The sequence below is a fragment of the Mariprofundus aestuarium genome, assembly GCF_002795805.1.
Classification (GTDB): domain Bacteria; phylum Pseudomonadota; class Zetaproteobacteria; order Mariprofundales; family Mariprofundaceae; genus Mariprofundus; species Mariprofundus aestuarium.
In genome coordinates, this window is sequence record NZ_CP018799.1 from 2,437,867 (window position 1) to 2,495,537 (window position 57,671).

Consider the following 57,671-nt stretch of genomic DNA (forward strand, 5'->3'; position numbering starts at 1 on the left):
CAGACAATGCCCAAATACTGTATGATATGGGTATATATCTTGTTCAGCAGGGTGAGCTTAAAGCAGCCCGGATTCATTTTCGCAAAGCACTGACTCTCGATCCTGAGTACGTTAAAGCATTGGGAGTTCTGATCAACAGCGGTCGTTATGACCAGCGGGATGAAGACCTAGCACAGATGCGTAAACTCTATAGTCAGTCAGAGCACATGAGTGAACAACAGGCAATTTCTGCCTTTGTACTCGGCAAAGCAGCCGATAGCGCCAAGGAGTACGATCAAGCCTTTGCCTATTGGGCGGAAGCCAATCATCTGCATAGACAGTTTATACGCTATGATGAAGCAGAACAGGAAACCATGCACCAAGCGGCCATGGAAGCATTCACTGCCCAACGTTTCAGCGAACCCGTCAGTATAGAGACAAGTAAAGCGGCCCCAATATTTATCGCTGGCACGCCTCGCTGTGGCTCCACTTTGCTGGAACAAGCACTATCTCGCCATCCGGCATTACAGGCTTCAGGTGAAATGTATGCCATGCAGCAATCCATCGTCGGTCGAAAACGTAAAGTATGCAATGCCGATCTTATCAAAAAACTGAAAACATTGGATGATAAGGAAATGGCGGATGTAGGCAAAGAGTACGAGCGGCGAATATTACACGAGTACGGACTCCAAGGGAGAGTGCTCGACAAAACACTGAACAATTATATGTATGCAGGTCTGATTGCCAGAGCCCTGCCACGGGCTCGCATTATCCACATCAAGCGAGAACCCATGGCCGCCTGCCTCTCCATGTACCAAGAGAACTTCGCAGGCTCTTTACCATATGCATTTGATCTCGATGAATTGGGACGTCAGTACATTCGATATCAAAAACTGATGCAGCACTGGCGCGAGGTATTGCCTGCCGGGGTGATGCTGGAGACAAGCTATGAAGATCTGGTAAGCACACCAGAAGCAGAACTGCGCCGCCTGCTGGAAGGGTGTGGTCTGGAATGGCATGAGGATTGCCTGAGTTCACATAAATCCAAAGGCGTGGTAACCACAGCTAGCATATTCCAGGTACGTAAGCCTATGCATCAGAAATCTGTGGCGCGCTGGAAGCACTATGAAAAGCAGCTGGCACCACTCAGAAAACTTATTAACGGGTAGTAATACAAATTCTGATATTCACCCGATTCAAACCGCCAGATACCTTGCTAACAGCCTTCTGGACTCAGATGACCCATATGACGCTAGGGGCAAAGATGGCAACATGTCGGGGCATATAGTCATCGTTATTTCGCAGCCATGATTAACATGCTCGTTAAGCTACCTACCCTTAAGAATTAAGATTGATGCGATTGCAATCAAGCAGTAACGTAGGCGAAGAGAGGAGCAACATGGCAGCAATGAAAATTTCCAACAACAAGAAACGGAAGCTGATAACCCTCACCAGCCAGGCCATAGATTTGGCCAAAAAAGGGAAGCTGGAAATGGCCCTGCGGATCTGTGATCGGGCGGATCGCGAACACAAGAACTTTCCCGACATCATGTATGCCCGCGGTTTGATTGCCGCCTTACAACAGGATTATGTCACTGCTATCACATGGATGGGGCAAGCCTGTCAGGCCGCGCCGAAATCCCAGCAATTTCAGATCAATTATGCCAGCTGTCTGCTTTTAAATCATCAGGAAGAGGATGCGGCCAAACTTTATTCGAAGATACTCGCACACTCACCACGCCTGTTCGAATCTGCCAATGGATATGAGTCATATGGTTCAGCACTTGAGGCCATCGGAGAATTCAGGCACGCCATTCAACTTTTTGAAAAAGGTCTAAACATCAACCCAAACAATTTAGCACTGCTCCAGAAACTCATCTCACTGCGTAACAACTTGCAGGAAAGCAAAACAGTACTGCCTATGCTTGAAGGTTTACATGCAGTTGATCCCAGCAATGCCGATCTACTCTTCAGCATTGGCGTATGTCTTGTCCGCGAGGGGAATATGGAATCTGCGAAAGCACGCTTCAAGGAAGCACTGTCCCTTAACCAGCATCATGCAAAGGCACTCAGCATGTTACTGCGCAACGATCCCGATGCTGAATGGGAAACAAACCTTGCCACCATGCGTGAGATTTACGATCAAGCAGGCTCAACCATTGAATCGCAAATTACAGCCGCCTTTGCGCTGGGACGGGCGGCTGACAGAAACTCACAATACGAACAGGCTTTTACCTGTTATGCCAAGGGAAACCGCTTGCGGCGAGAGTTTGTAAACTATGATGAAAGCGAGCAGGAGAACTTGCATCAGACCGCTTCAGGTTCGTTCCCTGCCACGCGTTTTATTGACCCGGTCAGCACAGAGGCCAATGCAGCAGCCCCGATATTTATTATTGGAATGCCCCGGTGCGGTTCAACATTATTGGAACAGGCGTTGTCACGCCACCCTGCATTGAAACCGTCCGGAGAAACTGATGCCATGCAGCAATCCATCGCTGGTCGCAAGCGCAAGGTGAGTAATCCGCTGCTCATCGAAAGATTGGCATCTCTGAATAATGCAGAACTCCTGACTGTCGGACAGGAGTACTCACGAAGACTGCAACAGGAATATCTCCTTGATGGGCGGGTAATTGATAAAACCCTGAACAACTATCTGTATGCTGGCGCTATTGCCAAAGCCCTGCCCCAAGCACGCATCATCCATGTCAGGCGTGAGGCAATGGCCTCCTGTCTCTCCATGTTTCAGGAGGATTTTGCCGATGCCGTGCCTTACTCCCTTGAAATTGGCGAGCTCGGGCGCCAATACGCACGTTATCAGCGACTGATGCAGCATTGGCGCGAAGTTCTTCCGGAGGGAGTCATGCTGGAAGTGAGCTATGAGGATCTTGTGACTAATCCTGAAAGCGAACTGCGTCGACTGCTCGAAGGTTGCAACCTAGAGTGGTACGAGGAGTGCATAGCTACGCATAAGGCTACAGGTTCGGTAGCCACCGCCAGCCTCGTCCAAGTACGCAAACCGATTCATCAAAAATCAGTGGCGCGTTGGAAGCACTACGAAAAACAACTAGAACCTATCAAACAGCACCTTCTGGCGTGATAGCGCTACTATAGCCTGAGTAATCGGTTCATCTATCATCTACTCTATCTATATATAATAGGATAACCTGTCGCTATGACTTCACACCTTACCCTGGATGATCTGACCAACTGGTTTGCCGAAGGCAATAAACCTCGCGACCAATGGCACATCGGCACTGAACATGAGAAAATCGGCTTCTGCATGGATACGCTCAGGCCTATCCCTTATGAGGGGGAGAGAAGCATCCAGAGCCTGCTGACCCTTCTGGCAGACAAGGACTGGCAACCGGTAGAGGAGAGTGGAAAAATCATCGCCCTGAAAAAGGGAATGGCTTCGATCACACTTGAGCCTGGAGGCCAGCTCGAACTCTCCGGCGCGCCCCTTGAAACCATCCACCAGACCTGCGAGGAGACCACCAGCTATCACAGAATCCTCAAAACGATCACTGACGAACTTCGTATCGGTTTTCTTGCCATGGGTTTCCAGCCGAAGTGGCAACGCAGTGATATCCCGCTAATGCCGAAAGCGCGTTACAACATCATGCGCAACTACATGCCGCAGGTCGGCAGTGGCGGACTGGATATGATGATGCGCACAGCTACGGTACAGGCTAACCTCGATTACGGCTCCGAAGCGGACATGGCGCAAAAGATGCGCATCGCCCTCTGCCTGCAGCCACTGGTCACCTCCCTCTATGCCGCAAGCCCGTTTGAAAACGGCAAACCATCCGGTTTCCTTTCCCGTCGCGGGGCCTGCTGGCTCGACACCGACACAAAACGCACCGGTATCCCGGCTTGCGCCTTTGAAAATGACTTCGGCTTCGCGGCTTACACTGAATGGGCGCTGGATGCACCGATGTACTTCGTTATTCGCGATCATATATATATAGATTGTGCCGGCGCCAGCTTCCGCGACTTTATGGATGGCAAGCTTGAGCAGCTGCCCGGTGAGTTCCCGGGCATCGAAGATTGGGAGCTGCATATATCCACCCTATTCCCCGACGTTCGCCTGAAACAGTACATGGAGATGCGCGGTGCAGATGCGGGCCCCTGGCCATGGATCTGCTCACTCTCCGCCCTCTGGAAAGGGCTTCTTTACGATGAACAGGCCCAGCAAAAGGCATGGGAGATGATTGCCGACTGGTCTCATGCCGAGGTGGTTCAGCTCAGGGAAGAGGTTCCAAAAAGCGCCTTGGCAACTCCTTTCAGGAAGACAACCGTCCTGCAGCTTTGCAAACAGATGCTTCAGATCAGCCGAAGTGGCCTTGAACGTATTGATGCCAGCAACAGTGCCGGAGAGAATGAAACCATCTTCCTCAAGCCGCTCGAAAGCGCAGTCGCATCAGGCCAGACGCAGGCTGAGTTCTGGCTGAAGCTCTATAACGGCGCCTGGAATAAAAATATCGACCGCGTCTTCTTCGAGGCAATGCATATTTGATTCATATGGCTGCGGGCTTACTCTCTGGCCTAATAAACACTCCGCAAGGCGTGCCCTTGCTACGCTTACGAATTCGTTCCACCTGAATTTGCCGAAGTTAAGCTGTAATCTCGATGGTATTGCCATCCGGATCTCGGCAGAAGAGTGCCTGCCTGCCTGATCTGCTCAGGGTGAATGGGATCTTCGCAGCATCTAGCCTCTGGCGAACCTGATCAAATTCTTCACTTTGCAGGGCGATATGGTTATCGCGTCCGCCGTGGGCAGGCCTTTCACATCCGGCATAGGGATTCTCAAGTTGCATCAGGTGGATTTGCTGCCCCTCTTCCAGCCCGTACCACAACCCGTCAAAGCCAAGGTCTGGCCGCGCAACCCTTTTCAGGCCCAGAATGTTCTCGTAATAAAGCGCTGCTCGTTCCAGATCAGAAACTATCAAGCCTGCATGTACTATCCTCATTCGTGCCCCCATAACCACGCAGCCCCACGAACACCGGACGAGTCACCGTGCTTCGGAGGCAGCAGGCGCGTACGCACCTCGTCAGAAAAGATATAGGAGCCCCACAGCTTCGGCACTTCATCATAAAGCCGCTTGATATTCGACATGCCGCCCCCCAATACAATGACGTCCGGATCAAGGATATTGATTACTCCCGCCAGCGCACGTGCCAATCGGTCAGAGTAGCGCTCCAGCGTAAACCGGCAGAGAGAGTCACCTTTCTCGACTCCGGCAAAGATCTCCTCCGCTGTCATCAGCCCGCCGCCTGAGCGCAGGTGATCATCGGCCATGGCAGGCCCAGAAAGCCAAGTCTCGATACACCCTTTGCGGCCACAGTAACAGTCATGCCCGGAGAGCTCGCTGCCGAATGGCGATGGCAGCGGATTATGTCCCCATTCACCTGCGATACTGTTCACACCGCTAATCACATGTCCGTTTGCAACGATACCACCGCCAACCCCGGTACCAAGAATCACGCCAAACACAACACCTGCTCCGGCAGCTGCGCCATCCATCGCCTCTGAGAGCGCAAAACAGTTGGCATCGTTGCTCATCTTCACCTGCTGTCCAAGCAGCCTCTCCAGATCCTCTTTCAGAGGCTGCCCGTTCAGACAGGTGGAGTTACAGTTTTTCATCAAACCGCTTTTCAGCGAAATCGCGCCGGGCGTACCGACACCAACCGTTGCCTGCAGTCCTAGGCTTGCCTCTGCTTCTGCAACCATGCTCCCGATCAGCGCACCGATTGCCCGGTAATCCCCGGCCGGTGTAGAACGCCGGAAACGGAGCAACTCATGCCCCGTTGCATCCAGGGCAATCAGTTCGATTTTAGTGCCGCCAAGATCGATCCCTATGCGCACACCGGTTTCAGAAACGTTGTTCATGCAGCTTATCATTGTCTGTTCCGAGGCTTACTGCAACAATGCGCAGCCATATGGACACACATACTGCAAACATCCTCGACGGCAAAGCCCTTTCCGATCGCCTGCGTGGCGAAATCGGTAAAGAGGCTGCCGAACTGACACAAAAACATGGCCGGGCTCCGGGCCTTGCCGTGATTATTGTCGGCAATGACCCCGCTTCGCACGTCTATGTCAAAAACAAGAAACTGGGCTGCGAAAAGGCAGGGATTCACTCCTTCTCGCACGAGCTTCCTGCCGATACCTCCCAGCAGCACCTGCTCGGACTGATCTCTGAACTTAATCAGAATCCAAAGGTGGATGGCATTCTGGTACAGCTTCCAGCTCCCAAACACATTGACCCTGAGACGATCATTGAAGCGATTGATCCGGGCAAGGATGTCGACGGCTTTCATCCGTATAACGTCGGACGACTTGCTGCACGTCAACCCTCACTGCGCTCCTGTACGCCATACGGCTGCATGAAGCTGCTGGCTGAAACCGGCCTTGACCTGCACGGCATGGAGTGCGTGATTGTCGGCGCCTCCAATATCGTCGGTCGTCCGATGGCGCTCGAGCTGCTGCTGGCCGGAGCAACCGTTACTATCTGCCACCGCTTCACTGAAAACCTGCAGAGCCATATTGAGCGCGCTGAGATTGTTATTGCCGCAGCAGGCAAACGCGGCCTGATCAAAGGTGAATGGATTAAACAAGGGGCCATCGTTATCGATGTTGGCATCCACCGGCTTGAGGATGGCTCGCTGACTGGCGATGTCGAATTTGATGAGGCAAGCAAGAAGGCCGGCTGGATTACGCCGGTACCGGGCGGTGTCGGACCTATGACGATCACCATGCTACTGGCTAACACCGTGCAGGCATTCAAAATACACGTAGGGGACGAGTAATGTCAGAGCTGGCAAAAACACCGATGTTTGATGAACACGTGAGCCTCGGCGGCAAGATGGTTCCCTTCGCCGGCTTTGAGATGCCGGTGCAGTACAAAAATGGCGCTCTGAAAGAGTACACCTTTGTGCGCGAAGGTGGCGCAGGCATATTTGACATCACCCATATGGGACAGGTGCGCGTATCAGGGTCTGATGCTCGACCTTTCCTGCAGTATGTTACCACCAATGATCTGGCAAAACTCGCCTGTGGGCAGGTGCACTACTCCGCCCTTCTCAATGATTCAGGCACCTTCATCGATGATATCACTACTTACAAGATTTCAGATAGCGAATACTACCTCTGCATCAATGCCGCCAACCGCTTTAAGGATGTGGCGCACCTTCAGAACGAAGCAAAATCCTTCGATGTGAATGTGTCCGATGAGTCGGATGACACCACGCTGCTGGCACTGCAGGGGGGCGCCGCACAGACTGCTCTGCAACCCTTGGTTGATACCGACCTTGAGAAGATCGGCTACTACAAATTTGCGCAGGTGAAAGTAGCAGGTACAAACGGCATTGTGTCGCGCACCGGCTACACCGGCGAAGATGGCTTCGAGATCTATATTCCGAATGCCATTGCGGTGGCCGTCTGGAAACAGCTGCTGGCCAACGGCGCTGAGCCGATTGGCCTTGCCGCCCGCGACATGCTTCGCACCGAGATGGGCTATGCGCTCTACGGCCATGAAATATCGGACAGCGTCACGCCCGTAGAGGCGAAGCTGATGTGGATTACCAAGCTCGATAAGGGTGACTTTATCGGCAAGGCTGCTGTTGAAATGCGTCGGGCCGAAGGTCCAGAACAGCGTCTGATCGCCATCAAGCTGACCGGCCGCGGCATTCCGCGTGAGCACTACAAGGTGTTTGCCGATGGTGTCGAAACCGGCAAGATCACCTCGGGCATGTTCAGCCCCATGGCTGGCGGTGTTGCGCTGGCCTATGTCAAACCGGAACACGCCGATGCTGGCGCGTTGAGTGTTGAGATTCGCGGCAAAGCCGTTCCTGCCGAGCGTACAACTTTACCGTTTGTGCGCAGCAACGTCCGGCGCTAAATTTAACGCCGAAGTTTTTTCAAACAATTGAGGAGAGACCATGACTATTCCTGCTGACCTGAAATATACCAAAGACCATGAGTGGGTACGTATTGATGGCGATATCGCCACTTTCGGCATTAGTGACCATGCGCAGGAAGCACTGGGTGACATCGTATTCGTTGAACTGCCGGAGGTTGGCCGCAGCGTTGATGCCGGTGAAGCCTATGCCGTGGTTGAATCGGTCAAAGCCGTTTCCGACGTCTACGCACCGGTAGCGGGCGAAGTGATCGAGGTAAATGAAGAGCTCGAAGGCGAGCCCGAAAAGGTCAACAGTGATGCCTACGGTGCAGGCTGGATCGCCAAGGTTAAAATGAGCGGCGCCACACTCGAGTTGATGAGTGATGATGAGTACAACACCTTCCTTGAAGAGTAACCATCAGCTGCTGTGATAGAAAAAGCTCGGAAGGCCACACCGCTTTCCGGGCTTTTTACTTTTAATTCAATAGATAAACCGGGAATAAAATGAGATTTTTGCCGCATACGGATACCGATAGAAAAGCGATGCTGGAGACGATGGGAGTTTCCACCCTCCGCGATCTTTTTACTGATATTCCAGCTGAGTTCCAGATTGACAAGGGCAGCCTAGAGATTGCCAGTACACTCTCCGAAGCGGGCATCGTGCGCAAGTTCACCCGGGCTTCCGAGAAGAATCGCAACGCCACCAATAGCGCCTATTTTCTCGGTGGCGGCACCTATCACCACTTCGTCCCTGCAGTCGTTGATTATGTCATCTCGCGCGGCGAGTTCCTGACCGCCTACACCCCCTACCAGCCGGAGATCTCACAGGGCACGCTGCAGGCACTGTTTGAATTCCAGACCATGATCGCACGACTGACCGGCATGGATGTATCCAACGCCTCGATGTATGAGGCTGCTACGGCAACAGCAGAAGCGGCCCTTATGGCGCGCCGCGTGACCCGCAAAACACGCGTGGTAATGGCCGGATCGGTAAATCCGCGCTACCGCAGCGTCACGGCTAACTATCTATCCCGCCTGGACGGTGAATATGTCGAAGTCGACATGGGCGCCTTCGGCACCGACCTGGAAAAGGTGATTGCCGCCATTGATGCAACTACCGCCTGTGTGATCGTACAGTACCCGGACTTCTACGGATCAGTTTATGATCTGGCTCCACTACGTGCTGCATGTGATGCCGCCAAGTGCCTGATGGTGGTCGCCTTCTCCGACATCTCCGCCTTCGCACTGATCGAGTCCCCCGGCGCCATGGGTGCCGACATTGCGGTCGGCTCCGGCCAGTCGCTCGGGATCCCGATGGGATTCGGTGGCCCACACCTGGGACTGTTCACCTGCAAACAGAAGTACCTTCGGCAGATGCCCGGACGTGTCTGTGGCCTGACCACTGATGTGAATGGCAAGCGCGGTTTCGTACTCACCCTCTCCACCCGTGAACAGCATATCCGCCGTGAAAAGGCGACCAGCAACATCTGCTCTAATCAGGGACTTATGTGTACGGCAGCGGCTACATACATGGCACTGATGGGGGATGCGGGTCTTGAAAAGGTAGCTATGCACTCGGCCGCTGCCCTGCAATCGTTGATCTCACAACTGCCTGCACATGTGAGTGCGGCCAGTGGCGCACGTTACAACGAAACCGTATTAAGCTTTGTCGATAATGCGGCGCGCGACCGCTTCCTCGCTGCAGCTCGTGAAAAGGATATCTTTGCCGGCATTCCGCTGGAGCAGGTTGACCCGGCCGCAGAAACCAACCACCTACTGGTCGCCACCACCGAAATGGTGGAAGAGGCCGATATCACCGGCTTCCTGTCAGCTTTGGAGGTAGCAAAATGAGCAACCCAGACTACAGATACTCGGGCACCAACGGCATCCAGCATGAGGAGCCACTTCTCTTTGAACACGCCCACGAAGCACCTGAGTCGCTCAACCTTCCGGGTGTAGTAGGTCCGATTTCAGATGCGTTGAAGAGCTTTGCGCGTAAAAAACCTGCCAATATTCCAGGCCTTTCCGAACCGGAAACGGTTCGTCATTTCGTGCGCATGTCGCAGTGGAATCACGGCATCGAGACCGGCTTCTATCCACTGGGCTCCTGCACGATGAAATATAACCCGCGCGTTAACGAGCAGGTGGTTCGCCTGCCTGGTCTGGCTCACATCCACCCGGATCAGCCCGAGGACACAACGCAGGGTGTACTTGAACTGCTTTATGAGACGCAACAGTGGCTGGGTGACATTTCAGGCCTGCCGCATGTTACCCTACAGCCTGCAGCCGGTGCCCACGGCGAGCTGGTTGGACTGATGATGATTCGCGCCTGTCTGGACGCGCGAGGAGAAACCAATCGCCGTAAGGTACTGGTTCCCGATTCCGCCCACGGCACCAACCCTGCATCCGCCGCACTCTGCGGCATGCAGACGGTAGAACTGAAGTCAGGAGCGGATGGACGCATCGATCTGGATGAGCTGAAAGCACATCTGGATGGTGATACCGCAGCTCTGATGATGACCAACCCGAACACCGCCGGCGCCTTTGAATCCGATATCAAGGAGATCTGCCAGTTGGTTCACGATGCCGGCGGCATGGTTTATGGAGATGGTGCCAATCTCAATGCACTGGTCGGCGTGGCGCGCCCCGGCGATATGGGCATCGACTGCCTGCATATCAATGTGCATAAAACCTTCTCCACCCCGCATGGTGGTGGCGGCCCTGGTGGTGGCCCTGTGGCTGTCAATGAAACGCTGGCCCCTTATCTGCCGGTGCCGCGCATTGAAAAGCATGAAGACCGTTACGCGCTGGTACATAGCGATGACAACTCTATCGGCCCTGTGCTCGGATCAGCAGGCCAGATTGGTGTGCTGTTGCGTGCCAATGCCTACATCTCCGCCTTTGGCCGTGAACATCTACACCAGATTGCCGAGGATGCGGTACTCAATGCCAACTATGTACTGCACCGCCTGAAGGATCGTTATCACGTGCCGTTTGCAGGCCTGTGCAAACATGAGTGCCTGCTCACCGATGAGTATCAGAACAGCCACGGTGTCAAAACGCTCGATATCGCCAAGCGACTGATTGATCTCGGCTTCCATCCGATGACCGTCTACTTCCCGCTGATTGTACATGGTGCAATGCTGATCGAACCGACAGAAACCGAATCCCGTGAAACCCTGGATGCCTTCTGTGATGCGATGCTGGAGATTGCCGATGCATGCGAAGCGGGAGACACCGATATGCTTCACGAAGCCCCGGTCAAGCCGTTCCGCCGCAGGCTCGATGAGACCAAGGCAGCAAGATCCCCTGTGCTGGTGTGGCAGGAGCAGTAACCATAGATCAGGAGAAGCACCTGTAGCGTAAACGTGAATGCCTGCTATTAATAAGGGTGTTGCAGCTTTTGCTTCATCATCATTAACAGGGCGGAAACATATGGGCATTCACATCACTCTTCATTCAAGTCGGAACTTTGTTCTCGCCATATTTCATGGCCCAGTGAAGCCTCATGAATTGGAAAGCTTCGTAGATGAGCTACTTCTGGATAAGTATGACAACGAGGGGAAGGTGCGATTGGCCATCCTGAGTGAAGGCGCATCCGCCTCCCTGCTAAGATATCAGACAATATGCGCCGCTGGAAAAAGGATGCGCCAGGGAAGGTTGAGGCAACACCGTGGAAAACTGGCCATTTTCGCGAGAAGCAGGGTGGGCTTTGGCCTTGCCAAGATGTACCAGATGGCGACTGAAAAGATTGACCCCAGCGAGGTTCGAGTGCTGCATGGTGATGGCTTAGAGTCAGCGACTCAATGGCTTGGCATCAGCGACCTTTCAGAAAATATCCAGCAGCTTCTAGAGGCCGTAGAACAGAGTGCAGCAAAAGGATTATCTATTCAGGTAGTGCATTAAAACAGCGCTTTTCAACCATAAAGTAGCCATGGGTAGAGCCTTTCTCCCGGTAAATCACGCGAATCCGCTCGTTTGAACTGAAGGTCTGGCTGGTACCGAATATGACATTCTCAATATGGGTCAGAACGGAGTCCTCAGGATAGGTAACCTCCAGTTGATCATCGGCAGACCATTGAATAATCGCATCGTAGCCATGGCGCATGGAGAAGCTAAACATATCACCGTCAAATGAAGCGGATACAGGGCGCACGTTGAGCTTTGTCTCCCTATCAATAGCCCTGTCACCATCGGAAACGCGGTAAAGGGTGGCAACTTTACTGCCATCGGGTGACGGACATTCGAACAGCAGATCGGTTTTCTCACCCCCGCAGGCTGTAACGAACAGTAGTGATGCCCCTGCCAGAAGCTGTTTCAGTTTCATCTGATTTGAGAAAGGCGCTTAAACTCACTCTCCACGCGTGCCAGACAGTCCTCGACGGCAACCCCTTCGAAGTAGTTGCCGATCAATGCCAGCGGTTTCTCTGCCAGCAACTCATCCACCTTATGCATCAGCACATGATGTCCCATGTCCGGGCTCGGCAGGCGATTGGTCTTGTGATAGATCTGAATAAGCTGGTGGCGCTGAAGCTGCAGCAGCGTGCAGATGCGCTCAATCTTCTGGTTTTCATCCAGGAGACCCGGCTTGAAATGGAATGCCATGCCGCGAAACTGCGCATGCTCAACGATATCGCGTGACACAGACGAATAGAAATCGCCATCGGCCGCAATAATGCCTGCTACCGGTTCAAGCGGCAGGTCATCTTTACTCACCACGATACCTACTGTCTCAATCTCCACCTCATTCACCCAGCCAAGCTGCTCTGCGAGCTCAGGGAACGCGCCCTTCAACAGGCGCGATGCCGCCAGCACCGGTGTAGCGACAACCAGCTGATCGGCATGCACGGAGCTATCGGCAAGTGTCACCGAGAAACCATTGTTCTCATCATATGCGACAAGCTCAATGGCCTGCCCCTTCCTGCACTCCACGCGCTTTTCCAGCTCGGCAATAATGTTATTCAACCCTTCGGGGAAGGTGTAGCTGCGCATAACGTTTTTGTCACGGGGACGCTTGCGAAACAGCATCCCAGCAGGCACATCATCCGCCTGCTGGCAGAGCACGGCGTTAAAGGCGTGACTGAATACATTGGCATAGTTGTTCGGGCCAACAATGGCGCGGTAGTACTCCTGCACCGACTTGCCGTCCTTTGTGGTCGAGAAAATTCGCCACGCGTTGGCGAAGAGCTCGACGAATTTCAGGCGCGACGGGATCGACACAAGCTTGCCGTCGGCCAGCATCTTGTAGCGCAGCTTCTGGCGCGCCCCCATCCGATCCATCAGGCCGACTTTTTTGAGAATCCTGAGAAGGCGCCCATAGGAGTTAAAGCAGGTGTGCGTGCCCATCTCCAGCCAGAACGGTTCATCGCCTTCGATCGTAGGCGAATCGAAGCAGCCGCCGGCCCGCTCCTCCTTCTCTAGCACTAGCACTTTCATTCCGGCCTGCTTTGCTTCAAATGCCATCGCAAGGCCTGAGATGCCTGCCCCAATCACAATAAGATCGTATCTTTCACTCATGCCGGGACTCTAGGTCAATTGCACTGACAGGCCAACGCAAAGCGTCAGGACAAACAGGAATGCATCGTTTAAGCTGCCGGGATGCGAAGAATTGACCAGATCGAACCATTCCGCGTCATGCAGCTGCTGGAGCGAGCTAAGGAGCTGGAGGCCGAAGGTCGCAAGATTATCCACATGGAGATCGGCGAACCCGATTTCCCAACACCGGCCTCGGTAATTGAAGCAGCTAAAGCTGCGCTTGATAGCGGCGACAATTTCTATACCCCCTCCACCGGCAATCCCGAGCTGCAAAAAGCTTTAAGCCGTTGGTATGCGGATGAATACGGCGTGAGTATTGCAGCCGAACGCATCCTGATCACCCCCGGCACATCCGGTGCTTTTAGCCTGATCTATGCCGCCCTTCTCGAAGATGGGGAGTCGGTGCTTCTCTCCGATCCCGGCTACCCCTGCCAGCGCAATTTTATTCGCCTTTCAGGCGCTGAGCCACTCAATATCCCGGTTGGGCCTGAAACGCGCTATCACCTCTCTGCCGACCTGATTGAGAAGAACTGGCGGCTGGGCACACGTGCCGCCCTGGTGATTAACCCATCAAATCCAACCGGCACCCTGATTGCAGATGATGAACTCAAAAAGGTTGCTGCAGCCTGTCGCAGGCTGGGTGGTTATCTGATCTCGGATGAGATCTACCACGGTCTCACCTACGGCACTAAAGCCCGTAGTGCACTGGAGTTCGACGATCATGCCATTGTCGTCAACGGCTTCTCCAAACGCTGGGCCATGACCGGCTGGCGCATCGGCTGGATCATCGTTCCCGATGAGCTGATCGATGCCTGCCGGCGTGTGATGCAGAACATCTTTATTGCAGCCCCCACCCTCTCCCAGAACGCGGCGCTCGCGGCAATTGCTGCGACCGATGAGATCGAAGTCATGCGCAAAGCATATGGCGAGCGGCGTAACTACCTGCTGAGTGAGCTGCCGAAACTCGGTTTTGATATTGTCGTAGAGCCACAGGGGGCATTCTATATCTATGCCGATGTCAGCAGGATTACCGGTGATTCACGCCGTTTCTGCTGGGATATGCTCGAAAAATCCGGCGTGGCCATCACGCCGGGTGAGGATTTCGGACGTTACAAATCCAATCAGCATCTGCGCTTCTCTTATGCCACAAGCCTGGATGATATCCGCGAAGGTATCGCGCGGATCCGGAAGCACCTGGAAAGCGCCTGACTCACCGGCAAAAGCGGCAATTGACCCTGTTCCATCTTTATTTGCGCCCTGCTATGGCTGCATCGTTCATTCCGGTTACGCTGACAGATGCCTTTTTAGCCCGATTTTCTTCGTCTTTTCTGTTGTCAGTGTTATGCTGCGCATCCTCAATGCCCACTGGTAAAGCTGGTGAAGCATCGGGTGCAGTATCGAGATTCTATCGGAGTACACACCATCATGTTTAAAGTCCTGACCAAGCTGTTTGGTAGCCGCAATGACCGTTTATTAAAAGAGTTGTGGCCTATGGCCGAGCAGATCAATGCGCTGGAAGCCGATATGCAGGCACTCTCCGATGAGGAGCTGGCCGCCAAAACCGTGGAGTTCCAACAGCGCATCGCTGATGGCGCCAGCGTCGACGACCTTCTTTTTGAAGCCTTTGCGGTAGTTCGTGAGGCCTCCGTGCGCACACTCGGACTTCGCCATTTCGATGCCCAGTTGATCGGCGGTATCATTCTGCATCAGGGCAAGATTGCCGAGATGAAGACCGGTGAAGGTAAAACCCTGACCGCAACACTCTCTGTCTATCTCAACGCCCTGCCGGGCAAAGGAGCACATGTCATCACCGTCAACGACTATCTGGCCAAGCGTGATGCCGAGATGATGGGTAAACTCTATGGTTTCCTTGGCCTCTCCACCGGTGTCATCGTGCATGGCATCAGTAATGAGGAGCGTCAGGCCGCTTATGCAGCTGACATTACCTACGGCACCAACAACGAATTCGGTTTTGACTACCTGCGCGACAATATGGCTTTTAGCGCTGAGGAGCTGGTGCAGCGCGGCCACCACTACGCCATTGTCGATGAGGTGGACTCCATCCTGATTGATGAGGCGCGTACGCCACTGATTATCTCTGGTCCGGCCGAGCAGGCTGGCGAGCTCTACACCCAGGGTGATGCCCTGATCAAGCAGCTTAACCCGGAAGATTTCGAGAAAGACGAGAAGGACCGTGCAGTCTCCTATACAGAGATCGGCAATGATCATGTCGAAGAACTTTTCCGTGAGGCAGGCCTGCTGACCAGCGGCACCCTCTACGACCCTGAAAACGTGAACCTGATGCATGCAGCTACGCAGGCACTGCGCGCCAATACCCTGTTTACCCGCGAACATGACTACATCGTGCGCGACGACGAAGTGATCATCATCGACGAGTTCACCGGCCGCATGATGCCGGGACGCCGTTACTCCGATGGCCTGCATCAGGCCCTCGAAGCCAAGGAAGGGGTTACTGTCCAGCCGGAAAACCAGACGCTGGCTTCCATCACCTTCCAGAACTACTTCCGCATGTACAGTAAATTGGCAGGCATGACCGGCACAGCTGATACCGAGGCCGAAGAGTTCGAGAAGATCTACAAACTGGAAGTGGTCATCGTTCCAACCAATAAGGATATGATCCGAAACGATGTTGCCGATGTCATCTATCGTGATGAAGAGGATAAGTTCGAGGCGATCGTCAATGATATTGAGGTCGTACACAAAGAGGGCGCACCGCTGCTGGTCGGCACCATCTCTATCGAGAAATCAGAATACCTCTCTGAACAGCTGAAGAAAAAAGGCATCAAGCATGAGGTACTTAACGCCAAACACCACGAGCGCGAGGCGGAGATCGTCTCCCAAGCAGGGCGTAAGGGTGCTGTAACCATCGCTACAAACATGGCAGGTCGCGGAACCGATATCATGCTCGGTGGTAACCCGGACATGCTGATTGCACAGCTTCCAGCCAAGCTTTCCGATGCTGAACGTGAAACCAAAGCAGAAGAGATCAGGGCAATATGCCTTGCCGAACATATCGAGGTAGTCGCACTCGGTGGTCTGCATATTCTCGGCACTGAACGTCACGAGTCACGCCGTATCGACAATCAGCTGCGCGGCCGTTCAGGCCGCCAGGGTGATCCGGGCACAACCCGTTTCTATCTCTCGCTTGAAGATGACCTGATGCGCATCTTCGGCGGTGAAAAGATGCAGGCCATGCTGACCAAAATGGGCTTCGAGAAAGGTGAGGCTATCGAACACCCGTGGGTGACCAAGGCGATCGAGAACTCGCAGAAGAAGGTAGAGGGCCGCAACTTCGATATTCGCAAACAGCTGCTTGAGTATGATGATGTCATGAACCAGCAGCGCGATGTAGTCTACTCTCAGCGTCGCGAACTGCTAAGTGCTGATGATGTGCACGATGTCATTGAGGACATGCAGGCAGATTTTTCTGTCCACATTGGTGCCGAATTTCTCGATGGTCACCCAGAAGCGTGGCATATGGATGAGCTGCGTGATGCGCTGAAGGAGCGCCTCTCCATTGAAAGCGATCCTAAAGCTTGGTTTGAGGCCGATGATGTTGAAACCGCCGAGGATATGATCGAGAAGATCAAGGATGCGCTGAAGGAGCATATGGCTGCCAAGGAGGCCATCACAGGCGCTGAACAGATGCGTGGCTTTGAAAAGTATCTGGTACTGCAGATCCTTGACCACCACTGGAAAGAGCACCTGCTGGCCATGGATCACCTGCGCCAGAGCGTAGGCCTGCGTGGTTATGCCCAGAAACAGCCGATTCAGGAGTACAAACGCGAGTCGTTCGAACTGTTCGAGGCTATGCTCAACAAGGTGCGTGAGCAGACCATGATCGCGCTGCACAGCGTGGAAGTAGAGATGCAAACTCCAGTTGTGGAGGAAGCACCGCGCGAGGCTGCACCTGTCACCTATAATCTTGGTGAAGAGGAAGAGGTTGAAGCACAGCATACCTACAAACGGGATCACCCAAAGGTTGGGCGGAATGAGCCCTGCCCATGCGGTTCAGGAAAGAAATACAAGCAGTGCCACGGTAAACACGGTTAATCCATGCTAACGGGGTATCGGGCCTTCCCGCCCTCTACCCTTCACGCCAGACAAACTTGGTCTGGCTTATTAAAAAGGTCCATCCATGGACGAGGAAACAGCGCTTATGCCAGTAAATCAGCCTGAGCTTTCACCACCTCTTGCAGTACCCGGCTTTAAAGTCGGAACGGCATCCTGCGGCGTCAAATCACCGGCCCTGAAAGGTAAACGTCAGGATCTGACGTTGATCCTCTCCGATGTCGATTGCCATGCTGCAGGCGTATTCACCCAGAACCGCTTTCGTGCCGCCTGCGTGCGCTGGGGTGAACAGACACTGGTTACCCATGCTGACAAAATCCGCGCCATCGTCGCAAATGCCGGCAATGCCAATGCCGGTCTCGGAGAGATGGAAACGATCTGGGCAAAACAACTTATTGAGTCCGGCGCCTCTGCAGCATGTGTTGGTGCCGACTCTGTACTCTCTGCCTCCACCGGCGTAATCGGCACGCCTTTCCCCATCGAACGCATTCAGGCCAACATGCATGAAGCTGCCGATTCACTCGCAGCCGACAACTGGGAGGCTGCTGCCCATGCCATCCGCACCACTGATACCTTTGCCAAGTGGTCATCGGCGCAAATCGAGATGGATGGCACCACCTACACCCTGACCGGCATCTCCAAGGGCAGCGGCATGATTCACCCCAACATGGCAACCATGCTCGGCTTCGTCGCTACAGACGCTCCGATCAGCGCCCCAGAGCTGCAGGTCATGCTTAAGCGCGTTGCCAACCGCTCTTTCAACTGCATCAGCGTTGATGGCGACACCTCGACCAACGATACCCTATACGTGCTCTCCTCCGGTCTCGGCCTTGGCCATGCACCGCTCTCCGACACGGCACTTTTTGAGCAGGCACTTACAGAACTCTGTATTGAGTTGGCTCAGCAGATTGTGCGCGATGGCGAAGGCGTCTCGAAGTTTGTCACCATCGAAGTAAGCGGTGGTGCAACGGAAAGCGATGCACGCACGGTGGGTCGCGCCATTGCCGTATCCCCACTGGTTAAAACCGCCTTTGCCGGAAGCGATGCCAACTGGGGCCGCATTCTCTCTGCAGTCGGCAACTCCGGTGTGGCGATCGATACCAACCGCATCACCCTCTCCGCCGATGACCTGCTGATGTTCGAGAAGGGCAACCTGCACCCGGACTACAGGGATGAGGAGGGCATGGCGATCTTTGGTAATGATGAATTCACTATCTCGCTTGATCTCGGTATGGGTGAATCATCAGCCACCATCTGGACCGGCGATCTGACTCACGAATACATCACCATCAACGCCGAGTACCGCACCTGAAGAACACTGCCATCGCACTTGTTGTCCCATTCGATGGCGATGGCAAGGTGCTGCTGCTAAAACGCAGTGCCGATCTGCACTGCGGTGACCTCTGGTCATTCCCTGGCGGTAAAATCAAAGCTGGCGAAACACCCAAAGTAGCTGCCAAACGCGAACTTACAGAGGAGACAGGGCTTGAAGGCTGTGACTGGAAGTTTCTCGGCGACTCCACTTTCGAGTATCCGGATCGCCTGCTTCACTTCCTGCTGTTCAGTTGCCTGTGTGACAACATCGAATCACTCGTATGTGAGTCTACCCATGCCTGGGCTGAATTCGATCAACTATCCAACTATCCCATGCCGGATGCCAATGAAGAACTGATCAATATGCTTATCACGAAGCTTGAGGATGAACTGAAATAACTTATTTCTAACGCTTATCCACACCCTTTTACTCACTCCGCAAATATTCGATGTAGCGAGTGTCCTCGCACAAAACATGGCTTACCAATAACTCCCTGATTGTCATCCCCATTTCAATCCATTCACGGCTGAACTCACTGCCTCGGATCTCTTTCAAAACCAGCTTAAACTTATCGATAAGTTCCGAGTGGATTTGAGCATGTTCCTGTCTGTCGGGATAAGATTTTTCGATAAATAGCCGCTCCTCATGTGCGAAATGGGCAATGGCATCATCCAATATAAGGTTCATGATACGCTCAACAACTGCTTTATCCCGTTGCTGACTCATGATTTCGTTAATTTAGCTCGTTGACCAGTTTGATGAAATGCTGATGCTCGGCATCAATCTCTGCATTCGACATACTGAGCTCATCTGACCACTCAATTTTCCAGGGTAATGAATCCATAGTGCCCCTCCTTCTCGCCTCTTAGTATGAGTATAGCAGGCTCTCTGAGTATCTGCTTTTAGCCGTCATTCAACCGCTTTTCTTTTTCGCTCTTGGGTGGGTTTTATCGTAAACCTCGGTGAGCTTGGCGATGTCGAGGTGGGTGTAGCGTTCGGTGGTAGCCAGCGATGCATGGCCAAGAAGCTCCTGAATAGCACGCAGATCAACACCGCCTGCCAGCAGATGGGTGGCGAAGGAGTGGCGGAGCCTATGCGGAGTGACCGATACATCGGCACCATTCTCCAACGCCCGCTCTTTGAGCATTCGCTGCACGCTGCGGGCAGTTAAACGCTTGCCGAACCGGTTGAGAAATACCGCCTTCTCCTCCATCGCCGAAACGCGTTCGGCCAGGTAAGCCTGCAAACAGTGCACAGCACCTTGCGGCAGTGGCACGATACGCTCCTTGCGCCCTTTTCCGAACACGCGAAGTTCAAACTGCTGCAGATCGATGTCATGAAGATCCAGCCCCACGACCTCTGAAACACGCAGGCCACAACCATACATCACGGCCACCAATGCCATATCACGAAGCTCACTGGCTCGATCAGTACTGTTCATCAGGGCTGCTGTCTGTTCCGGTGGCATGGTGCGAGGCAACCGCTTCGACTGCCTGGGTGGGCGCACGCCAGCAGCGACATTGGCACTGCACCAGTGAGCCTGAACAGCGGCATCGAAAAAGCTTGAGAGAGCAGAGAGTCGCCTTGCCAGTGTGGAGGCGGCAAGACCAGAGGCGTGGCAACTGACCAGCCAGTCCTGCACCTGCAGGCGTGTTACCTGCTGCAGCGGTTTATCTCCGCAGAACTCCACAAAACGAGCGAGGTCACGGCGATATGCGGCAACCGTATGTTCAGAGGCCAGGCGCACATCGGCAAGCTCATGAAGAAATCGTCCGACAGCCTCGCCAAGGCCCAGATCAGTGGCCGCTGTCTTCACCTGAGTCGGCCACCTCGAATCGGTTTCCTCCCAGTGCTTTGGCAACATACATCGCCTGATCGGCCAATGCGATCAGCTCTTTCACCGCCAGGTCCCGATTAGCAGACGAGAATGCCACACCGACACTGGCTGTGATCTGCTCACCTTCAACCACACCGCTCTCGGCAATGGCCTGGATGGTAAGCGCTGCGATATCACGAGCCTTCTCCTCCCCACAGCCAGGCAGAAGCAATACGAATTCATCGCCTCCCATGCGAATCAATGGATCGCTGGACCGGACATGCTTATGCAACGCCTTGCTAACCATGTTCAAGACATTATCACCGACCTCTTCTCCCAAGCGCTCACTCAGTCCCTTGAACTGATCCACATCAGCATACAGACATGAGACCTGTGTTACGTTACCAAACCACTGTGACAACGGGTGATGACTGTGTGGCTGTAAAAAGCGCCGGTTCTGGCTGCCTGTTAATGTATCTGTAACTGAAAGGCGGGCTAGGTGTTCACGGGCCACAGCATGTTCAAGGGTTAGCCCAACCACCTGTGCCAGGTGCTGAAGAAAATCGCTGCTTTGATCGGGCGCGAAGCGGTCACGGTCAATCGAACCCACACCGAGTACGCCGAAGGGCCTATCCAGGTCACCCAGTGTCAGTAACGCAATCGAACCAAGGTGCTGATCCTGCGATCCAAGCCAGTCGAACGCATGCTCGGGTGAGAGCTGAATCAGCCACGCCTGTTTGCGTGAAATCCCCATCTCCCTGATCTCATCCTTCTCCACCCAGACCAGGTCGCGTTCGGAAAGTGAGCCCAGCTTATGCCCGCCAATAAAACTGGAACGATCCAGCCAGAAGCGGACAAAATCGAGTTCAAAGCTTGAACGCAGGCCGCGCAACAGGGTAAAACAGAGATCCTCAGGATCGGTGGATTTAAGCACCTGCGACTCCAGGTCAAACATGCGCGAGAAGAGCCGTTCGTTCTGGCGCAGACGCTGCATCACATCAGCGACATAAACTTTTAGTTCCCGGTTCTCATCTGCCATCTGCTGAAAGCGTCGACTGGAGAGATCCTCCACCTTTGAGGCTTTTTCTTTCTTACTCATCACTTCTGTCTCCCCTCCAGCACAGCTTGATCCTCGTGAGCCCAATAGGTCGATCCCACGTAACCATCGTAACGGGATTGAAGAGAGGGACAATATCCATCTCTACTCCGGTTTTTCTCTATTCCCGGCAAGCAGAGTGCCGCCGGATAGAACCAGCTTCATACCCTCTTCCACACTCATATCCATATAGACGATTTCCGATGGTTCGATAAACAGCAGCCAACCGGTCGTAGGCATAGGCGTAGAGGGCACAAATACGGAAATCCTTATTTCATCCGAGCCATGAATTGCAACAGCAGTTTCACCTGTAACAAACCCGATCACCATTGTTCCTTTATTGGGAAACGGAACCATTACCACTTTCTGAAATGCCTTGGAACTGTCACTTAGTGTGGCCTCGAGAAGCTGGCGAGTCGCTTTGTAAATCGTACGCACCAGTGGAATGCGCTCCATAACCCGATCCACCAGGCGCATCAGGTAATTGCCGATAAAGTGGGTGGTCAGCATGCCGATCACAATGATCAGCAGCAGGGCCAGAATGATACCCAGTCCGGGAATATCGACACCGAACAGTATCTCCGGCCTGTATTGTGGCGGCAACAAACCTACGGCACTGTCGGAGAGCTCAATCAGCCAGTTGATCAGCGCTACCGTGACAAGAAATGGTGCCAGGGCAACGATCCCTGCCAGCAGGTATTTACGTAACGATACCACTACAAAAGCACCTCCGGTTTTATCTTCGCATGACGCACAGAATCACCGCCACGCAGTAACTGCTGAACAGGAACAAGCGTGGCTGACTTCTGCTTGCTCAGCTGCTTCTCCAGAAATGCTACTGTCTCCTTGTGCGGATGAGCAATCACCACACAGCGGTAGCCCTTCTCCAGGCAGCGCTCTGCACTCTTCCATGCCCGCTGCATCGCCTCAGGATTAAGGTCATGATCGAGGAACACCTCTCTGGAGGCCCACGGCACATCCATCAACTCAGCAGCCTCTGCCGCCACACTCTTATGGCTCGTTTTGGAGTCGACAAAAAAGAATCCCTGCTCCCGGCAGACCTGCATCACCCAGCGCATAGGCTCCATCTGTTCACTCAGGTGGGAGCCCATATGATTGTTCACCCCTTCGACAAAGGGAACCTTGTCCAGGCCGCGCTGGAATGTTTCCCGCAACTCTTCCCTGCCCATCTTTTCATGCAGAAAATAGGGGGTCATCTTATTGCGATATTTCTCCGAAGTCGGCTCCATAGGCAGGTGCAGCATAACCATCTGCCCCTGCTCATGCGCCATCGTTGCAGATGCCTGTGCATATGGTGCATCCGGTATCACAGCGATTGCCACAGGAATGGAGAGCGCGAGGATGCGCTTCAAGGCTGGCAGATCGTAACCAACATCATCAAGAACCAGAGCAAGCCCCGACGCCACACGTGGCAGCGCATCGGGTTGCGTTTCATGCTGATCCCCCGGCTTGGCCACCTCTGGAGCTACTGGCGGAATACTCTTCTCCACCATCTTTTCAACATGCCCCCTCTGCTGCGAAGGTTTGGTGAGTGTTGCGATCACCAGCAACAGGCATAACAGCAGCAGAAAGAGCAGCGCCAGCCACGGCGGCAGTTGTTTTTTTCGAATCATGATTTGATCAATGTAAGCGCATTAGCCGCGCAGGGCATGTAGTCCCCTGAGCAGATCCAGTGCCCGCTGCAGCTGGGTATCCAGTTCAAGGCGCTCTTTCATGGCATCGCTCGGCCCTTCACCAGCTTCAGCCTTTTTACTCTTATTGCCTTTCTTGCCATTACCGTTTTCCAGATGCCCTTTCAGGTTGCGCTCTGAAACTGAAGGCAGGCTACTTTTCGCCTGATCATCCTTCTTCAACGCCACCTGCTCTACCAGAATGTCGGGGTCGATGCCGGTAGCCTGGATGGAGCGCCCACTTGGCGTGTAATAGAGTGCAGTTGTCACCTTGATCGCGGTTCCATCATTAAGCGGTACCACCGACTGCACTGAACCCTTACCGAAACTTTTGGTGCCCATAACAATCGCGCGGTGATGATCCTGCAGTGCGCCACCAACAATTTCCGACGCAGAAGCTGAACCATTGTTCATCAGTACGATCAGCGGCAGGCCTTGCAGAATATCACCCGGCTGGGCGTCAAATGAGAGGCTTTTGCCTGCCCGGGACTTGGTGCTGACAATATTGCCCTTTTCAAGGAAGAGGTCGGAGACGGCCACCGCCTGATTAAGCAGGCCACCCGGATTGTTGCGAAGATCCAGTACTGCGCCGGAAAGGTTTCCACCCGCACGCTTCTTCAACTCCCTGATCTTCTTGGAGAGCAGGGTTACCGTTGGCTGCTGAAACTGTGTTACGCGCAGGTAGGCGTAACCGGGAGCCAGCATATCGCCCTTCACCGACTTCACTTCGATGATCGCGCGGGTGATCTTCACCTCCATGGGCGCATTTTCACCTTCGCGGAAAATAGTCAGCACAATGCTTGTGCCTGGCTTGCCGCGCATTAACTTCACTGCTTCAAACAGCGACATATCGCGTGCCAGTTCGTCATCGATCTTAATGATCAGGTCGCCAGCTTTGATGCCAGCTCGATCAGCAGGTGTATCCTCGATAGGAGAGACAATTCGGATACCCCCCTCAGCCGCCTGAATCTCAATTCCCAGGCCACCGAACTCACCCTTGGTGTCCACGTTCATCTGCTTGTACATATCCTTGTCGAGATAGGTGGAGTGGGGATCAAGGCTTGAGAGCATGCCGGAAAGCGCGCCCCCGATTAGCTTCTCATCGCTGACCTCTTCAACATAAGCCTGGCGTACCATCTCCATCACCTGCGAAAACTTCTGCAGCTGCTGATAGTCGGTGGCTGCATCGGCCTGCCGGTAACCTGTGCCCGGCTGCCAGGCCATCACGCCCGCACTCAGCAGGGCAACAGCGCCTGCTCCCAATAAGACTCGACGAAACTTTAAAGACATACCTTTCTCCATAAACCCGTTCGAGGGTGGGCTGCCAGATTCATGAACAACCGAGGCATAACACTCGCAAAGGTTAAGTGACTTCTTCAGGACCACATGCCTGCAACCCTTTATTCAGCTCCTGCAGCATGCCAGCGCATCAGCGCCGACACCAGCGTTTCGGGTTTACCGCTTTGCCACGGTCCCTGATTTCAAAATAGACTGCAACACGATTAATCCAGCCGGTACTTCCGGCCTCGGCAATCGTCTCATTCTCTTCTACCCAGTCGCCCACCTGCTTGAATAGAACATTGTTATGGGCGTAGACACCAAGCACACCATCACCGTAATCAACGATGGTCATCAGCCCGAAACCACCGAACCAGTCGGCATAACGCACCTGCCCCGAAGCCATGGCTCGCACCTCGCGAAAATTCGCTTTCGGTTTTAGCTGAACACCCTGCAGGGTCGGCATCGATGGTGATGGCCGTGAACCGAAACTTGCCACAACAGTACCCGGAAGCGGCCATTGCAGTCGCCCTTTGCGCTTGCGTACATTCTGACCCACGCTCGATTTGTCGGTAGCAAGCAGCCCCTCGCTCATATCATTCAACAGCCGCAGAAGCGCCTTCTCTTCCCGGGCCAGCTGCAGGTCACGCCCCTTCTTGGAGGTAACCTGCTTGCGCACTCGATTAATCATTCCCTGCTTGTCGTTGACGCGGGATGAAAGCTCCCGTTCTGCCTGCTGCTTCTCCTTGCGCACCACCTCGAGTCGATCACGCTGCTCCCGCAACTCCGTTTCCACGCGCTCCAGATCCTGCACAGACTTGGCATAGAGGTGACGGTCCTCCTCCTGAGAGCGCATCACCACGTTCAAAAGATGGCGACGGTGTGGAATGTCACTAACCGGAACACCGGTGAATATCCCCATCCACTCGGATGAGTGGCTGCTGCGCTGCCATGCGGCAACAGCCTCATCCACCATCTGCTTTTTCAGCGCCTTGATGCGCGACTGCAAACGAACGCGTTGGCGCTGCAACTCAGCAAGGCGCCTGTCCGCTTCCCGAGCCTGTTGTGTCGCAGCCCTGCTCGCCTTGCGCGCCGTAATCAAAGCAGAATCGAGCTTCCGAAGTTCTTTACCGAGCTCGCCCATCTGCCCTTCGAGCTGGCCGCGCACCTTGCTCAAGCGCTGACGTTCAGCCTTGATTTTATCTATTCTGATCTGGGTATCCGGATTCGCAGCTATCGCCTCAGGAGCGCCCCACGACAGAAGTGCAACAAACAGCAGCAGGAGAAGAGGTCGCAAATGACTACTGAATCTCATACGCGATGGTAAGGGTGTCCCTGAATAATGGTGAAACCACGATACAGCTGCTCCAGCACTACAGCGCGCACCAACTGATGAGGCAGTGTCAATTTGGAGAGGCTCCAACATGCTCCGGCGGCCCTGCGGACCTCATCGGAGATACCATCAGCGCCGCCGATGACAAAGTCCTGCTGCGCATCACCGGACAACGTGGAGAGAAAGCCAGCCCATTGCTTACTGCTGTTGAGCGATCCACGCTCGTCGAACAGTACAAAGCCGGCAGCCGCATGCTTGAGAATCTGCTTTGCCTCCTCCTGCTTACGCTGGGAGACCTGCTTGCCACGCCCCTCTGGCAACTCGACAACCTGACAGGGCGCAAACGGTTTCAGCCGTTCGATAAAACGATCCTCGAAGTCGGAGAGCTCTCGCGAACCCCGCCCGACCACCAGCAGCCTTAGCTTCACGACGTCGCGTCCGCTCCCTGGTGAGGAACACGCCACAGGCGCTCAAGCTGGAAGCTCTCGCGTATTTCTGGAAGAAAGAGGTGCACCACAATATCACCCAGATCAACCAACAGCCACTCCATCGCCTCCAACCCTTCAACCTTGGCTGGCAGGTCGTACTCATGTGCCACTTCGGAAATCGACTGGGACAATGCCTTGATCTGGCGGTCTGATCGGCCGCTGGCCACGATAAAGCGATCGGTAAAGTCGCAACGTCCACGCACATCAATCACCAGGATATCCTGTGCCTTTTTATCTTCCAGCGCCGTAACCAGCGCTTCAGTCATCTTCTCAAACCTTTCGTTATCTTTAGCAACTACATCAACCACAACTTCTCCTTAATAGAAATCCTGACTTTGTCAGTATTCCTCAATCAACTTTCTGATAATTCATCTCAATCTGGCTTTGCACCTGCTCCGGCACCCTGCCTGCAAGCGACCTTCCCATCCCCGCATCCTGCCGCAGTCCGGAGGCTGAGATATCCGGCAAACTCACCGGGAAATAGCACCAGTGACCGGAACTATCGTATTCACGCCAGCGTTTTTCATCCACTTTCTGCCAGCCTTCATGCTCTGGAAGCTGCGTAGCGTGCGACCCCGTACGGGCAAAGACTGCCACGTTGCAGAGCTCCCTGTGTGCCGGGTATTCGCGCCAGCTTTCAAGCCCCATCCAGGCATCGGCCCCCAGCATCAGCCAAGGCACAACATCCGGATAGTGCTGATGGAAGTCACGCAGTGTCTCCACCGCTGCAACTGGCCTGCCATGACCAATCTCCCAGTCGAGAACCTGTACATCCTGCTGCTTCTCGAAAACCGCCTGTAACCAGTCGAACCGAGTCTTCCCATCAGCATTCCCCGAGAGATTTCGGTGCACCGGTTCTGCCGGAATCACCCACACCTCATCCAGCCCCATCACCTTCAACCCCGCCTCTACCAGCGCCACATGACCGTTGTGCGGTGGATCAAACGTTCCGCCGAACAATCCAATCTTCTTACTGCCAGAATGCACACTCATACCGCACACCCAAACGACACAGAGTTATCCCCGCACCTCGCCGTGGCCGTATACAATCCACTTCTGCGTGGTCAAACCTTCAAGCCCAACCGGTCCACGCACATGCAAGCGGTCCGTTGAGATACCAATTTCAGCACCCAATCCGTATTCAAAACCATCAGCAAAGCGGGTACTTGCATTCCACATCACCGAGGATGAATCCACCTCGCGCAGGAAGCGACTGCCCGCCTCGTAATCCTCGGTCACAATCGTCTCGGTATGATCAGAGCTGTAGGTGGCGATGTGATCCACTGCCGCATCCAATGAATCGACAATGCGTACCGAGAGTACCGGCGCCAGATACTCTGTCGCCCAGTCCTCTTCACTCGCCAGCTTCACATCCATGCCGTTGCAGCGCTGGCGCGTGACGTCACAGCCGCGCACCTCGACACCCTTATCAAGCATCGCCTGAACGATTACCTGTACAACTTCAACCGCAACATCACAGTGAATCAGCAGTGTTTCCATTGCATTGCAGACCCCATAACGATGGGTCTTGGCGTTCACCGCAATCTTGAGCGCCATCTCGCTATTGGCTGCCGCATCAATATAGACATGGCAGATGCCATCCAGATGTTTGATCACCGGCACACGCGACTCGGCGGAGACGCGCTCAATCAGTGATTTTCCACCTCGCGGAATAATCACATCAACATACTGCTCACTCTTCAGCAGCGCTCCGACCAGCGCACGATCAGTTGAATCCACCAGCTGCACTGCATCCTGAGAAAGCCCTTTATCTACCAGCGCTCGCCGCAGACAGGCTGCAATCGCACGGTTGGAGTGTATTGCCTCGGAACCACCGCGCAGAATCACCGCATTGCCTGATTTCAGACAGAGGCCCGCCGCATCCGCAGTCACGTTGGGACGGGACTCATAGATAATGCCGATCACACCGAGGGGTACCCGCATATGACCTACCTGAATTCCTGAAGGGCGATAACGCAAACCATCAATTGCACCGACCGGGTCAGGAAGAGCGGCAATCTGCTCCAGCCCATCAGCCATCGCCTCAATGCGGTCGCCATTGAGCATCAGGCGATCCTTCATCGCATCATCAAGCCCATTCTCATCCGCCGCCTTCATATCAAGCGCATTGGCAGCGAGAATCTCATTCATTTCACGGCGCATCACTGCCGCGGCCAGAACCAGTGCTTCATCCTTGGAGCGGGTATTGGCCATGCGCATCGCTTTGGCCGCAGCTCTAGCCTGCCTGCCCAGGGTATTCATGATGGTTGCCGCATCTACTTCCATGCTTCTCTACTCCTCTTTACACAGTACAAGATTGTCGCGATGAATCACCGATGAAAAATCGAGATAGCCCAGTATTTCTGCGACATCACCGCTACCATGCCCCATAATCCGGCGCATCTCTTCAGCAGTATAATTACAGAGGCCGCGCGCAATCACGCCATCAGGCCCTACAATCTCAACACAGGCACCTTTATCGAATACGCCGATAACATCTTTCACACCAATGGGAAGCAGGCTGCTTCCCTGGTTCACAATAGCTCTTTGTGCTCCTACATCGACATGAATCTCCCCCTTGGGCGAGAGCACCTCCAGAATCCAGTGCTTGCGCCGCGTCTGCCTGTCTACACCGCAAAGAAACAGCGTGCCCTCATCCTCTCCAGCCAGCAATCGACTAAGCCTGCCGCTCTCTTTACCGCTGATTATTGCGGCGGATACGCCGCCGCTGGTCGCTACGCGAGCCGCCGAAAGCTTACTGGCCATGCCCCCGGTACCGAATGCGGAGCCGGCATCACCAGCCATCTCCACATGCTCCTCGTTCAGATGTTCAACCACACCGATACGCTTGGCATCGGCATGTTTTGTTGGGTTTTTATCGTAGAGGCCTTCAACATCGGTCAACATCACCAACAGGTCGGCATCAACAACCAGACTGACAAGTGCGCCGAGGGAGTCATTGTCACCGAATTTTATCTCGGCCACCACCACCGTGTCGTTCTCGTTCACAATCGGCACGACACCTGCGGAGAAGAGTGTTTCACTGGTATTGCTGGCATTGAGGTAACGGCGCCTGTTCCTGAGGTCGTCCTTGGTAAGCAGCATCTGCGCCACTGTCCGCCCATGCCGGGCAAAGGCTCTGGCGTATGCACTCATCAGTACCGGCTGGCCAATGGCAGCCGCAGCCTGTTTTTCATGAACCGAGAGGGTGCGATTCAGCCAACCCAGCTGCACACGTCCGAGTGCCACTGATCCGGAGGTCACAATCACCACATCCATGCCTGCTTTCATTACACCTTGTAGCTCATCCACCAGATGATCGATTACATCCTGACGAATACCGTGATCGACATCAGCCAGCAGAGAGCTACCGATCTTCACCACCACGCGGCGGGCATGGCTCAGATCACTTCTCGAACGAATCATTTAACTCCTCAATCATGTCTGCTTTCTCTACTTCCTTATCTGCAGCTTCTTTCGCCAGCTTCGCACGAAGCTGTAGCACCTGATCATAAATACGGTGAAGAAGTTGCTTAACGCCCTCACCACTTACTGCCGAGATAAAATAGGTCTCAAGCCCCATCGTTGCAATCTCTTCTTCGATGGCTGTGCGCTCTTCATCGAGCAGTGCATCACACTTATTGAACACCAGCAGTCGTGGCTTCTCAACCAGCGTCTTACCATAACCTTCCAGCTCACCGTTGATCTCCTCAATCTGCTCGCGAACTGACTTACCATCCTCACAGGCCGCATCCACCATATGCAGCAGCACGGCGGTGCGCTCAATGTGACGCAGAAAGCGATGCCCCAGCCCTTTGCCCTCATGGGCGCCTTCAATCAACCCCGGAATATCAGCAACGACAAAGCCATCGCCATCGTCCATGAACACCTGACCCAGCATCGGCTTGATCGTTGTAAAGGGGTAATCGGCGATTTTAGGGCGGGCGTTAGAGATGCGTGCAAGTAGCGTGGATTTCCCCGCATTGGGAAGCCCTACCAGACCAACGTCGGCCATCAGCTTCAGCTCGAGGTAGCGAATACCCTGTTCGCCCTCCATGCCTGGCTGACAATAACGTGGCGCACGGTTGGTGCTGGTGGCAAAACGGGCATTACCCATGCCGCCTGCGCCACCACGGGCAACAAAGAACTCTTCACCATCCTCTGACAAGTCAGCCAGAATATGGCCATCCTCATCCTTCACGATGGTGCCAATCGGAACCTCGATGACCACATCGGCACCGTATTTACCATGACAGTCAGAACCCATGCCCGACTGGCCGTTTTTGGCGATCAGTCGCTTGCGAAGATAGAGCTCCTGAAGGGTGTTTTTCCGCTCAGAGGCGACAAAGATAACATGGCCACCGCGACCACCATCACCCCCATCGGGGCCGCCCCTGGGAACGTATTTTTCTCGCCGAAATGAGCTGCAACCTTTGCCACCGTTACCGGCGCGCACTTCAACCTTTACTTCATCAATAAAACGCATGCTGTATTACACCATATTTAACCTGAACCACAAAGGCATCAGGAGAGAAGTCTCGAAAACGAGAGCATCGCCTGATGCCTTTGCAGTAAAATTTCCAAAAAAAAAGGGGTGCGACAAGCGCACCCCTTTAAACATTAAGAGCTAACTACCCTTAGGCAGTAATGCGGACAGTTGTGCGTCCAGCACTCTTATAATATTCAACCTTGCCGTCGGTCAGAGCGAACAGGGTGTAGTCGCGACCACAACCTACATTATCGCCCGGGCGGATTTTAGTGCCGCGCTGACGCACAATGATGTTGCCAGCAATGACAGCTTCGCCACCGTACTTTTTAACGCCAAGGCGCTTGGAATTGGAATCGCGTCCATTGCGACTGGAACCACCTGCTTTCTTATGTGCCATGGTTTACTCCTTGATCTTTTCGATACGCACAGAGGTGAAACTCTGGCGATGACCCTGGGTCAAACGATAGTTTTTACGGCGACGTTTCTTGAAGACAACAATCTTCTGACCACGGCCGGACTCAGTTACTACGCCTGTCACAGTTGCTTTTGCAGCATCAGCGCCAGCCTTGATGGAATCGCCTTCGCCAACCATCAGAACATCGTCAAATTTTACTTTATTACCGGTCTCAGCATCCAGTTTCTCAACGCGCAGGACATCACCTTCCTGAACACGGTACTGTTTGCCACCAGTTTTGATTACAGCGTACATCTAAAACTCCAATAGCCTTACGCAGCTTTCGCAGGCTTGCCGTATTTCTTATAGAAGCGCTCAACACGACCTTCCGTGTCCATGATCTTCTGCTTACCAGTATAGAACGGGTGGCAGGAAGAACAGATTTCCACGTGGATATCGCCTTTAGTCGAACGCGTCTCAAATGTGTTTCCGCAAGAACAAGTTACCTTGGATGCGAGATATTCTGGATGAATGTCTGCTTTCACGTCATTTCTCCGTCAATTTTTAAGGGGCGCGATTTCTAGCGTCCTTCCCCCGGTTAATCAAGTACTAAAACACGGTTTTTCTCTGATTGATCAAATATATGCCAAACGGATGTCCTATATGCCCGTTTCAATCAACTCAATGGCATAGCCGTCCGGATCTTTAATGAAAGCGATCACCGTTGTGCTGTGCTTCATGGGACCCGGTTCACGTGTCACCGAACCACCAGCGGCGCGAATACTATCACATACCCTGTAGATATCACCCACTCCGATAGCCATATGGCCAAAACCATTACCCAGATCGTAAGTTTCAGTACCCCAGTTGTGGGTCAGCTCGATTACAGATGTCTCGGTCTCATCGCCATAACCGACAAAGGCGAGTGTAAACTTTCCTTGAGGGTAATCCTTGCGACGAAGAAGTCGCATGCCCAGCACGCGGGTATAGAAGTCGATCGATCGGTCCAGATCACCGACCCGGATCATGGTGTGCAATAGCCGCATGAGGCTCCCTCCTGAACAACAGTACTATATATAGATACAGCGGCCCGAACTTGGGCCTTTAAAATGCCATTCCCGATATCCAGTAGTGGGTTCCGATAGATGCGGCGTACCCCAGGAAAATCGCCCATGTCCATTTCAGGTGGCTAAAGAATGTGTAAATACCGCGCGCCTGCCCCATCAGTGCAACACCTGCAGCGGAACCGATGGAGAGCAGGGAACCGCCAACGCCGGCCGTCAGCGTCACCAGCAGCCACTGGTTCACATCCATATCCGGCGCCATGCTCAACACGGCAAACATCACCGGAATATTATCGACGATGGCCGAAAGGAATCCAACCAGAATGTTCGCCCAGCTCGCGCCCAGCTGATCATACATCAGATGCGAGGTGAGGTTCAGGTAACCGAGCGCTCCCAGGCCACCCACGCAGAGAATCACGCCATAGAAAAACATCAGCGTATCCCACTCCGAGCGCTGCAGTTGATGGAAGATATCGAAGGGCGCACCCTGAGGTGAGCTGTCGAGCTGGGTATTTCCGGAAAACGGCTCTTCGAAGTTGATAGCGGACTTCTTCAACCAGTAACCATAGAACTTCAGAACGCCAAGGCCAGTCATCATGCCGAGCATCGATGGCAGGTGAAGCACACTGTGGAAAGAGACAGCAAGTGCAATGGTAGCCAGGAACATTGCGATAATAATGTAACCACCCTGCTTCACATAAACATCTTCGCTCACCTTAGGCGGCACTGAATTAGGCAGGAACATCACCATAATCGCAGCGGGCACGAGCCAGTTCACCAACGAAGGGACAAACAGCACAAAGAACCCCTGAAAAGAAACCATTCCCTTCTGCCACACCATCAGGGTGGTGATATCACCGAACGGACTGAATGCGCCTCCGGCATTGGCCGCAATCACGATATTAATGCAGCCGAGCGTAACAAATTTCACATTGTCCTTGGCGACAGCCATCACAACAGCAGCCATCACAAGGGCAGTGGTCAGGTTGTCAGCGATCGGGGAGATAAAGAAAGCCAGCAGGCCTGTCAGCCAGAAGATTGCCCTCAGCGAGAGCCCCTTTGAAACCAGAAATGCCCTTAGTGCCGAGAACACATTGCGCTCTTCCATCGTATTTACATAGGTCATGGCAGCAAGCAGGAACAGCAAAAGCTCCGCATACTCAAGTATATTGTGCTGAACCAGCTTATGGGCACTGGTTGTATCACCATTACCATTAAATGCGATGGCTACCAAAATCCAGATTAATCCCGCAGCAACCATCACCGGCTTGGATTTACGCAGGTGCAGGGACTCTTCGCCGATTACCAGCGCATAGGCAAAGACAAAAATAATTAGGGCTGAAATGCCAAGCCAGGTGGTCGTAAAGTCCACTGGATTTACAATATCTCCCGATGCAAATACCGCACTTGGCAGCAGCAACGCAGCCAGCGTTGATAACAACAATATGATTCGTTTCATAATTTAGATTCCTTTGGCAGCATATTAGACAAGAGTGATTACAATTTGAACCTTTCTGAGTGACCGCTCCTCACTGAGATGGCCCTATACAGCGGCAACTAGGGTGCCAACTACCCCTATCCAGCTTTCGGCAACATACCATCCCTGCGTGCAAGCCACTTAACCATAACCATCCAGACCGGGCTGAACAGCAGCGTCATGGCAATCACAATCACTGTCAGCTCATGCAACTCGGGTGACAGAATGCCGGCAAAAGCACCTACAGTTGCCAGCAGGAATGAGAACTCACCAATCTGGCTCAAGAGCCCGCCGGTAATTAGTGCGTGCGCCCAATCTTCTCCCAGCGCCCGCATTACAAAAACATTCACGCCCGAGTTGAAGAGAAACACCAGCATCGTTGCACCAACAACCAGAAGCAGGTGCGACTGAAGGTAGTCGACATTCACCATCATTCCTACAGAGAGGAAAAAGATCATCACAAAAATCACATAAACCGACTCCAGGTGCTCATGTACCCATTCGGACTGGTCACTGGATGCCAGCAACATGCCTGCAAGAAATGCACCCAGGCCTGGAGAAAGCCCCAGCCACGAGGTCAGGGTGGCCGCCCCCAGGCAGAGAAAGAGCCCGAGCAATACACGTTTTTCCAGACTCCCCTTCAGGTACTCCGGGATATGAAAACTTCCGGTCCGCATCAGCAAAACCACCAGCCCCAGGACAGCAATTCCGCCAACCACCTGCTTGACCAGTTCTGCCGCATGCAGCTCTGCATCACCCATCAGGCTAAGGACAATCATCATCGGTACGATCGCCATATCCTGTACCAGCAAGACACCCACGGCATTCTGGCCGAATGGCTCATCCATCTCACCTGAGTCCTGCAACTCCTTGAGAACCACGGCCGTACTGGATAATGAAATGACAAAACCGAACAGGATGCCAAGGCTGACCGGCATTGAAAAAACCCATACAAGAGCTACGCAGGCCACTACACTCACCAATACCTGCACGGCTGTTCCGATGACAGCGATTCGCCAGCGCTCCATCAACCTCGGGACAGAAACCTCCATGCCTACGAAGAACAGCAGCATCACCACACCGATCTCACCGACCCGAATCACCACCTGCTGGTCATCGATAACCCCCAGCACCGACGGGCCGAGCATGATGCCGGTGATAATATAGGCCACCACAATCGGCAGCCCCATTCGCACGGTGAGGTACCCCATCGCCAGTGCAAGCGAGAGGACAATCGTGATATTCATCATCATGGGGTCCAAGTGCATAGCATTATCCTTTATTAATCAGCCTATTTTCCAAGCCTGCCCTGCCAGTCTCTGGTTCGCAATACGAGCAGGCCTCATGTTGAAACAGATAACATATCGACTCTCCCTGTGGCAGACTTCACCTAGTTTACCTTGTCTGTTTTACACTGTTCGGGCATTTTTCGCCGCTTTCATAAACAAGACACCCTCAGGAGAACCAACCATGGAAGCCATGATGCATGCCGACATCAAAAACCTGAAACTACTGCACAGCGGCAAGGTCCGCGATATGTATGAGATTGATGACAATCACCTTCTCATCGTCACCACCGATCGCCTCTCCGCTTTCGACGTTATTTTGCCAACCCCTATTCCGGGCAAAGGCGTGGTACTCAACGCAGTTTCCGATTTCTGGTTTAAAAAGCTCGCCCATATCGTGCCGAATCATGCTGCAACCATGACGCTGGAAGAGGCGATCCCCGATGCCGAAGAGCGTGAACGCGTCCGCTCCCATGCCATTATCGTGAAGCGCCTGAAGCCACTGCCTATCGAAGCAATTGTACGCGGTTATCTGATCGGCTCAGGCTGGAAGGAGTACCAGAAACAGGGTTCGGTCTGTGGCATTGACCTGCCGGATGGACTGATTCTCGCCGATCAGCTGCCGGAGCCGATTTTCACCCCGTCCACCAAAGCCGCAGTTGGCGATCACGATGAAAACATCGATTTCGAAAGCATGTGCGCAATTATCGGCACCGATCTGGCGACTCAGGTTCGCGATGTAAGCCTCCAGCTCTACAGGGAAGCTGCCGCCTTCGCACTGGAGAAGGGCATCATTATTGCCGACACCAAGTTTGAATTCGGCCTTGACCACAATGGCACCCTGGCATTGATTGATGAGGTGCTGACCCCCGACTCCTCACGCTTCTGGCCAGTATCCGAGTATCAGCCCGGCATTAGCCCGCCGAGCTTCGACAAACAGATTGTACGCGACTGGCTGGAGACACTGGATTGGGATAAGAGCGCACCTGGACCCGAGATTCCGGATGCGATCAAAAATAAAACTGCTGAAAAATATCTCGAAGCACTCAACACACTTACGACCTGAGTCTCTAAGGTCGTAAACGCCCTTTATTCGGCATCATCGTGAGTGCCGCCGTTGCGCAGTCATAGCGGGACAAACTGGTGAGAGGATAGTTTTTTATGTTACTGGCAACTGCAGCCATAGTCATCGGCGTAGCACTTTTGATCTGGGGAGCAGACCGATTTGTGGATGGTGCCGCTTCGGTGGCCAAAAACCTGCGTGTGCCACCGATGGTGATCGGCCTGACCATTGTCAGCCTCGGCACCAGCCTGCCGGAGATGATTGTGGCGGCCATGGCGGCCCTCGATGGCAACCGCGACCTCGGCATCGGTAATGTGCTCGGCTCCAATATCGCCAACATCGGACTGGTACTTGGCATTACAGCCCTGATCATGCCGTTGGCTGTTCAATCGATGACCTTAAGGCGCGAAATTCCGGTGCTGCTGCTGGTCACCTTTCTTGCCTTTGCCCTGTTTGCCGATGGTGAACTGAGCCGGATAGACGGCATTGTCCTATTGATTGGACTGGTGCTCATGCTGGCATGGATTACCCGCATCGGCATGAAGGATCGTCATGATCCAATGGTCGAAGAATTTACCGAATCGATCCCCGAGCAGATGAGCATGAAGAGCTCCATCCTCTGGTTTATCGTTGGCCTGATCCTGCTGATTATCAGCTCCCGCATGGTGGTCTGGGGCGCGGTTGAGATCGCCCACTACCTTGGCGTCAGCGACTTAATCATCGGCCTGACTATTGTCGCGATCGGCACCAGCCTGCCTGAGCTGGTTGCATCGGTTGCAAGCGCCCTTAAAGGCGAAGCCGATATAGCACTCGGCAACGTTATCGGCTCCAACATGTTCAATCTGCTGGCCGTGCTGGCCATGCCAGGACTGATTCATCCGGGCATTTTTGCGCAAGAGGCGCTGCTGCGCGACTTCCCGATTATGCTCGGCTTCACTGTTGCCCTACTAATTGTCTCTCTCGGCTTCAAGGTGGGCGGAAAGATCAACCGGCTTGAGGGTGGCCTGCTAACGGCCGGTTTTTTCGCTTATCTCTACCTGCTCTACCTTCAGGCCTGATCCTCTTCGTCGAATGGCGGCTCCTTCAGTCTGAAACGGCTCAGCATCTCGTCAGTCAGCATCTGGTCACTGCCAAAGGTATCGGCGACCACCTCCGTGGCACCGACCTGATAAAGCTGGTAGAGGTGCATCTCCTTACGGGTACGCACAATGATCGGCAGGTCACGGTACAGCACGCGAACACGCGAGATAATCTTCATCGCCGTGTTGAAATCGATCATGCTTACCACCAGCGCCGATGCCCGCGCCAGGCCACATGCATGCAACAACTCAAGGCTGCCGGCATCGCCATAAGAGACCGACGGCTCTCTGCCGGCACCTTCCCCGACCAGATCCAGATCCAGATCTATCGCCATATATCGGATACCCTCTTCGCGCAGCATCTTTGCGGTATGCTGCCCTACCCTGCCGTAACCGCAGATGACCACGTGATGATTAAGACCGCGCGACTGATTCCTGATCCGCTCCTTGATCTCCTGACGGCTACGGGAGGCTGCACCCGGCAGCAGTTGAGCTGTGATACTGCCATTGTTGCGAATAATGAGGGGGGCCAGCGCCATGCTGAAGAGCATCGCCGCCAACATGGTCTGCCCCTCAACCGTATCAAGCAGCCCTCCATCCATAGCCAGAATAAGAATAGCGAACCCGAACTCGCCGCCATGGGCCAGAATTAATCCCGTACGCATCGCTACCGCACTGTTCCAGCCAGAGACACGACACAGGGCAGCGACCAGCAGCTGCTTGAACAGCATGAGTCCGACAAGGACCAGAAGAACAGCTGGCCATATCTCGGGCAGCATCCTGATATTCAGCATCATGCCTACGGTAATGAAAAACAGCCCCAGAAGCACATCGCGAAACGGCCTGATCTCCGACTCCACCTGATGGCGAAACTCGGTTTCGCTCAACATCACGCCGGCAAGAAAGGCCCCGAGAGCGAACGTCAGGCCGATCTGATGAGTGAGCCATGAAGAGCAGAGTACAACCAGCAACACCGTCAGCGTGAATACCTCAGCAGAGCGGAAACGTGCCACCTCGCGAAACAGCGGCTGCAGCACCCAGCGCCCGAGCACAAAAATCAGCCCCAGCACCAGCAACCCTTCTGCAAAGATGATAATCACGGTGAAAGGGGAGGGCTCTATGCCATCCCCACTCATAGTGGCAACAAGGATAAGGAATGGAACCACCATCATATCCTGAAACAGCAGGATACCAAGACTGTTGCGACCGTGACGGGTATGCAGCTCGACCTGATCTACCAGCTGTTTCGTCACTAGTGCGGTTGAGGACATGGCGACCACGCCGCCAAGCACCAGCGCACTCTCAAAGGAAATGCCAATATAATAGGCCACAGCCGTGGTAGCCGCGGATGTGACAAACACCTGCGCCCCACCAAGCCCCAGCACCGCCCCCTTCATGCGAATCAGCAGTGAAACAGAGAACTCAAGACCAATCGTAAAGAGCAGGAAAACCACACCAAATTCGGCAAATGTTTTGATATGCTCAACATCGGTGATCAATGCGAACCCGTAGGGACCAACCAGCAGCCCTGCCGCCAGATAACCGAGAATTGGAGGCAAGCCGAAACGCAGGAAGAGAACGAGAATAGAAACCGTCGCAAACAGGATCATTAGGGCTTCATTAAGATAGCTGTAATCCACGACTCCTCCTTGCGGTTTGTCTTGCCTGTGCCTTCCCACCCCTCGTAATCGAAATGATACACCCCTATCTTTAACGTATTGCAGAATCGACAAAACTGCAAGTTTATAAAAGGATATTCTTGACTTGCTGTTTATCGATCTCAGTCTCAATCCCGTTTTGAACACACACGATTCCGATATAAGCCATCCAGTGACCCTGCATAACCACGTCTTCCGTGGAGCCAACCGTCTGCGCGTCGCTCTGGTCGGCCAGCACAACAGCGGCAAGAGCACTATCTTCCATGCCGTTGCCAGTACCAGCTATCGCACAGGCAAGCTGGCCGGCACCCATAAACCCTATGCCGAATGTCCGGTTCAGATCGGTGTAGATGAGATACACCTGGTTGACCTGCCCGACCTACAATCGCTGCGCAATCTGTCCGGCGATGATCTTGAGGCACTGAAGTACCTTCTATGGGGAGATGCGCGTCCCCTGGTATCACGGCATGAGCGCTCTGAACCGCCGGTCCCATTTTCCAGACCGGATGTGCTGGTCTATGTCATTGATGCCAGTGCTCTACAGCAGAGCCTTGAACTCGCGCTTGAATTACCGGAGCTGGGACTGCCGGTAGTCGTGGCGCTAAATATGATGGATGAAGCACACCGTAAAGGTGTCGAGATCGACATTGAGGGGCTTGCAGAAAAGCTCGGAGTACCTGTCATTCCTACTGTTGCCCTCAAGGGCCACGGCCTGACCGAGCTGTTTAACAAGGTGTTAAACTGTGCCCGCAAACGCAGCTGTCCGCTGCCGCAATCGCCCAATCCCCATATCATGGAGTGGGCCTCAAAGATGCAGCACAATGTGGATCTGCCCGAAATCCAGAATGCTTTCGCTATGCCTAAAAACCAGCTGACAATGCACCTGCTGGAGGCGGACAGCTACTTCATGCATGAACTGGAAAGCCATTTCCCGGATGCGCTTGCCAAGGTCAAGGCGCTGCAGAATGAGGCGCTGGAGGAACTTCCCCGCGCCCTTTCTGAAGAGGTTGAGGCAGACCGGCATCACCGTGCCGCCTGCCTGTTTGAAAGCGTTGCCAAACTTATGCACAAGCCGAAGGTCAGCTGGGAGGAGCGACTGGACATGCTCTTCCTACACCCCAGTTGGGGGCTGGTCGGGTCACTCACCGTTTTTGCGGCGGTGCTGTTCATGGTGTTTGAGGTCAGCACCACACTGGATGCGATGTCGGCTGCCCGACTCGCCGATATGGTATCCAGCTGGCAGCCGGATACAGCTGCAGGTGTGGTTGGTCGGGCAGTCATTGATGGCCTGATCGGACTGGTCGGCATTGTTGTCCCCTACATGCTACCGCTGCTGCTGATGCTCGTCGCACTGGAGGAGTCCGGCATCATGCATCGCATTGCCTTTGTCGTGGACCGCTTTTTTCATGCTATCGGCCTGCACGGCAAAGTGGCTGTACCATTCCTACTGGGGCTTGGCTGCAACGTGCCCGGTATTGCTGCCACCAAGGGACTGACCAGCGGTCGCGATCGCGTCGTCTCATCCTTGCTCATCACCTTCGTCCCCTGCTCGGCCCGTTCAGCAATCGTGCTGGCACTGGGGGCAAAATATCTTGGTGTCATGGGGGTTTTCCTACTGTTCGCACTGAGCTTGCTGGTAATTGCGATTCTCGGCCGCCTGCTCTCGCACCGTTACCCTGAGATCAGCCCCGGTATTATTCAGGAGATCCCAAGTTATGCATGGCCGAAGTGGCGTCCACTGCTGCACTCCACATGGAACCGTTCCAGCGACATTCTTACCATCGTCACGCCGCTTCTCGTCGGCGGCAGCGTAATCCTTGCCCTGCTGCAGTATTTCGGCGCCGATGCCTGGATCAATACTGCACTTGCTCCGATTACCTACTGGATGCTGGGGCTGCCGGTTGTTCTCGGTGTTCCGATCCTGTTTGGCGTTCTGCGAAAAGAGCTCTCCCTGGTGATGATCTATCAGGCGCTCGGCACCTTCGAAGTGGGGCTGGCGATGGACTGGATCCAGATCACCACCTTCCTCGTCTTCCTGCTCTTTTATATTCCCTGCATCTCCACCTTCGCGGTGATGCTGAAGGTGATTGGCAGAAAGGAGGCGCTCTTCTCTATCGCCCTCTCTATCGGCGTTGCTCTGATCACCGCAGTGGTTGTCCGACTCTCCCTAAGCGGAATCGAAAACCTTCTCTAAACAGACTCCGCCGACAGCATAGCCCATTCATGTATTAATTGAGTTCAGGTGGCAGCAAGGGTGGTTGACCATGTTTTTCTCGCATTTTATTGACTGCATTAAGAATCAGTGGGCGCCCGATAATCCAGCACTCCAGTCTGTATTTTCCGGGATAGTTCATGATCATCAGGCCAAACAGGATGCAAAGCAGCCCCTGCCCAGGCGTGAACAGCATGATAAAGCCTGCCACAAGCAGAATCGCACCGAGCATATTCTTAAGAATCACCAGCATCAGCTTCACCAGTGGATGGCGCAGGTCACCGTCCAGCTTGTGGCGGTTATGATGGTGAAAATAGTCGGCAGGTATTCTGGCGACGATAAACGGAATCGAGGCCAGACTGATGACAAACATCGCGATCGAGCCAACCGCAATCCAGAGGCCGTAGGCATCGAAGAACGCCTTTCCTTGTGTAATCAGCTCTTCCATATTTCTCCTTAACCGCCCCGCTTTGAAATGGTAAATTCGGTTACGCGATAGAAAGCCGAAAAGATATCCGTGTGCGACGTAACCCTCACCTCTTTTTCGTACGCCTCCCCCAGTTCATTGAGAAGAGCCCCGATATCCTCGTGCCAGAAACTCTCCAGGAAAGGCTCAAGTTGGGTCGTCAGCCAACGGATGGGGAGAAAGCGATAGAGCCAGTGATGCTTTGGCAAAGCTCCATACTCGGTCACCAATAGCACCCCGCCATCGCCGAGCACACGCATACATTCGGCGAGCGTGTTTCTTCTCGCCTCAGGCGGCATCTCATGCAACAGAAAAAAGAGCACTATGGTTGAAAAGCTGTTCGTTTTATAACCCAGCGCTTCGGCATTCATGCGGGTAATGCCGAGTTTCTGTCCGGTTTCAACCTTACTGGCCGCCAGCGAAAGCTGCACGTCGGCCACATCGGTGATGTGCAGCGACGATGGCTGCACCTGCCGAATCAGGTTGGGCGTTAAGGAGCCGTAAACACAGGTAAGCTGCAGCACGCGATCCAGCGGAGCCTCTTTTAACCGCTCCAGCGTAGCGTTCATCAGATTTTTGTACTGGCCGAAGAGAATCGCATTGATGATTGGCTGGTGATCGAAGAGCCATACCGATTTTGGCCAGAGGTAGGCCCACCAGTAGTGGCGCACCAGGTAGATGGGCATGCCATCAAGAAAGTGGCGGTAGAATTTAAACACTGTCGGAATACTTAACTAAACCCAGTCATTCGTCAGCCCTGACCCTGATCTTCTGGCATAAGGTGGCCAAAGCGACTGTAGTACCACTTCAGAATAAACGGCGGAAGTATGGTAGTGGCAGCAATGGTAATAATCATGACCGCATAGAGGGTGTTATCGAAGACTCCGGAGACACGGCCCAACTCGGCAAATATCAACCCCACCTCGGCACGCGGAATCATTGCAAGGCCAACTACCCATCGGAAATGGAGCGGTTCATCGATCATAAATGCGCCGGCAAGCTTGCTGGCCATTGCCAGCACGATAAACACGAAACTCATCATTAATACAGAGGCTGAACCCCAGTCGACCTCCTGCAGGTTGAGCGACAACCCCACAGTAACAAAGAAGATCGGCGTAAATAGCTGGATAATCGGCTTCATCGACTCATCAATGCGGCGAACAAATTTTCCATCGGACTGGAACACCTTGGAAAGGGCAACGCCAAAAGGGAGGAAGAAACGGCGAGAGAGGGCAAGGCCCGCTGCAAAACCGCCAAGCAGCGCAGGTGCCCCGACAAGATGGGCGAGCCAGGCAAAAAATAGCACCAGTGATACGATGGTGGTTGGGATTAATCCTGTAATGCGGCTCTGGCTGTCGAAGCGACCGATCGTTTCCGCCATGATCTTGGCCACCACTGGCGCGAGAATCATGAAGATGGCGATAAATGCAAGAACCTTACTGGCATTCGCCAAGCTGATGCCGCCATAAACTGAGAATTCGTAAAGCAGTGCCAATAGTACTACGCCCATTACATCATCAAGCACTGCTGCCCCCAGCACTACCTGTGCCTCCTGGGAATGTTGCCGATTAAGGTCGCGAAGTACGCGCACCGTCACGCCGATACTGGTAGCTGTAAGGGTGCCACCAACAAATAGAGAGAGAAGCATAGAGAGGTCAAAAACCAGATAGGCAAGGATAAAACCGCCGACAAATGGAGCGACAAAACCACCGAGCGCCACAACCACCGCCTTGCTTCCACGGTTCGCCAACCGGGAGATATCGGTATCAAGCCCCACCTCAAAGAGCAAGAGAATCAGCCCAATCTCGGCCAGTGTCTGAATGATATCATTGAGCCCTACCCAGCCCAGCAGGCTGGGACCGAGAACAATGCCGGCCAGCATCTCCCCCATTACCGGAGGTATCTTCAGCCACGCAGCCAGTTCGCCAAAGGTTCTGGCTACGATAAGGATCAGAACCAGTGAGAGGAAAAAGTCACTCGCTTCCACGGCTATTTTTCCCCTACCATCGCATGTTTCATCGAGCTGTTTTCACTGAAAGTGACCAGTTCTTATTTCTCACATTCAAAGCGATCATCTCCTCTTCCAGGGGTCTATCCAGTCAGCATAGGAGGCCATTTGCTCATGGCGGCTGCCTACTTCTTATCATAGTGCAAACAGCACGTTAACGACACCCAGCAGTAACCTTGTCGTTTAAACCATGCCTATAGCAAATGATGCTTGCTGAAAAAGAGATGTACTGCTTTGGACTTAAGCCTTAAGCGAGCTGAAAGCGACATGCATTACCTGTAAGAGAATAAGAACTTTTTTGCATAACCCAGAGCTACCATTAGATGCAGATCAGTCGTAATGTTTCACAGTTCCTTGCGTCGTTTCGCCTGCTTCGGAAGCAGCAGTGAAATCAGTGCCGCGACCAGCACAAATCCAGCTGACCACCACAAGCAGCCGCTTAACCCCTGACTCTGGTAGACCCAGCCGGATAACACCGTACCTGCCAGCCGTCCTCCGGCATTAGCCATATAGTAGAAGCCGACATTCATCGAAACATGCTCACGTTCCGACCATGAGACGATCAGATAGGAGTGAACCGCTGAATTGATAGCAAAAACAATTCCGAACAAGGCCAGACCAACGACAATCACACTCTGAAGATCCCACTCCTGCCCCATGGCCAGCGCGATGGCTATTGGAACCGCTGCCAGAGTAAAGGCTGTGCCTGCCACCATACCTCCATCCGGATTTGATGATGTTACTCTGCGTAGAATGGATGGCGCACTGCCCTGCACAAAGCCGTAGCCGATTACCCACAAAGCAAAGAAGGACCCCACCTCAGTAAAGCTCCAGCCAAGCTCGGCGTAGAGGAAAACGGGAAGACCAACCACAAACCAGACATCACGTGCCCCGAAAAGGAAAAAGCGGGCCGCAGATAAGCGGTTCACCTGAGGAGACTTGGAAAAGACCTGCGAGAACTTCGGCTTGGATGAGGATTTGCCCAACTCACCCGGTAACAGACTCCAGGTGATAACCAACGCCAGCAGAAGCAGTGCCGAGAGTGCGAAGAGTGCACCGCGGAACTCAAGCCATGCCAACAGCAGCGCACCGATAAAGAAGCCGGCACCTTTCAGCGCATTCTTCGAGCCAGTCAGGACAGCCACCCAACGGAACAGCTTCTTCTCCGACTTATCAGGTAGGAACAGTTTCACGCCTGCCTTCGCACTCATCTTGTTCAGATCTTTGGCAATACCTGAAAATGCCTGTGCCGCCATCACATAACCCACCGACAGCCATGCCTCGGGCACGGCAAGTGCCATCAAGGCACCGATCTGCATGATCATGCCAATATTCATGCAGCGATTCAGACCGATGCGAGCACCTAGCCAGCCGCCAATGAGATTGGTGACAATGCCGAAGAACTCATAGAAGAGAAACAGCATCGCAATCTCAAGCGGGCTATAACCCAGTTGATGGAAATAGAGCACCACCAGCATGCGTATCGCACCATCGGTAATGGTGAATGCCCAGTAGCCACCTGTGACGGTCAGGTAATGGCGAAAACCCTGATTCACGACAGGGGCCTAATCAAAGTGAGTCAGCCACCTTAGCGGTCAACTCCATCATGCGGTTCACATATCCCCACTCGTTATCGTACCAGATGTAGAGTTTCACCTGCGTACCATTGATCACCATGGTACTCGGCGCATCAATGATCGATGAACGGGCATCATTGGTATAATCAACCGAAACTAGGGGGCGCTCCTCATATCCGAGAATACCTTTCAACGCATTCTCAGATGCCTCTCGAAACAGCTCATTGATCTCTTCGGCTGTCACCTCACGCTCCACTTCAAGCACAAGGTCGGTCAGTGACGCATTCAACAGCGGCACGCGCACGGCAAGACCGTTCAGTTTGCCTTCAAGTTCCGGGAAAATTTTCGTAATTGCCTTGGCAGAACCGGTACTGGTCGGAATCAGTGACTGGCCGCAGGAGCGAGCCCGGCGCAGATCCTTATGCCCTCTGTCGACAATGGTCTGGGTATTGGTGATATCGTGAATGGTTGTCATGCAGCCGTGTTTGATGCCGACCTTCTCATGCATCACCTTGATCACTGGGGCCAGACAGTTGGTGGTACATGATGCAGCGGTCAGCAGATGATTCTGCTCAGGATCATAAAGGTGATCGTTAATACCATATACGATATTCAGTGCGCCATCGACCGGTGCCGCAACAATAACCTTCTTCACACCCTGATCGAAATAGGCCTGCAACTCTTCCACCTTGCGAAACTTGCCAGTTGCCTCAATAACGATATCACAACCCGACCAGTCGGTTTCTCCAATCGCCTGGTTGCCTGAGTGAGCAATCTGCCTCCCATCAATCAGCATGGTTTCGCCATCAGCCTCGCAATCATAAGGCCATGTACCATGCACTGAATCGAATTTCAGCAGGTGGGCGGAACACTCGGCGCCACAAGCAGTTTCGTTGACCTGCACAATGTCAAAACCCTGCATCTGCCAACCGGCCCTGAGTCCCAGGCGCCCCATGCGTCCAAGTCCGTTAATGCCAACTTTTATTGTCATTTCAGTTTCCTTTTTATTTTGTAATCGGCCGTTCATACCAGCCTCTGCTGCGATTCACGATTGAGACCAGTGTTAACATCACCGGCACCTCAACCAGTACCCCAACAACAGTCGCCAATGCAGCTCCGGATTCAAAACCAAACAGTGCAATTGCCGTTGCTACTGCCAGTTCGAAAAAGTTAGAGGCACCAATCAATGCTGATGGCGCTGCAATATTATGACGTACTCCAAGCCTGCGGTTCAACAGATAGGCAAAGCTGAAAGTTGCATAGACTTGAATCACAATAGGCACAGCCAGAATGGCAATCACCAGCGGTTGTTGTAGAATTTCCTTTCCCTGAAAAGCGAAGAGCAGCACCACGGTAAGAAGTAACGCAGCCATGGACAGAGGGTCCAGGCGCTGCAAAACAACATCAAGCACTCCCCGCTTAAGAAGCTGCATTCTCCAGATATATGCCACCATCACCGGAACTACAATGTAGAGTAAAACTGAAAGTAACAAGGTATCCCAGGGAACAGTTACCGAAGCAACCCCAAGTAGCAACGCAACGATAGGGGCGAAGGCAAAGACCATTACCACATCATTGAGCGCCACTTGAGAAAGTGTGAATTGGGCATCTCCATGGGTCAATTTCGACCAGACAAACACCATTGCCGTACACGGTGCTGCGGATAAAATCACTAAACCCGCGAAATAATCGTCCAACATCTGCGCATCAAGAAAAGAAGAAAATAGATGATAAATAGAGATGTATCCCAGCAGGGCCATGAAAAATGGCTTGAACAACCAGTTAATGCCAAGGGTAACTGCAATGCCGCGCCGGTGATCCCATACCTTATGCAGTGATGAATAATCGATCTTGAGCAGCATCGGCAGAATCATGGCCCAGATCAGGATTGCTACCGGCAGATTGATATGAGCAACTTCCATTACACCCAGAATCTGGAACAGGCCTGGAAAAAATGAACCCAGAATAATGCCGACAACAATAGAGAGAAACACCCAGAGCGTTAGATAGCGCGCAAACAGCCCCATAGATTTTGAATCAGACATAATAACTCCTGAACAGGAATATGATATCCGCTTATCCGGATATGTAAATCACAATGCTAGGTAGACTTACAGCAGCCAGCCCCCTGCTGAATGGGAGAACATGGCACATCACCGTAAGAACAGAATACGCAGCAGTCTCCCAGCTTGGCTCTTAACAGGGCATGGCACTGCTTACATTCATAAAACCACTGGCACGCAGACATACGCTCTTCACAGCAAAAGCCACAGGAGGGGCAGGTGATGGTGGAGGTAAGCTTCAGCTTATTGTCTATCACCTTAAATTCAGCAGGAGCATGATCTATTCAGCCGCTCTGCATCCTGCAGCAGCAGGACTTCGGTCAAACTGGAGCGCGTCAGCAGGGTGATCAGTTCGGTGGGTGTATCATCCATCAGTTGGTAGTACATCCATTTGCCATCTCGCCGTGCACTTATCAGCCCAGCCTGGCGCAAGACTCCCAGATGGCGTGAAACCGTACTCTGCGGAAGCAACAGCGCTTCAGTCAGATGACAGACGCACTGCTCCCCTGATGTGGCAAGCAGCGAAACCAGACGTAAACGCACAGGTTCACCCAGCGCCTTGAATATCTGATTCAAGCGCATCAGCAGTTTTTAAAATAAAAGATTTCTAGCATTTTACAGCGATCACTCCTGCACATCCCCAACCAGTCCGTGTGGCATCGCAACCAGCACAGAACAGGAGGCATGGCGAACAACGCGCTCAGCAGTAGAACCGAGTAGCATATGCTCCAGCACTCCTTGACGGCCATGGCGGCCAACCACGATCAGGTCGGCAGAAAGTCTCTCGGCAATATCGCAGATCGCCCGTGCCGGGTCGCTCACCGCATCTTCCAGGTGTGTAGTGATGGGAAGATCAACGCTTCCAGCCTGTTCGACAAGCCGTTTGGTCGCACCTTCATGCTGTGCTTTACTGATCTCATCCAGTGGAGAGATCGAAACCATGTCTGTTTCAAAGTAGAGGGAGGGGTCAATCACGTGCAGCAGATGCACCTCTGCATCAAACTGCTTTGCCAGCACACATGCGCGCCTGAGCGCTTCGCTGGACTGCTCCGAAAAATCGGTCGGCACAACTATCGTTCCATTATTGATCATGACTTCCCTCCTGCATGGGTGGATAACCTATTGATAGCACGTTTATGATCAATTGACTATGGCCTCAAAGGATAAAGGGAGGCAAAAGCCTCCCTTTATCACCCATTTACATCGGACTCTATTTACTTGCGAGCCAGCGCGCTCATACGCAGGCGCAGTGCATTAAGCTTGATAAAACCGCCCGCATCCTTCTGGTCGTAGGCACCCTGATCATCTTCAAAGGTGCAGAGGCGCTCATCAAACATAGACTGCTCAGAGCGACGACCCACCACGATGGCATTGCCCTTGTAGAGTTTCAGATGCACATCACCGTTAACAAAGACCTGCGTGTAGTCGATGGCCTGCTGCAGCATTTCGCGCTCGGCTGCAAACCAGTAACCGTTGTAGACCATCTTGGCATAACGCGGCATCAGCTCATCTTTCAGGTGCGCTGCTTCACGGTCCAGCGTGATTGACTCAATGGCACGATGTGCCTTAAGCATAATAGTGCCACCCGGCGTCTCGTAGCAGCCGCGTGACTTCATGCCAACATAGCGGTTTTCAACAATATCAATACGGCCAATACCGTGCTTGCCACCCAGGCGGTTAAGCTCGGTCAATACCTGCGCAGGGGTCATCGCAACACCATTAATCGCCACGATATCGCCAGATTTATATTTCAGTTCGATATATTCAGGGATATCTGGTGCTGCTTCAGGGGATACACTCCAGCGCCACATGGATTCGGATGGCTCAGTCCATGGATCCTCAAGGTCGTATCCCTCATAGGAGATATGCAGCAGGTTGGCATCCATTGAGTATGGCGACTTGGAACCTTCGCGCTTACGCTCAACCGGAATACCGTGTTTTTCAGCATAATTGAGCATATCTTCACGTGACACCAGATCCCATTCGCGCCAAGGTGCAATCACCTTCACATCAGGCTTCAGGGCATAAAAACCAAACTCGAAACGCACCTGATCGTTACCCTTGCCGGTTGCACCATGCGATACCGCATCGGCACCTTCAGCATTAGCGATCTCAATCATACGCTTGGCGATCAGCGGACGTGCGATAGAGGTGCCCAGCAGGTATTCGCCTTCGTAGATGGCGTTGGCACGAAACATCGGGAAGACATAATCGCGCACAAACTCTTCGCGCATATCCTCGATATAGATCGATTTCACACCACCGGCAACCGCCTTGGCGCGCGCATCCTCAACCTCGTCACCCTGTCCGAGATCAGCGGTGAAGGTCACCACCTCACAATCGTAGGTGTCCTCCAGCCACTTCAGGATAATAGAGGTATCCAAACCTCCAGAGTAAGCAAGTACAGCCTTCTTTACATCGGAATGCGACATCATCGAGCCCTCAACATAGTTTTGAAATTAGGGTTACCCTGAATAAGCCAAGGCTCCCACGGACGCCATTTCGGCGAATCGGCCGCGCAGACTACACCCGCCTTTAGTTGCGCGCCATCAGGTGAATCTGATTACCCCTGACCAGACAGCAGGAAATCAAGCAACCCCTTCTGCGCATGCAGGCGATTCTCAGCCTCGGCCCAAACCACTGACTGCGGCCCGTCAATCACCGAGGCCGTAACCTCTTCCCCACGATGGGCGGGCAGACAGTGCATAAACAGCGCATCAGGATTGGCATGCGCCATGACGCGATCATTCACCTGGAAGCCTGCGAAAGCCTTTTCACGCTCAAGCTGTTCATCCTCCTGACCCATTGATGCCCAGACATCAGTAGTAACAAGATCAGCGCCATCGACTGCTTCAATAGGGTCGTTGGTGAGTGAAACATCGGCGCCCAGCGCAGTTGCTGCAGCCAACAGCTTCTCATCAGGTCTATAGCCCTCGGGACTTGCGATTTTCAGTTTATAGCCGAAAGAGACTGCTCCGTTGACCCATGAGTGTGCCATATTATTGCCGTCTCCGATCCAGGCCACGGTCTTGCCCTCAATAGGGCCACGATGTTCCTCATAGGTGAACACATCGGCGAGAATCTGGCATGGGTGGGTAAGGTCTGTCAGGCCATTGATGACCGGCACAGCTGAATACTCTGCAAACTTCTGTACTATATCATGACCAAAGGTTCTAATCATAACGCAATCCACCATGCTTGAGAGCACGCGTGCCGAATCCTCAATCGGTTCGCCACGACCAAGCTGCGTGGTGCCGGAGTGCAGGAATAGCGCATGGCCACCCAACTGGAACATGCCGGTCTCGAAGGAGACCCGCGTACGGGTGCTCGCCTTGTCAAAGATCATGCCCAGCGTCTTGCCTTCCAGTGAGCGGGTTGCCTTGCCCTCTTTGAGTTTGCGCTTGATCTTGGCAGCACGTTTAAGGATATACCGGGCCTCTTCTGAAGTGACGTCGAGCAGTGTCAGAAAATGTCTCATTGGGCGTTCTCCATAACTGTAATCAGCGTAACCAGCGCCTCATCCACTTCCGCTTCGGTAACATTAAGCGGCGGCAGTAGCCGTAGCACATTGGGGCCTGCTGCAAGAACAAGCAACCCGCGCTCGCGCGCACCGGCAATAAACGGCGCCGATTCAACAGACAACTCAACCCCGATCAGAAGCCCCTGGCCGCGCACCTCACGAATGACAGGAAAGCGCGGTTGCAGTGCTTTCAGCCCCTGCATCAACTGCTCGCCGCGTGCATTCACATTCTCCAGTAGAGACTCCTCCTCCAGCACATCCAGCACGGTCAGTGCCGCTGTGCAGGAGAGCGGATTGCCGCCAAAGGTAGAGCCATGCGTTCCCGGCCCGAATGAGGCCGCTGCAGCATCCGTAGCCAGCATCGCACCAATCGGTACGCCGCCGCCAAGCCCCTTGGCCAGCGTCAGGATATCAGGTTTGATTCCAGCCTGTTCGAACGCAAACATCGTGCCGCACCGGCCAATACCGGTCTGGACCTCGTCGAGCATCAGCAGGATACCGTGCTCGTCACACAGCTTGCGAACAGCCTGCAGATAGGCCGCATCAGCAATATTAACGCCGCCTTCACCCTGCAGAGGTTCAAGCAAAATGGCTGCCGTCTGGGAGCTTATGACCTCTTTCAGAGCATCCAGATCATTCAGTGGCACATGGACAAACCCCGCCGGCAGCGGATCGAAGCCGATCTTCACCTTATCCTGACCGGTTGCGGTAAGGGTGGAGAGCAACCGCCCATGAAATGACTGCGTTGCCGTAATGACAGTGCGTCGAGTTGAGCCCTGATCATGGAAATATTTACGCGCCAGCTTGATTGCCGCCTCATTTGCCTCAGCACCCGAGTTGCAGAAAAAGGCCGCATCCAGTCCCGATGCTCGGCATAGTTTTTCAGCCAGCTGCTTCTGTTTTGGAATATGGAAAAGATTGGAGCAGTGCAGCATGGTGGCAGCCTGCGCGCTCAAAGCCTCAGTCATCTTGGGATGGGCATGGCCAAGCGTATCCACGGCAATTCCGGAAATAAAATCGAGGTAACAGTTGCCTGCATCATCCCAGACGCGGGCTCCTTCGCCGCGCACCAGCGTGAGCGGAAACCGAGCATAGGTGTTCATGACAGCATTCATGCGGCATAGGTTACGTCAGATGAAGCCATTTCGCACCCATTTCGCACAAAAAAGCACTTAACGGCGATGGTTTCGGCTCTTTTCTTCAAGCCCTGCCACACCGCAATGATGGAAAGACCATGCATTCCGGTTATGATAGCGCCATGAGTACGCGTACGTCACAGCTTCGCACCCGCATTAAGGTATGCGGCATTACCCGCCTTGAGGATGCGCTGGCCGCTTCAGCACTCGGTGTCGATGCGGTCGGATTTGTCTTTTACCCCAAATCGCCGCGCTATATCGAGCCTGCCAAGGCTGCCGCCATTATTCGCCAATTGCCCCCTTTCGTCTCTGCGGTCGGACTATTCGTCAATCCAAGCCAGAGCTTCATTGCCGAGGTGCTGCACACCGTGCCGCTTGGCGTCATCCAGCTGCACGGCGATGAGTCGCCGGAGTTCTGTCAGGCTCAGCGCCGCAGGGTATTGAAAGCGATCCCGGTATCGGACGCTGATGATCTGAAGCGGGCTGCAGCCTACAACTGCCCGCTTCTTCTCGATGCCAAGGCCCCCGCCGGAGTCTATGGCGGCACCGGCAGGTCGTTTGACTGGTCGCTGCTTCATGGTTTTAAGCACAAATACCCGCTGACACTGGCTGGCGGGCTGAATATCGACAATGTGTCTGAATCACTCGCCGTTCGCCAATGGTTTGCACTGGATGTATCCTCCGGCGTTGAGATGTCGCCAGGCATCAAAGATGCTGAAAAAATGCGCGCCTTCGTCGCGGCCGTAAACAACCGCTAACCCCAAGGAGAGCTTGTGAGCTTGTCAGATCAGAACCCGGATCTAGCCTCGATCTATAATCTGGAAATTAAACATGCACCGGATGCAGGTGGCCATTTTGGACGTTTTGGCGGTCGTTTTGCCGCTGAAACCCTGATGCAGCCACTGCAGGAGATTGAAGATGCCTTCTTTGAGGCCTGGGCTGATCCTGACTTCCACAAGGAACGATTCGACCTGCTGAAGAACTATGTCGGTCGCGCCACCCCGCTCTATCACGCCAAACATCTCTCCAGGGAGGTTGGAGGCGCCCAGATCTACCTCAAGCGTGAAGACCTCAACCACACTGGTGCCCACAAGGTTAACAACACCATCGGCCAGGCGCTGCTCGCCAGACGCATGGGCAAAAAGAAGGTTATTGCAGAGACTGGAGCAGGCCAGCACGGCGTAGCCACAGCAACCGTTGCCGCAATGTTCAACATGGAGTGCAACATCTACATGGGGCGTGAGGATATCCGGCGTCAGGCCCCGAATGTATTCCGCATGAAGCTGCTCGGCGCCAATGTAATTCCGGTCGATTCGGGCTCAGCCACGTTGAAGGATGCAGTAAATGAAGCTCTTAGAGTCTGGGTGGCCTCATGCGAGGACACCTACTACATCTTCGGCACCGCCGCAGGCCCACACCCTTTCCCGCTGATGGTACGCCAGTTCCATGTCGTGATTGGCCAGGAGGCGCGTGCCCAGTGTATCGATCAGACAGGTCGCCTGCCCGATGTCGCAGTGGCCTGTGTTGGTGGCGGCTCCAATGCCATAGGCCTGCTTCACCCCTTCTATGACGATGCCGATGTCAGGCTGGTTGCTGTTGAAGCGGGCGGCTACGGACTCGATGGAGACCAGCATGCCGCGGCACTTGCCGCAGGAAAACCCGGCATCATCCACGGCAGCCTCAGTTACCTGCTTGAGGATGAAGAGGGTCAGGTAAAAGGTACGCACAGTATCTCTGCCGGGCTCGATTATCCCGGTGTCGGCCCGGAACTTGCCGACATGATGGAGGCCGGACGCCTTGATCTCGATTCTGCCACCGACGCTCAGGCGCTGGAGGCTTTCAAAACACTGACCCGCTCCGAGGGCATCATTCCTGCCCTGGAGTCCAGCCACGCACTGGCGGCAGGCATGCGCATTGCTGCTGAGATGAGTCCGGATCAGACCGTGCTGATCAATCTTTCTGGTCGTGGAGATAAGGATATGGGTACCGTATTCGAACTGCTTGGCGATGAGATTGAAGGAGAGCGGGCATGAGCTCAACGCGACTGAACGATGTTTTCAAACGCTGCAAGGAAGAGGGGCGCGCAGCCCTCGTCGGCTACCTGACTGCGGGTGACCCTGATGTGACAACCAGCCACAAGCTTTTAGCAACACTGGCTAGACATGTGGATATTCTCGAGGTCGGCATGCCCTTCTCCGATCCAATGGCGGATGGCCCGGTCATTCAGGCAGCCAGTGAACGCGCCCTGGAATCGGGCACGAAGATTGCCGATGTTTTCGCCATTACTGCAGCGTTGCGCAGTGCCAACCCAGAGCTTGGTATCGTACTGATGGGTTATGCCAATATCGCTTACGCTATGGGCTTTGAAACCTTTGCTGAAAAAGCCCAAAACGCTGGTGCCGATGGCATCCTGCTTGTTGATATCCCACCTGAGGAGGGGGAAATCTGCGACGAGATTTTCGCCCGCCATGGCTTGGATCGTATCCTGTTACTCTCCCCCACCTCAACGGATGATCGCATCCGCCTCGCCAGTGACATGGGAAGCGGATTTATCTATTACGTTTCCCTCACCGGCATTACCGGCGCTGAGATGGGCGCGATGGATGGTATCCGCGAAAAAACCCAGCATATTCAGTCGATGACCAATATGCCTGTATGCGTCGGATTTGGCGTTAAAACACCGGAACAGGTAGCACAGGTTGGTGCGTTTGCTGATGGTGTTGTGGTCGGCAGCCATTTCGTATCCCAGGTCACAGCCCATAGTGATAGTGACGCTATAATCAGTGCCCTCGACAGATCTGCAATGGCCATGAAACAGGCTATTACAGGAAAGGGATAAGGTGACACTTTGAGACTCAAGGTTCTTGGATGTTATGGCGGCCAGCTTCTCGGCTTCCGGTTAACATCATTTTTGGTAAATGACTCGATCCTGCTAGATGCAGGTTCGCCGACCGAAGCGCTGTCGCTGGAGGAGCAGCACGGCATTCGCCATATCTGCCTCTCGCATACGCATCTCGACCACATCAAGGACATCGCCTTTCTCGCCGACAACCGTTCTCTCAAGCGCCTTGGCGGCATCAAGGCAAATCGCACGATCAACGTGCATTCTCTTCCCGAGAACAATGAGACGTTGCTGCGCGACTTCTTTAACGACCATATCTGGCCCGATTTCACCGTGATCCCATCGAAGAAAGATGCCATTCTCCGCCTGCACGACATTAAGGCTGAAGTGCCTTTTGAAGTCGATGGTGTCCGCATCACAGCCATTGAGGTGAATCACCCTGTTCCCTGTACTGGCTTCCTGATTGAATTTGAAGGCAAACAACTGATCTATACCGCTGACACTGGCAACACGGACCGAATATGGGAGATCGCCAATGAGCAGCCGAATCTGAAAGCTGTCATCATGGACTGCTCGTTCCCCAACAGCTACCAGCACCTTGCCGATATAAGCGGCCATTTGACACCCAATGGCCTCAAACAGGAGCTACAAAAGTTCGAGGCAGTTGGTAGGGTGCCGGTCTATCTGTATCATATGAAACCGGAAACGCTTAATGTGATATCCGCAGAGGTGGAGGCACTGAATATTCCCCTGCTGCGCATGCTAACGCAAGTTGATGAATTTCTGTTCTAAGGAAAGGTTGAGGTCACCACTATGAGCTGGTTTACACGCCTGATTGAAACACCAAAAAATATCCTGAAGTCGAATGATTCAGGCTCGCCCGAAGGGCTATGGGTTAAATGCCCGAGCTGTTCCGAAGCGCTCTATAACAAAGAGCTGCTGCGCAGCAGCATGGTCTGCTCCAAGTGCAACCAGCATCTGCGCATGTCTGCCCTGCAACGCGCAGAGCTGCTCTTTGATGCAGACAGTTTTGAGGCGATGGATACCGAGCTTCGCTCCGAGGACCCGCTCAACTTCAAAGACAAAAAGAAATACAAGGATCGCACCAGAGATGCGATCAAGAAAGCCGGGCCTGAAGATGCTATTCGCAACTTCATCGGTGATATTCATGGACGCACCGTATCTGCCTCTATTTTCGAATTCGCATACATGGGTGGCAGCATGGGTTCGGTCGCTGGCGAGAAGATCGTTCGCGGCATGGAGCATGCCTTGGAGCGTAACTGCCCCTATATTCTCGTCGCTGCATCTGGCGGCGCTCGCATGCAGGAGGGGGTACTCTCACTGATGCAGATGGCGAAAACCTCTTCGACTGTGAACCAACTGAATAATGCCAAGCTGCCATTTGTCTGCCTGCTGACCGACCCAACCATGGGTGGAGTGTCGGCTTCGCATGCCTGGCTTGGCGATGTGATCATTGCTGAACCTGGCGCACTCATCGGTTTTGCCGGCCCACGCGTCATTCAGGAGACCGTTGGCCAGAAGCTACCCCCTGGCTTCCAGCGTTCCGAATTCCTGCTTGAACACGGCCTGATTGATGCGGTTGTGGACAGGCGTGAACTGCGGGACTACCTGGGCACCCTCTTCAACCACCTGACCGACCGCTCTTTTCGCCAAAGCGCCTGACTTTCAATCATGACTGCAAAGCCACAGAGCATTGAGCAGTGGCTTTCCGAGCTGGGCAACCCATCCGCCGACCGGGACTATAAGCCGGGACACGAACGACTCAGGCGACTTTTGTCGCATATCCACCCCTATCGGCCGAAGCTGCGTATCCGGGTTGCCGGCACCAACGGCAAGGGCTCAACCTCATCCATGCTGGCCGCAGCCCTACAACAGGCTTGCAACCTGAAAGTTGGCCTCTACACCTCGCCACACATTCTTGAGTTCAATGAGCGCATCCGCATCAACGGAATCCCGGTAAAAACATCCGAGCTGGAGCAGAGCCTGTCGCATCTGATGCCGCACGCGCTAGCCTATGGAACCTCTTATTTTGAAACGGCAACCGCTGTGGCACTGGATCTGTTTTCCAGAGTAAACGTCGATGTTGAAATACTTGAAGCCGGTGTTGGCGCAAGACTTGATGCCACCACTGCATTTCCTGCAGAGATGGCGCTAATCACACCAATAGGCCTCGACCATCAGTCGTGGCTGGGTGATACGCTGAAGGAGATTGCTAGGGAGAAGGCGCATGCCATGGCTGGCTGCAAACTCTCAATCTCCGCTCCGCAGAACCCCGAGGTTGCAGGCGAACTGTCCGCTTTCAATGCAGGCCTGCAGTTTTGTGAAATAAGCGACTGGCCGAAACTTGTTACTTCTGGAAAGCACCAGCGAATAAATGCATCGCTTGCCTATGCCGCTGTCCGGCTGCTGGCTGAACATGAGATGATCAGCTGCGACCTGGCACAAGCCCGGGCTGCCATTGCCTCATGCAAGGTGCCGGGAAGACTACAAAAAATCGAGATCGGACCTGCGAATATCTGGCTGGATGCCGCACATAACCGGCATGCTATCGAAGCGCTGTTGCCCTCACTGAAAGCCATTGCCGACCCGTTCGATGCCATCCTTGTTTTCACTCGCGAGGATCGTTCTCTGGATGACTGCCTGCCACTGCTTGCACCTTTTGCCAGATCAGTGGTGACCAAGTCAGAAGGCGACGCACCCATAACAGCGCTGCAGAAGCAGCTCTCCCAGCACCCACAGGGTTCATTTCTTGTACTGGGTTCCTTTATCACCGTAGCGGAAATTCTTCGCCA

At 53.7% G+C, this 57,671-nt stretch carries 58 protein-coding genes (2 of these 58 only partly in view); 22 read left to right on the forward strand and 36 right to left on the reverse strand.

Going from position 1 to position 57,671, the window contains the following annotated elements; translation table 11 throughout:
* The 3 genes from Ga0123461_RS11765 to Ga0123461_RS11775 form a co-directional block, all read left to right on the forward strand.
* Positions 1 to 1,148 carry the 3' portion of a tetratricopeptide repeat-containing sulfotransferase family protein gene (locus tag Ga0123461_RS11765; RefSeq protein WP_100278517.1) on the forward strand. It extends 544 nt beyond the left edge of the window, so only the last 1,148 of its 1,692 coding nucleotides appear in the window; the start codon falls outside the window, past its left edge; the stop codon is at positions 1,146 to 1,148.
* Between the two features lie 230 nt (positions 1,149 to 1,378).
* The gene (locus Ga0123461_RS11770) at positions 1,379 to 3,076 is read left to right on the forward strand and encodes a tetratricopeptide repeat-containing sulfotransferase family protein (protein WP_198507071.1); all 1,698 of its coding nucleotides are present in this window, start codon (positions 1,379 to 1,381) and stop codon (positions 3,074 to 3,076) included.
* 75 nt (positions 3,077 to 3,151) lie between these two features.
* On the forward strand, positions 3,152 to 4,495 hold the full coding sequence (locus Ga0123461_RS11775; protein ID WP_100278519.1) for a glutamate--cysteine ligase: 1,344 nt from the start codon (positions 3,152 to 3,154) through the stop codon (positions 4,493 to 4,495).
* 97 nt (positions 4,496 to 4,592) lie between these two features.
* Here the strand turns inward: Ga0123461_RS11775 and Ga0123461_RS11780 are convergent, their stop codons facing one another.
* Both Ga0123461_RS11780 and Ga0123461_RS11785 read right to left on the reverse strand, forming a co-directional pair.
* Positions 4,593 to 4,949: a VOC family protein gene (locus tag Ga0123461_RS11780; protein ID WP_100278520.1), complete on the reverse strand. Its 357-nt coding sequence runs from the start codon at positions 4,947 to 4,949 to the stop codon at positions 4,593 to 4,595.
* Positions 4,946 to 5,869, reverse strand: coding sequence for an ROK family protein (locus tag Ga0123461_RS11785; protein ID WP_232710208.1), 924 nt, complete (start codon positions 5,867 to 5,869; stop codon positions 4,946 to 4,948). The genes Ga0123461_RS11780 and Ga0123461_RS11785 overlap by 4 nt, the downstream gene beginning before the upstream one ends.
* 50 nt (positions 5,870 to 5,919) lie before the next feature.
* Here Ga0123461_RS11785 and folD point away from each other — a divergent pair, with 50 nt between their 5' ends.
* From folD to Ga0123461_RS11815, 6 genes are all read left to right on the forward strand, one after another.
* Positions 5,920 to 6,789, forward strand: coding sequence for a bifunctional methylenetetrahydrofolate dehydrogenase/methenyltetrahydrofolate cyclohydrolase FolD (gene folD, locus Ga0123461_RS11790; protein ID WP_100278817.1), 870 nt, complete (start codon positions 5,920 to 5,922; stop codon positions 6,787 to 6,789).
* Positions 6,789 to 7,880 (forward strand): glycine cleavage system aminomethyltransferase GcvT, encoded by a 1,092-nt coding sequence (gcvT, locus tag Ga0123461_RS11795; RefSeq protein WP_100278521.1) that lies wholly within the window; start codon positions 6,789 to 6,791, stop codon positions 7,878 to 7,880. The genes folD and gcvT overlap by 1 nt, the downstream gene beginning before the upstream one ends.
* Positions 7,881 to 7,920: 40 nt before the next feature.
* A complete protein-coding gene (gcvH, locus tag Ga0123461_RS11800) occupies positions 7,921 to 8,295 on the forward strand; it encodes a glycine cleavage system protein GcvH (RefSeq protein WP_100278522.1) in 375 nt (124 codons plus the stop codon).
* Between the two features lie 89 nt (positions 8,296 to 8,384).
* Positions 8,385 to 9,731 (forward strand): aminomethyl-transferring glycine dehydrogenase subunit GcvPA, encoded by a 1,347-nt coding sequence (gene gcvPA / locus Ga0123461_RS11805; protein ID WP_100278523.1) that lies wholly within the window; start codon positions 8,385 to 8,387, stop codon positions 9,729 to 9,731.
* A complete protein-coding gene (gcvPB, locus tag Ga0123461_RS11810) occupies positions 9,728 to 11,215 on the forward strand; it encodes an aminomethyl-transferring glycine dehydrogenase subunit GcvPB (RefSeq protein ID WP_100278524.1) in 1,488 nt (495 codons plus the stop codon). Before gcvPA ends, gcvPB begins: the two co-directional genes overlap by 4 nt.
* Positions 11,216 to 11,378: 163 nt before the next feature.
* A complete protein-coding gene (locus Ga0123461_RS11815; RefSeq protein WP_157819332.1) occupies positions 11,379 to 11,786 on the forward strand; it encodes a hypothetical protein in 408 nt (135 codons plus the stop codon).
* On the opposite strand, the gene Ga0123461_RS11820 is transcribed toward Ga0123461_RS11815, so the two are convergent.
* Together Ga0123461_RS11820 and Ga0123461_RS11825 are read right to left on the reverse strand one after the other, a co-directional pair.
* Positions 11,767 to 12,207 (reverse strand): hypothetical protein, encoded by a 441-nt coding sequence (locus tag Ga0123461_RS11820; RefSeq protein WP_100278526.1) that lies wholly within the window; start codon positions 12,205 to 12,207, stop codon positions 11,767 to 11,769. The two genes, Ga0123461_RS11815 and Ga0123461_RS11820, sit on opposite strands and share 20 nt — an antisense overlap.
* Positions 12,204 to 13,397: a protoporphyrinogen/coproporphyrinogen oxidase gene (locus tag Ga0123461_RS11825; protein WP_100278527.1), complete on the reverse strand. Its 1,194-nt coding sequence runs from the start codon at positions 13,395 to 13,397 to the stop codon at positions 12,204 to 12,206. The genes Ga0123461_RS11820 and Ga0123461_RS11825 overlap by 4 nt, the downstream gene beginning before the upstream one ends.
* Positions 13,398 to 13,478: 81 nt before the next feature.
* On the opposite strand from Ga0123461_RS11825, the gene Ga0123461_RS11830 reads away from it, so the two are divergent.
* The 4 genes from Ga0123461_RS11830 (at position 13,479) to Ga0123461_RS11845 (ending at position 19,220) form a co-directional block, all read left to right on the forward strand.
* On the forward strand, positions 13,479 to 14,624 hold the full coding sequence (locus tag Ga0123461_RS11830; RefSeq protein ID WP_232710212.1) for an aminotransferase class I/II-fold pyridoxal phosphate-dependent enzyme: 1,146 nt from the start codon (positions 13,479 to 13,481) through the stop codon (positions 14,622 to 14,624).
* A 216-nt stretch (positions 14,625 to 14,840) separates the two neighbouring features.
* Complete coding sequence (secA, locus tag Ga0123461_RS11835) at positions 14,841 to 17,489, forward strand: preprotein translocase subunit SecA (RefSeq protein WP_100278528.1); 2,649 nt, start codon at positions 14,841 to 14,843, stop codon at positions 17,487 to 17,489.
* A gap of 106 nt (positions 17,490 to 17,595) precedes the next feature.
* Positions 17,596 to 18,819, forward strand: coding sequence for a bifunctional glutamate N-acetyltransferase/amino-acid acetyltransferase ArgJ (argJ, locus tag Ga0123461_RS11840; protein WP_100278529.1), 1,224 nt, complete (start codon positions 17,596 to 17,598; stop codon positions 18,817 to 18,819).
* 11 nt (positions 18,820 to 18,830) lie between these two features.
* A complete protein-coding gene (locus Ga0123461_RS11845) occupies positions 18,831 to 19,220 on the forward strand; it encodes an NUDIX domain-containing protein (protein ID WP_100278530.1) in 390 nt (129 codons plus the stop codon).
* A gap of 28 nt (positions 19,221 to 19,248) precedes the next feature.
* On the opposite strand, the gene Ga0123461_RS11850 is transcribed toward Ga0123461_RS11845, so the two are convergent.
* From Ga0123461_RS11850 to Ga0123461_RS11940, 19 genes are all read right to left on the reverse strand, one after another.
* Positions 19,249 to 19,548 (reverse strand): bacteriohemerythrin, encoded by a 300-nt coding sequence (locus Ga0123461_RS11850; RefSeq protein ID WP_100278531.1) that lies wholly within the window; start codon positions 19,546 to 19,548, stop codon positions 19,249 to 19,251.
* A 187-nt stretch (positions 19,549 to 19,735) separates the two neighbouring features.
* Positions 19,736 to 20,638 carry a tyrosine-type recombinase/integrase gene (locus Ga0123461_RS11855; protein ID WP_232710215.1) on the reverse strand — a complete coding sequence of 301 codons (903 nt, stop codon included), beginning with the start codon at positions 20,636 to 20,638 and terminating at the stop codon, positions 19,736 to 19,738.
* Positions 20,619 to 21,737, reverse strand: a complete 1,119-nt coding sequence (locus Ga0123461_RS11860) for a DUF484 family protein (protein ID WP_100278533.1) — start codon at positions 21,735 to 21,737, stop codon at positions 20,619 to 20,621. The genes Ga0123461_RS11855 and Ga0123461_RS11860 overlap by 20 nt, the downstream gene beginning before the upstream one ends.
* Positions 21,738 to 21,839: 102 nt before the next feature.
* Positions 21,840 to 22,451 carry a DUF502 domain-containing protein gene (locus Ga0123461_RS11865; protein ID WP_100278534.1) on the reverse strand — a complete coding sequence of 204 codons (612 nt, stop codon included), beginning with the start codon at positions 22,449 to 22,451 and terminating at the stop codon, positions 21,840 to 21,842.
* Positions 22,451 to 23,368: a divergent polysaccharide deacetylase family protein gene (locus tag Ga0123461_RS11870; RefSeq protein ID WP_100278535.1), complete on the reverse strand. Its 918-nt coding sequence runs from the start codon at positions 23,366 to 23,368 to the stop codon at positions 22,451 to 22,453. The genes Ga0123461_RS11865 and Ga0123461_RS11870 overlap by 1 nt, the downstream gene beginning before the upstream one ends.
* Positions 23,369 to 23,389: 21 nt before the next feature.
* Positions 23,390 to 24,715 (reverse strand): S41 family peptidase, encoded by a 1,326-nt coding sequence (locus tag Ga0123461_RS11875; protein ID WP_100278536.1) that lies wholly within the window; start codon positions 24,713 to 24,715, stop codon positions 23,390 to 23,392.
* A gap of 139 nt (positions 24,716 to 24,854) precedes the next feature.
* A complete protein-coding gene (locus tag Ga0123461_RS11880; RefSeq protein WP_157819333.1) occupies positions 24,855 to 26,018 on the reverse strand; it encodes a murein hydrolase activator EnvC family protein in 1,164 nt (387 codons plus the stop codon).
* Positions 26,015 to 26,464 (reverse strand): 23S rRNA (pseudouridine(1915)-N(3))-methyltransferase RlmH, encoded by a 450-nt coding sequence (locus Ga0123461_RS11885; RefSeq protein WP_100278538.1) that lies wholly within the window; start codon positions 26,462 to 26,464, stop codon positions 26,015 to 26,017. The genes Ga0123461_RS11880 and Ga0123461_RS11885 overlap by 4 nt, the downstream gene beginning before the upstream one ends.
* On the reverse strand, positions 26,461 to 26,832 hold the full coding sequence (gene rsfS, locus Ga0123461_RS11890) for a ribosome silencing factor (RefSeq protein WP_232710217.1): 372 nt from the start codon (positions 26,830 to 26,832) through the stop codon (positions 26,461 to 26,463). Before rsfS ends, Ga0123461_RS11885 begins: the two co-directional genes overlap by 4 nt.
* Positions 26,833 to 26,872: 40 nt before the next feature.
* A complete protein-coding gene (gene nadD, locus Ga0123461_RS11895) occupies positions 26,873 to 27,517 on the reverse strand; it encodes a nicotinate (nicotinamide) nucleotide adenylyltransferase (protein ID WP_100278539.1) in 645 nt (214 codons plus the stop codon).
* Between the two features lie 24 nt (positions 27,518 to 27,541).
* Positions 27,542 to 28,810 carry a glutamate-5-semialdehyde dehydrogenase gene (locus Ga0123461_RS11900; RefSeq protein WP_100278540.1) on the reverse strand — a complete coding sequence of 423 codons (1,269 nt, stop codon included), beginning with the start codon at positions 28,808 to 28,810 and terminating at the stop codon, positions 27,542 to 27,544.
* 6 nt (positions 28,811 to 28,816) lie between these two features.
* A complete protein-coding gene (proB, locus tag Ga0123461_RS11905) occupies positions 28,817 to 29,950 on the reverse strand; it encodes a glutamate 5-kinase (protein ID WP_100278541.1) in 1,134 nt (377 codons plus the stop codon).
* On the reverse strand, positions 29,931 to 31,010 hold the full coding sequence (gene obgE, locus Ga0123461_RS11910; RefSeq protein ID WP_100278542.1) for a GTPase ObgE: 1,080 nt from the start codon (positions 31,008 to 31,010) through the stop codon (positions 29,931 to 29,933). Before obgE ends, proB begins: the two co-directional genes overlap by 20 nt.
* Before the next feature lie 151 nt (positions 31,011 to 31,161).
* On the reverse strand, positions 31,162 to 31,410 hold the full coding sequence (rpmA, locus tag Ga0123461_RS11915) for a 50S ribosomal protein L27 (protein ID WP_100278543.1): 249 nt from the start codon (positions 31,408 to 31,410) through the stop codon (positions 31,162 to 31,164).
* Between the two features lie 3 nt (positions 31,411 to 31,413).
* Positions 31,414 to 31,722: a 50S ribosomal protein L21 gene (gene rplU, locus Ga0123461_RS11920; protein WP_100278544.1), complete on the reverse strand. Its 309-nt coding sequence runs from the start codon at positions 31,720 to 31,722 to the stop codon at positions 31,414 to 31,416.
* A 17-nt stretch (positions 31,723 to 31,739) separates the two neighbouring features.
* Complete coding sequence (rpmE, locus tag Ga0123461_RS11925) at positions 31,740 to 31,952, reverse strand: 50S ribosomal protein L31 (protein ID WP_100278545.1); 213 nt, start codon at positions 31,950 to 31,952, stop codon at positions 31,740 to 31,742.
* Between the two features lie 114 nt (positions 31,953 to 32,066).
* A complete protein-coding gene (gloA, locus tag Ga0123461_RS11930; protein WP_100278546.1) occupies positions 32,067 to 32,453 on the reverse strand; it encodes a lactoylglutathione lyase in 387 nt (128 codons plus the stop codon).
* A gap of 58 nt (positions 32,454 to 32,511) precedes the next feature.
* Positions 32,512 to 33,930, reverse strand: a complete 1,419-nt coding sequence (nhaD, locus tag Ga0123461_RS11935) for a sodium:proton antiporter NhaD (protein WP_100278547.1) — start codon at positions 33,928 to 33,930, stop codon at positions 32,512 to 32,514.
* 116 nt (positions 33,931 to 34,046) lie between these two features.
* Positions 34,047 to 35,216 carry a cation:proton antiporter domain-containing protein gene (locus Ga0123461_RS11940; protein ID WP_100278548.1) on the reverse strand — a complete coding sequence of 390 codons (1,170 nt, stop codon included), beginning with the start codon at positions 35,214 to 35,216 and terminating at the stop codon, positions 34,047 to 34,049.
* Positions 35,217 to 35,418: 202 nt separating this feature from the next.
* On the opposite strand from Ga0123461_RS11940, the gene Ga0123461_RS11945 reads away from it, so the two are divergent.
* Together Ga0123461_RS11945 and Ga0123461_RS11950 are read left to right on the forward strand one after the other, a co-directional pair.
* Positions 35,419 to 36,300, forward strand: a complete 882-nt coding sequence (locus tag Ga0123461_RS11945) for a phosphoribosylaminoimidazolesuccinocarboxamide synthase (protein ID WP_100278549.1) — start codon at positions 35,419 to 35,421, stop codon at positions 36,298 to 36,300.
* 95 nt (positions 36,301 to 36,395) lie between these two features.
* On the forward strand, positions 36,396 to 37,355 hold the full coding sequence (locus tag Ga0123461_RS11950; protein ID WP_100278550.1) for a calcium/sodium antiporter: 960 nt from the start codon (positions 36,396 to 36,398) through the stop codon (positions 37,353 to 37,355).
* Here Ga0123461_RS11950 and Ga0123461_RS11955 read toward each other — a convergent pair.
* Positions 37,346 to 39,016 (reverse strand): cation:proton antiporter, encoded by a 1,671-nt coding sequence (locus Ga0123461_RS11955; RefSeq protein WP_100278551.1) that lies wholly within the window; start codon positions 39,014 to 39,016, stop codon positions 37,346 to 37,348. The genes Ga0123461_RS11950 and Ga0123461_RS11955 overlap by 10 nt on opposite strands.
* A gap of 157 nt (positions 39,017 to 39,173) precedes the next feature.
* Between Ga0123461_RS11955 and feoB the strand changes: the two genes are divergently transcribed.
* The gene (feoB, locus tag Ga0123461_RS11960; RefSeq protein WP_232710219.1) at positions 39,174 to 41,228 is read left to right on the forward strand and encodes a ferrous iron transport protein B; all 2,055 of its coding nucleotides are present in this window, start codon (positions 39,174 to 39,176) and stop codon (positions 41,226 to 41,228) included.
* Positions 41,229 to 41,262: 34 nt separating this feature from the next.
* Here feoB and Ga0123461_RS11965 read toward each other — a convergent pair whose 3' ends face one another.
* The 12 genes from Ga0123461_RS11965 to Ga0123461_RS12020 all read right to left on the reverse strand — a co-directional run bounded on the left by Ga0123461_RS11965 (position 41,263) and on the right by Ga0123461_RS12020 (position 51,995).
* On the reverse strand, positions 41,263 to 41,694 hold the full coding sequence (locus tag Ga0123461_RS11965; RefSeq protein ID WP_100278552.1) for a PGPGW domain-containing protein: 432 nt from the start codon (positions 41,692 to 41,694) through the stop codon (positions 41,263 to 41,265).
* An 8-nt stretch (positions 41,695 to 41,702) separates the two neighbouring features.
* On the reverse strand, positions 41,703 to 42,431 hold the full coding sequence (gene rquA, locus Ga0123461_RS11970) for a rhodoquinone biosynthesis methyltransferase RquA (protein ID WP_100278553.1): 729 nt from the start codon (positions 42,429 to 42,431) through the stop codon (positions 41,703 to 41,705).
* Between the two features lie 32 nt (positions 42,432 to 42,463).
* The gene (locus tag Ga0123461_RS11975) at positions 42,464 to 43,699 is read right to left on the reverse strand and encodes a cation:proton antiporter (RefSeq protein ID WP_100278554.1); all 1,236 of its coding nucleotides are present in this window, start codon (positions 43,697 to 43,699) and stop codon (positions 42,464 to 42,466) included.
* Positions 43,700 to 44,064: 365 nt separating this feature from the next.
* Positions 44,065 to 45,276, reverse strand: a complete 1,212-nt coding sequence (gene arsJ / locus Ga0123461_RS11980; protein ID WP_100278555.1) for an organoarsenical effux MFS transporter ArsJ — start codon at positions 45,274 to 45,276, stop codon at positions 44,065 to 44,067.
* 13 nt (positions 45,277 to 45,289) lie between these two features.
* Positions 45,290 to 46,288, reverse strand: coding sequence for an ArsJ-associated glyceraldehyde-3-phosphate dehydrogenase (locus Ga0123461_RS11985; RefSeq protein ID WP_100278821.1), 999 nt, complete (start codon positions 46,286 to 46,288; stop codon positions 45,290 to 45,292).
* 13 nt (positions 46,289 to 46,301) lie between these two features.
* A complete protein-coding gene (gene arsB, locus Ga0123461_RS11990; protein WP_232710220.1) occupies positions 46,302 to 47,342 on the reverse strand; it encodes an ACR3 family arsenite efflux transporter in 1,041 nt (346 codons plus the stop codon).
* 56 nt (positions 47,343 to 47,398) lie between these two features.
* Positions 47,399 to 47,602, reverse strand: a complete 204-nt coding sequence (locus Ga0123461_RS12750; RefSeq protein ID WP_100278823.1) for a GDCCVxC domain-containing (seleno)protein — start codon at positions 47,600 to 47,602, stop codon at positions 47,399 to 47,401.
* 22 nt (positions 47,603 to 47,624) lie between these two features.
* Positions 47,625 to 47,942 carry an ArsR/SmtB family transcription factor gene (locus tag Ga0123461_RS12000; RefSeq protein ID WP_100278556.1) on the reverse strand — a complete coding sequence of 106 codons (318 nt, stop codon included), beginning with the start codon at positions 47,940 to 47,942 and terminating at the stop codon, positions 47,625 to 47,627.
* A gap of 42 nt (positions 47,943 to 47,984) precedes the next feature.
* On the reverse strand, positions 47,985 to 48,452 hold the full coding sequence (locus tag Ga0123461_RS12005; RefSeq protein ID WP_100278557.1) for a universal stress protein: 468 nt from the start codon (positions 48,450 to 48,452) through the stop codon (positions 47,985 to 47,987).
* Positions 48,453 to 48,574: 122 nt separating this feature from the next.
* A complete protein-coding gene (locus tag Ga0123461_RS12010; RefSeq protein ID WP_100278824.1) occupies positions 48,575 to 49,792 on the reverse strand; it encodes an argininosuccinate synthase in 1,218 nt (405 codons plus the stop codon).
* Positions 49,793 to 49,923: 131 nt separating this feature from the next.
* Positions 49,924 to 50,838, reverse strand: coding sequence for an ornithine carbamoyltransferase (argF, locus tag Ga0123461_RS12015; RefSeq protein ID WP_100278558.1), 915 nt, complete (start codon positions 50,836 to 50,838; stop codon positions 49,924 to 49,926).
* Complete coding sequence (locus tag Ga0123461_RS12020) at positions 50,835 to 51,995, reverse strand: acetylornithine transaminase (protein ID WP_198507072.1); 1,161 nt, start codon at positions 51,993 to 51,995, stop codon at positions 50,835 to 50,837. Before Ga0123461_RS12020 ends, argF begins: the two co-directional genes overlap by 4 nt.
* Before the next feature lie 143 nt (positions 51,996 to 52,138).
* Here Ga0123461_RS12020 and Ga0123461_RS12025 point away from each other — a divergent pair, with 143 nt between their 5' ends.
* The 6 genes in view from Ga0123461_RS12025 to Ga0123461_RS12050 are tightly spaced (at most 21 nt apart) and all read left to right on the forward strand, a layout consistent with a single transcriptional unit that may run on beyond the window.
* The gene (locus Ga0123461_RS12025) at positions 52,139 to 52,774 is read left to right on the forward strand and encodes a phosphoribosylanthranilate isomerase (protein WP_100278826.1); all 636 of its coding nucleotides are present in this window, start codon (positions 52,139 to 52,141) and stop codon (positions 52,772 to 52,774) included.
* A gap of 21 nt (positions 52,775 to 52,795) precedes the next feature.
* Complete coding sequence (gene trpB, locus Ga0123461_RS12030; RefSeq protein ID WP_418289167.1) at positions 52,796 to 54,049, forward strand: tryptophan synthase subunit beta; 1,254 nt, start codon at positions 52,796 to 52,798, stop codon at positions 54,047 to 54,049.
* Positions 54,046 to 54,855: a tryptophan synthase subunit alpha gene (trpA, locus tag Ga0123461_RS12035; protein ID WP_100278560.1), complete on the forward strand. Its 810-nt coding sequence runs from the start codon at positions 54,046 to 54,048 to the stop codon at positions 54,853 to 54,855. The genes trpB and trpA overlap by 4 nt, the downstream gene beginning before the upstream one ends.
* 9 nt (positions 54,856 to 54,864) lie before the next feature.
* Entirely contained in the window at positions 54,865 to 55,650 is a 786-nt protein-coding gene (locus tag Ga0123461_RS12040; protein ID WP_100278561.1) for an MBL fold metallo-hydrolase, read from the forward strand.
* A gap of 21 nt (positions 55,651 to 55,671) precedes the next feature.
* Positions 55,672 to 56,541, forward strand: a complete 870-nt coding sequence (accD, locus tag Ga0123461_RS12045) for an acetyl-CoA carboxylase, carboxyltransferase subunit beta (RefSeq protein ID WP_100278562.1) — start codon at positions 55,672 to 55,674, stop codon at positions 56,539 to 56,541.
* Between the two features lie 9 nt (positions 56,542 to 56,550).
* Positions 56,551 to 57,671, forward strand: the 5' portion of a protein-coding gene (locus tag Ga0123461_RS12050; protein ID WP_232710224.1) for a bifunctional folylpolyglutamate synthase/dihydrofolate synthase. The gene runs 22 nt beyond the window's last position; only the first 1,121 of its 1,143 coding nucleotides appear in the window; the start codon lies at positions 56,551 to 56,553; its stop codon lies beyond the right edge, outside the window.

Coding starts and splice junctions, on each gene's coding strand:
- accD (WP_100278562.1), top strand. CDS start 55,672: ATGAGCTGGTTTACACGCCTGATTGAAACACCAAAAAATATCCTGAAG.
- Ga0123461_RS11870 (WP_100278535.1), bottom strand. CDS start 23,368: ATGATTCGAAAAAAACAACTGCCGCCGTGGCTGGCGCTGCTCTTTCTG.
- Ga0123461_RS11825 (WP_100278527.1), bottom strand. CDS start 13,397: ATGAGTGAAAGATACGATCTTATTGTGATTGGGGCAGGCATCTCAGGC.
- Ga0123461_RS11875 (WP_100278536.1), bottom strand. CDS start 24,715: ATGTCTTTAAAGTTTCGTCGAGTCTTATTGGGAGCAGGCGCTGTTGCC.
- Ga0123461_RS11950 (WP_100278550.1), top strand. CDS start 36,396: ATGTTACTGGCAACTGCAGCCATAGTCATCGGCGTAGCACTTTTGATC.
- Ga0123461_RS11860 (WP_100278533.1), bottom strand. CDS start 21,737: ATGAGTAAGAAAGAAAAAGCCTCAAAGGTGGAGGATCTCTCCAGTCGA.
- Ga0123461_RS11830 (WP_232710212.1), top strand. CDS start 13,479: ATGCGAAGAATTGACCAGATCGAACCATTCCGCGTCATGCAGCTGCTG.
- folD (WP_100278817.1), top strand. CDS start 5,920: ATGGACACACATACTGCAAACATCCTCGACGGCAAAGCCCTTTCCGAT.
- Ga0123461_RS11820 (WP_100278526.1), bottom strand. CDS start 12,207: ATGAAACTGAAACAGCTTCTGGCAGGGGCATCACTACTGTTCGTTACA.
- Ga0123461_RS11850 (WP_100278531.1), bottom strand. CDS start 19,548: ATGAGTCAGCAACGGGATAAAGCAGTTGTTGAGCGTATCATGAACCTT.
- Ga0123461_RS12000 (WP_100278556.1), bottom strand. CDS start 47,942: ATGCGCTTGAATCAGATATTCAAGGCGCTGGGTGAACCTGTGCGTTTA.
- gloA (WP_100278546.1), bottom strand. CDS start 32,453: ATGCGGCTATTGCACACCATGATCCGGGTCGGTGATCTGGACCGATCG.
- Ga0123461_RS12005 (WP_100278557.1), bottom strand. CDS start 48,452: ATGATCAATAATGGAACGATAGTTGTGCCGACCGATTTTTCGGAGCAG.
- Ga0123461_RS11770 (WP_198507071.1), top strand. CDS start 1,379: ATGGCAGCAATGAAAATTTCCAACAACAAGAAACGGAAGCTGATAACC.
- obgE (WP_100278542.1), bottom strand. CDS start 31,010: ATGCGTTTTATTGATGAAGTAAAGGTTGAAGTGCGCGCCGGTAACGGT.
- Ga0123461_RS11780 (WP_100278520.1), bottom strand. CDS start 4,949: ATGAGGATAGTACATGCAGGCTTGATAGTTTCTGATCTGGAACGAGCA.
- Ga0123461_RS11880 (WP_157819333.1), bottom strand. CDS start 26,018: ATGAGATTCAGTAGTCATTTGCGACCTCTTCTCCTGCTGCTGTTTGTT.
- Ga0123461_RS11940 (WP_100278548.1), bottom strand. CDS start 35,216: ATGCACTTGGACCCCATGATGATGAATATCACGATTGTCCTCTCGCTT.
- Ga0123461_RS11945 (WP_100278549.1), top strand. CDS start 35,419: ATGGAAGCCATGATGCATGCCGACATCAAAAACCTGAAACTACTGCAC.
- gcvT (WP_100278521.1), top strand. CDS start 6,789: ATGTCAGAGCTGGCAAAAACACCGATGTTTGATGAACACGTGAGCCTC.
- gcvH (WP_100278522.1), top strand. CDS start 7,921: ATGACTATTCCTGCTGACCTGAAATATACCAAAGACCATGAGTGGGTA.
- Ga0123461_RS12020 (WP_198507072.1), bottom strand. CDS start 51,995: ATGAATGCTGTCATGAACACCTATGCTCGGTTTCCGCTCACGCTGGTG.
- Ga0123461_RS11775 (WP_100278519.1), top strand. CDS start 3,152: ATGACTTCACACCTTACCCTGGATGATCTGACCAACTGGTTTGCCGAA.
- nadD (WP_100278539.1), bottom strand. CDS start 27,517: ATGAGTGTGCATTCTGGCAGTAAGAAGATTGGATTGTTCGGCGGAACG.
- argJ (WP_100278529.1), top strand. CDS start 17,596: ATGCCAGTAAATCAGCCTGAGCTTTCACCACCTCTTGCAGTACCCGGC.
- gcvPA (WP_100278523.1), top strand. CDS start 8,385: ATGAGATTTTTGCCGCATACGGATACCGATAGAAAAGCGATGCTGGAG.
- argF (WP_100278558.1), bottom strand. CDS start 50,838: ATGAGACATTTTCTGACACTGCTCGACGTCACTTCAGAAGAGGCCCGG.
- Ga0123461_RS12025 (WP_100278826.1), top strand. CDS start 52,139: ATGAGTACGCGTACGTCACAGCTTCGCACCCGCATTAAGGTATGCGGC.
- Ga0123461_RS12010 (WP_100278824.1), bottom strand. CDS start 49,792: ATGTCGCATTCCGATGTAAAGAAGGCTGTACTTGCTTACTCTGGAGGT.
- arsB (WP_232710220.1), bottom strand. CDS start 47,342: ATGTCTGATTCAAAATCTATGGGGCTGTTTGCGCGCTATCTAACGCTC.
- rplU (WP_100278544.1), bottom strand. CDS start 31,722: ATGTACGCTGTAATCAAAACTGGTGGCAAACAGTACCGTGTTCAGGAA.
- gcvPB (WP_100278524.1), top strand. CDS start 9,728: ATGAGCAACCCAGACTACAGATACTCGGGCACCAACGGCATCCAGCAT.
- proB (WP_100278541.1), bottom strand. CDS start 29,950: ATGATTCGTTCGAGAAGTGATCTGAGCCATGCCCGCCGCGTGGTGGTG.
- nhaD (WP_100278547.1), bottom strand. CDS start 33,930: ATGAAACGAATCATATTGTTGTTATCAACGCTGGCTGCGTTGCTGCTG.
- Ga0123461_RS11985 (WP_100278821.1), bottom strand. CDS start 46,288: ATGACAATAAAAGTTGGCATTAACGGACTTGGACGCATGGGGCGCCTG.
- Ga0123461_RS11965 (WP_100278552.1), bottom strand. CDS start 41,694: ATGGAAGAGCTGATTACACAAGGAAAGGCGTTCTTCGATGCCTACGGC.
- Ga0123461_RS11900 (WP_100278540.1), bottom strand. CDS start 28,810: ATGGAAGTAGATGCGGCAACCATCATGAATACCCTGGGCAGGCAGGCT.
- trpA (WP_100278560.1), top strand. CDS start 54,046: ATGAGCTCAACGCGACTGAACGATGTTTTCAAACGCTGCAAGGAAGAG.
- rpmA (WP_100278543.1), bottom strand. CDS start 31,410: ATGGCACATAAGAAAGCAGGTGGTTCCAGTCGCAATGGACGCGATTCC.
- Ga0123461_RS11785 (WP_232710208.1), bottom strand. CDS start 5,869: ATGAACAACGTTTCTGAAACCGGTGTGCGCATAGGGATCGATCTTGGC.
- secA (WP_100278528.1), top strand. CDS start 14,841: ATGTTTAAAGTCCTGACCAAGCTGTTTGGTAGCCGCAATGACCGTTTA.